This is a genomic window from Rhizobium sp. NFR12 (genome assembly GCF_900108545.1).
In the GTDB taxonomy this organism is placed as follows: Bacteria; Pseudomonadota; Alphaproteobacteria; order Rhizobiales; family Rhizobiaceae; genus Neorhizobium; species Neorhizobium soli.
The window spans coordinates 343,912-401,322 of the sequence record NZ_FNWM01000002.1 but is presented as its reverse complement, the minus strand read 5'-3'; the positions used below and the strand labels follow the sequence as shown (position 1 = coordinate 401,322).

Genomic DNA, 57,411 nt, shown 5'->3' with positions numbered 1-57,411 from the left:
AGGATGCGGCGGTCGGCGAACAGCTCGCGCAGATGGCTATAGGTGCGGCCGTTGCCGATGCCGACCTCGTAGACATCACCCGAAGCCGGCAGGCCGAGATCGTTCTTGATGTGATTGAGGATGTCGCGCTGCGCGGTCATCCGGTTGATGAAGCTGTCCAGTCTGCTCATTGCTTTCCCTTTTCCGGCGATCAAGCGTTGAGATAGGGCACGGTTACGCCTTGACGATGGTTTGCGACGTGATGCCGCGATTGGCCATCGCATTGCGGGTATCGACGACCAGCGGCGCGTCATCGGCAATCGCCTGGTAGTCGAAGCTGTCATGATCGGTGGCGATGACGACGGCATCGAAATCGCCGAGTTGATCGAGCGCGACGGACTTGCGGCCCATCAGGTGACCGTATTCGCGGGTGCGCGGCACTTCGGAGACGTAAGGGTCGTGATAGGCCACGTCGGCACCGCGTTCCAGAAGCAGTTCCATCAGCCGCAGCGACGGGCTTTCGCGGATATCGGGCACGTTCTTCTTGTAGGCGAGACCGAGGATGAGAACCCGCGAACGGCTGAGCGCCTTGCCGAGCATGCGGTCGAGCGCTTCGGCCAGCCGGTCGACGACATAGCGCGGCATTGCCGTGTTGATCTCGCCGGCGAGTTCGATGAAGCGGGTCGGCTGGTCGTATTCGCGCGATTTCCAGGTGAGGTAGAACGGATCGATCGGAATGCAGTGACCGCCGAGGCCCGGGCCCGGATAGAAGGGCATGTAGCCGAACGGCTTGGTCTTGGCGGCGGCGATGACTTCCCAGACGTCGATGCCCATGCGCTCGTAGACGATCTTCAACTCGTTCACGAGCGCGATATTGACGGCGCGGAAGACGTTTTCCGTGAGCTTGACCGCTTCCGCGGTGCGGGTGCCGGAGACCGGAACGATGGTTTCGACGACGGCGCCGTAAAAGGCGGAGACCATGGCAGACGCCGCTTCGCCATCGCCGGCAACAACCTTCGGAATGGTCGAGGTCTGGAAATCGCGGTTGCCGGGGTCTTCCCGTTCCGGCGAATAGCCGAGGAAGAAATCCTCGCCCGCAACCAGCCCGGTCTTTTCGAGGATCGGCTTCATCACCTCTTCGGTCGTGCCGGGATAGGTGGTGGATTCGAGCACGACGAGCTGGCCCTTCCGCAGGGTGCCGGCGATCTGCTCGCAGGTTTTTGCGACGTAGGAGAGGTCCGGCTCGCGGTGACGGGTAAGCGGCGTCGGCACGCAGATGGCGATCACGTCGCATTCGGCAAGGCGTGCGAAATCGGTCGTCGCTGCAAAACGGCCGGCATCGCGCTCGGCGGAAAGCACGTCGTCGGGCACCGCCTCGATATAGCTCTTGCCCGCTTCGATCGCGGTCATCTTGGACGGATCAATGTCGAAACCGGTGACCTTGAAGCCGGCGCGGGCGACCGTCATGGCGAGCGGCAGGCCGACATAGCCGAGGCCGATGACGCCGATCATTGCGCGCTTGTCTTCGATGGCGGACAAAAGATCCGTCGCCTGTGGCGATTGCTGGTTCAAGGATGGCACTCCGGAGGCATTCGAACTGGGAAGCCATCAGGTGAGCCCAACGACTGGCTCTGTCAAGAGATCGGGCTTTTCACGCTGGCGTGACGGATGCTATCCCACAGCATGGACATCGCTTTCTACGCGCCGCTGAAATCGCCGAACCACCCCGTTCCCTCAGGCGACCGGCTGATGGCGCGCCAGTTGATCGAGATCCTTGGGGTCAAAGGACACAAGGTCGATCTGGTTTCGGAGTTCCGCGCGTTTCTGCCCGAGCAGACCTCGTCGACTGGGGAACGCGATGCGCAGGCGGCGCACGAGGTCGAGCGGATTTCGACTGAGTGGGAAAGACGACTGGCACTCGGCGAGAGGCTGCCGGACCTGTGGTTTACCTACCACCTTTATTACAAGGCTCCGGACCTGATCGGCCCTGCCCTTTGCCGTCGTTTCGACATTCCCTATGTGACGGCGGAGGCCTCCTATTCGCATCGGCGCAATTTGGGGCAGTGGGTGGAGGCGCAGGAGATGGTGGTCGATGCGGTCGCACTGGCGGCGACCAATATCTGTTTCACCGGTCGCGACGGCCGGGGGCTTGCAGAGGTGGTGCCGGATGTGCGGCTTTCGCGGCTGTTTCCGTTCATCGATCCCACGCCCTATCTCTCCCGCGCGCCATCGCCCGAACCGGGGCGGCTGGTGGCTGTCGGCATGATGCGGCCGGGCAACAAGTTTGCCTGTTATGCAGCGCTTGCCGAAGCGTTGAAGCAGATTGCCCATCGTGACGACTGGCACCTCATGGCGATCGGCGACGGGCCGATGCGGGCGGAGGTGGAGGCTCTCTTTGCAGGCGCGCTTGCCGGGCGGGTGGAGTGGATGGGCTTGCAAAGCGCCGAGGAGGTTGCAGCGCTGCTGTCGACCGCATCGGTGCTGACATGGCCGGGAGTTTCGGAGGCCTACGGGCTTTCCTATCTGGAGGCGCAGGCATCCGGCGTGCCGGTCGTGGCGGAAAACGGTGCCGGCGTGCCTGAAGTGGTGACGGACGGGATTGGCGGCATTCTGACGCCTGCGGGAGATGCGGCGGCCTATGCGGCGGCCATCGAGCGGTTGCTGGATGACGAGACGGAGCGGCTGCGGCTCGGCCAACGAGCGCGCGATTTCGTCGTGTCGCAACGATCGATCACCGCTGCGGCCGACAGGCTTGACGAGATCATCACCGCGATTGGCGCAAAGGAAAGAGCATGACCGAAAACGACCTGAAGCTGGCGCTCGACAAGCTTGCCGACGACGGACGGCGGATCGATTTCTGGCTGCGCGACGACGACGCTGTGGAGCCGACGGAACAGCTGGCAAAGCTTGCGACCATGACCGATGCGTTTTCTGTGCGGGCGACGCTTGCTGTTATCCCCGAGAAGACGGGCGCCGATCTCGCATTCTATCTCGACACCCAGCCGCATCTCGACGTCGCGGTGCATGGCTGGTCGCATCGCAGCTATGCGGGTGCGGGAGAAAAGAAGCAGGAACTGGGGAGCCATCGCCCCCTGCCCGATATGGTGTCCGAGCTGAAACGCGGGTTCGACAAGCTGGCGGCGCTGCACGCTTCGCGCTTCGTGCCGATGCTGGTGCCGCCGTGGAACCGGATCGCGCCCGAACTGATCGAGGCGCTGCCGGGGCTCGGTTTCAAGGCGCTTTCCACCTTCGGGCCGGAACAGGCGGCGCCGGTTGCGATGCTCAACAGCCATGTGGATATCATGGACTGGCACGGCACGCGCGGCGGACGCCCGGCTGCCGATCTCATCGCGGAAACGATCGCGCTGATCGAGGCACCGGACCGGGCGCCTGTGATCGGCGTGCTCGGCCATCATCTCGTACATGACGACAGTGCCTGGCATTTCCTCGACCTGCTGTTCGGCGTGACGGCGGATCACCCCGCTTGCCGCTGGCGCTCGGCCCGGGTCTTGCTGGGGCTCTAATCCGACGCGTTACTGATCGCTTCGAGCCTACCAGCTCTTCCAGGCGACCAGCAGGCCCTCTCCGGACGCAACCGCGTCCGCGCAGGCTTTCTCGACTTCTGCAATCGGTGCGCCGCGCTTTAGCGAGGCGGCGACGAGGCCGAAGGGGGCGAGGAACACATTGGTCTGCCGAAACAACATGGTCATGATCAGCGGACCTGTGGACCACCAGGCGGGCGCCTGCGGCAGCGCCGCCATCACGTCGGGAAACACCTCGAGCATCTTTGCAAAGGCGGGATGGCCGGGCGGTGTGGCGATGAAGGAATTGGCAAGAAGAAGGCTCCCCGCTCCGACATCGCGCGCCACGTCCTCGGCAATGGCGCCGAGGCCGATCAACGGCAGAAGATCGCCAAAACCGATATCCTCGCGGGTCGGATACCAGTCGCAGTCGAGATAGATGCCGCCATGCTCCAGCAGAATGGCATAGCGGGCGACATCGACGGCACCGGGGTAATCGCCGTCTGCGAGCATCGCGAGATAGGCCGGATGGCTTGCAATACCAAGCTGTTCGAGATCCGCCTCGCGCCACAGCCGGTATTCGAAGCCGGTCGCCTTTGCATGGCTTTCCCAGCGCGCGACGGCTGGTGGCAGCGGCAGCGAGCCGATCCAGATCTGGTGAATGATGCGCGGCACCGGCTCTCGCCCAAGCTCTGCCATCAGCCGTTTCTCATCTGCATCGAAGGTGATGAACGGCGCCATCACGGCGGGATCGGGGACGAGGCCGTGCTGCAGACCGACGCGGCCGATTGCGTCGCCCTCCGCCTTGGCAAGCTTCAGCCATGCGGAGTGAAGCTTGCGCGGCATTCCGAGAGCCGTGCGCTCGCCCAGAACATCCGTCGTCATCACCGTTTTGTCGGCGGAAAGTGCTGTTAGAGCGGCCTGCGCCTCCTCCAGTTTTCCGGCCTCGATCAGGGCGCGGGCATCGGTGATTTTGCGCTTATAGGTTTTCTGGTCAGACTTTTCGGCTGGCACGTGTAATTTCACCTCGCTGTCACGCAACGCTCCTAGGGGATATGCGTTTAACACTCGAATTTCTCGATCTCCGCCAAGAGGTCAGGCTTATTGGCGCAGATGTCAACCGACATGCAGGGGGGCGCATGATAGGGACGATCGGCAGCGGGGTTGCTGCAATGGACAGGTGCACGAGCGTGCGCTACCGTGTTTTGCAATCGATCAATCTTACCTCTCTGCTCCAATCTCCGGGAGCCGGACTTCATTGATGAACCCACCGAAGGAAGTTCTCCGCATCGAAGGATTGAACGTGTCGTTCCCGGTCTGGGGCGGCGCGATCCAGGCGGTCCGGAATCTCAGCATGCGGATACGCCCGGGCCAGGTCACGGCACTGGTGGGCGAAAGCGGTTCCGGCAAGTCGGCTCTCGGCCGCGCGATCATGGGGATCGAGACCGACGTCGCCAAGATTTCCGGGCGCGCGGTGTTCGACGATCCAGCGACCGGCCAGTCCGTCGATCTGATTGCGCTGCCCCGCGACGGGCGGCAGATCCGCGCGATCCGCGGCAGCCGCATCGGCATGATCTTTCAGGAACCGATGACCTCGTTCTCGCCGATCCACACGGTCGGCAACCAGATCGAGGAAAGCCTGAAAATCCATACGGCGATGTCGCCTGCGGAGCGGCGCGAGGCGAGTGAGGAGACGTTGTCTCTCGTCGGTTTCGACAATCCTGCCCGCGTGTTCGACATGTATCCGTTCGAGCTTTCCGGCGGCATGCGCCAGCGTGCGATGATCGCGATGGCTCTGGTCTGTCGCCCGGCGCTTCTGATCGCCGACGAGCCGACGACGGCGCTCGACGTGACGATCCAGGCGCAGATCCTCAAGCTGCTGCAGGAGCTGCAGGCCAAACTCGGCATGGCAATGCTTCTGATCACCCACGATCTCGGTGTCGTCGCCTCGATGGCCGATGAAGTGGTGGTGGTCTATCGCGGCGAGGTCATGGAGGCTGGCTCGGCCTCGGACATTTTCCGCAATCCGCAGCATCCCTATACGAAGGGGCTGATGGCAGCGGTGCCGGATTTCGACAGGCCACGCGAGGAGCGCCTGAAGCCGCTGCGCGAAATCAAGGTGGATACGGTTGGCCTGATGGGACGGCGCAAGAGCGAGAAGGTCCTCCCCGAGATACTGCTGTCGGTCAACCACGTCACCAAGAGCTTCGTCACCAAGAAGGGTGCAGGCTTCGGTTTCGGGGCAAAGCCCGAGCGGACGGTGGCAGTCAATGATGTGAGCTTCGAGATCCGCCGCGGCGAGACGCTCGGGCTCGTGGGCGAAAGCGGCTGCGGCAAGACCACGCTCAGCAAGATCCTGATGCGCGGGCTGTCGGTCGATCATGGCAGTGTCGTCTATAACGGCGAAAACGGTCCGGTCGACGTGCTCAACTGCGAAGGCGAAGTGCTGGACGATCTGCGCACCCGTCTGCAGATGGTGTTCCAGGATCCGGTCTCATCACTTTCGCCGCGCATGCCGGTCCGCAGCATCATTCGCGAACCGCTCGACATCCATGACCGCGGCCCGCTCGCCAAGCGGCAGGAAGCGGTGCGCCGGCTGATCCATGCGGTGGGCATGCCCGAAAGCGCGCTGATGCGCTATCCGCACTCGTTTTCCGGTGGCCAGCGCCAGCGCATTGGGATCGCGCGGGCGCTTGCTCTCGGGCCGGATCTGGTGATCTGCGACGAACCGGTTTCGGCGCTCGACGTGTCGATCCAGGCGCAGGTGCTGAACCTGATGAAGGACCTGAAGTCCGAACTCGGGCTGACCTATCTGTTCATCTCGCACAATCTGGCTGTCGTGAACTACATGGCAGACCGGGTGGCGGTGATGTATGCGGGGCGGATCGTGGAGATCGGCCCCTGCGAAACGATCATGCGGGCACCTGTTCATCCCTATACGAAGAAACTGCTGGCCGCCGTGCCTCTGCCGAGCCTCGACCACAAACTGGATTTCGAGACGATCGGCACGCCGACGGCATCGGCCATGAAGATCTGGGGCAAGCAGTTCCTCGACGAGAAGGATAGCGACCAGCTGACCCATGTGGATCTCGGCGGCGGGCATCTGGTTCTTGCCCGCACCAATGTCGATGCGCGGGAGCTTGTGGCAGGATGACGATTTCCAGACGGCATATGCTGGCCCTGTTGGGCTCGGTCGCGGGTGCAACCGCAATCCCGGCGCGGGTGTTTGGGGCCTTTAGCCAGTCCGACTATCTGGCGCAGATCCCGACCGAGACGCCGCTGCCGCCCATAGAGGAGCGTCTGCCGAAGACGCCGCGCGTCCTCAACCTTGCAGAGCGCGGGCTCAAACCCGGACGTTACGGCGGTTCGATGCGGATGCTGATCGGCGGTCAGCGCGACATCCGCTTCATGCCGATCAACTGCTACAGCCGGCTTGTCGGATACAATTCCGACCTGAAGCTGGAAGCCGATATTCTGGAAGCCTACGAGGTCGAGAACGACCGCGTCTTCACCTTCCATCTGCGTGAAGGCCATAAATGGTCGGACGGAAGCCCGTTCACGGCGGATGATTTCCGCTATGTCTGGGATGACGTTTTTCACGAAAAGAAGCTCGCCAAAGGCGGACCGCCGGCTGGGTTGATGATCAACGGCAAGCCGCCCCGGTTCGAGGTGATCGATGCGCGCACCGTGCGCTACAGCTGGGACGATCCCAATCCGGATTTCCTCGCCGACCAGGCCTCGCCCTCGCCGATCCGGCTGATGTTCCCCGCTGCCTACATGAAGCAGTTCCATATGCGCTACCAGACGAAGGAACTGCTGGCTCAGCATATCGCCAAGGAAAGGGTCGACGACTGGGCGGCGCTGCACCAGAAGATGTCGCGCGTGGTGCGGCCGGAAAACCCGAACCTGCCGACGCTGGATGCCTGGCGCAACCGCACCGCGCCGCCGGCCGAGCGCTTCGTGTTCGAGCGCAACCCCTATTACTACCGCGTCGACGAAAACGGCCTGCAGCTTCCCTATATCGACAAGGTGATGCTGGACGTCTCCTCCGCGGACCTGATCGCCGCAAAGACCGGCACCGGCGAGAGCGACCTGCAGGTGACCAACCTCGATTTTGCCGATTACACGTTCCTGAAGAATGCCGAGCAGCGCTACCCGTTGAAGGTGGATCTGTGGAAGCGGACGCAAGGATCGCGCATGGCGCTGTTTCCCAACCTCAACTGCAAGGATGAAGGCTGGCGCAACCTCTTCCGCGACGTGCGCTTCCGGCGTGCGATGTCTCTTGCGATCAATCGCGGCGAAATCAACAAGGCGGTGTTCTATGGTCTTGCGACCGAGAGCTCCAATTCGATCCTACCCGACAGCCCGCTGTTCAAGCCGGAATACCAGAAGGCTTGGGCGGCGTTCGATCCTGATCAGGCGAACCGGCTGCTCGACGAGATCGGTCTTGCCATGGATGATAGTGAGGGCATGCGCCGCCTGCCCGATGGCAGGCTGGCAAAGATCATCATCGAGATTACCGGCGAGAGCACGTTCGAGACCGATGCCTTGGAACTGATCGGCGACCAGTTGCTGCAGGTCGGCATCAAGATCTACCCGCATGTCGCCCAGCGTGAGCTTCTGCGCCGGCGGGTGAAGGGCGGCGATGCGATTATGTCGGTCGGCGGCGGCCTCGACAATGGCGTACCAACTGCCGACATGGCGCCGAAGGAACTGGCACCGACCAGCGACGACCAGCTGCAATGGTCGATCTGGGGACTGCATGCGCTTTCCGGCGGCAGCGATGGCAAGGCGCCTGATCTTCCCGAGGCAAAGGCGCTGCTGGACCTTTACAGTGAATGGCGTAAGGCAGAGGGCTTCGATCAGCGAACGGATGTCTGGCACAAGATGCTGGCGCTGTTTACCGACCAGGTCTTTACGATCGGCATCGTCAACGCCACGCTGCAGCCCGTCGTGCAATCGTCCAAGCTGCAAAACGTGCCGTCGAAGGCGCTCTACGGTTTCGACCCAACATCCTATCTCGGCGTCTATCTGCCGGATGCATTCTGGTATGACGAGGAAACTGCCTGATGTTCCGCTACATTATCTGGCGCATCCTCGTGATGATCCCGACGCTGGTCCTGATCTCGATGCTGATCTTCACGATCATCGAGCTGCCGCCGGGTGACTATTTCGAAAGCTATGTCGAACAGCTGAAGGCGATGGGCGAAAAGGCCGATCTTCAGGAAATCGAAGACCTGCGTGCCCGTTACGGTTTCGATCAGCCCGAGCCGATCCGCTACCTCAACTGGGTCGCCGGCATGATGACCGGTGATTTCGGCTATTCGTTCGAATACCGTATGCCTGTCACGGACGTGGTCGGTGACCGGGTGTGGCTGACGATCCTGGTGTCTACCCTGACCATCATCATCACCTGGGTTCTTGCCTTCCCGATCGGTGTCTATTCGGCCACGCACCAGTATAGCTGGGGTGATTACGGGCTGACGCTTCTTGGCCTGATCGGTCTTGCGGTTCCGAATTTCGTGCTGGCCCTCGTTCTCATGTATCTCGCCAACATCTATTTCGGCACGTCGATCGGCCATCTGATGGACGCGCAGTACATGTCGGAATCGATGAGCTGGGCGAAGTTCAAGTCGATCCTCGAGCATATCTGGATCCCGGTGCTGATCATCGGCACTGCCGGGACGGCCGGCATGGTGCGGCGGCTGCGGGCCAATCTTCTGGATGAACTGCACAAGCAGTATGTGATGACGGCGCGTGCCAAGGGGCTGCATCCGTTCAAGGTTCTGACCAAGTATCCGCTGCGGATGTCGCTTAACTTCTTCATCTCCGATATCGGCTCGATCCTGCCCTCGATCATTTCAGGGGCTGAAATCACCGCGGTGGTGCTTTCGCTCGAGACGACCGGGCCGATGCTGATCCGGGCCCTGCAGAGCCAGGACATGTATCTTGCCGGCTCGTTCCTGATGTTCCTCAGCTTCCTTACTGTTATCGGCGTGCTGATTTCAGACATTGCGCTTGCGATGTTCGACCCGCGCATCAGGCTTCGCGGCGGGAGAACCAAATGACGGTGATCGACAGCAGCGACGCGGGCAAGCTGCCGCATTACGTCCGCGAGGGGGCGTTCGACCCTTACGAGATCGAGCGCGATGCCGATGGCGGCGCGCTGAAGGTTCACGAGGCATCGCAGCTGCAGCTGATGTGGTGGCGCTTCAAGCGGCATCGGCTGGCGCTGATCTCCGGCATCCTTCTCCTCATCGCCTATCTGATGATCGTGGTCGTCGAGTTCCTGGCGCCCTACAAGGTGCATACCCGCAATATCGATTTCATCTACGCGCCGCCGCAATCGGTGCATCTGTTCCACGAGGGCAACTTCGTCGGTCCGTTCGTCTATGGCCAGAAGATGGACCTTGATATGACGACGCTGCGGCGGAACTATTCCGACGATACGGCCGATGTGCAGAAGCTGCGTTTCTTCTGCCAGGGCGATCCCTACCGGTTCTGGGGCGTGGTGGAGATGAGCACGCATCTGGTTTGCCCGGCTGAAGGCGGCCAGTTCCACCTGCTCGGCACCGACCGTCTCGGCCGCGACATGCTGTCGCGTATTCTCTACGGCGCACGGATTTCGCTGACGATCGGCCTGCTTGGCGTCGCCACAAGCTTCATCCTCGGTATCGTTATCGGCGGCATCGCCGGCTATTGGGGCGGCTGGTTCGACACTGTGACCCAGCGCATCATCGAGGTGCTGCAGTCGATCCCCAGCATTCCGCTGTGGCTGGCGCTTGCCGCCGTCATGCCGGCCGACTGGAGCCCGCTCGTCATCTATCTCGGCATCACCTTCATCCTCGGTCTGCTCGACTGGACAGGGCTTGCGCGCGCGGTGCGCTCGAAACTGCTGTCGTTGCGCGAAGAGGACTACGTGCTTGCCGCACAGCTGATGGGCGCTGGAAGTACCCGCATCATCGGGCGGCACCTGATCCCCGGTTTCATGTCTCACCTGATTGCCAGCGCGACGCTGACAATCCCGGGCATGATCCTTGGCGAGACGACGCTGAGCTTCCTCGGCCTCGGGCTTCGCCCGCCGATCACAAGCTGGGGCGTTCTTCTCACAGAAGCGCGAAGCGTCAGCGCTATCGCACTTTATCCTTGGCTGCTGCTGCCGGTCGTGCCAGTGATATTCGTCATACTTGCCTTCAATTTCCTCGGTGATGGTCTTAGAGATGCGGCAGATCCATATAAATAGTGACTGCTGCTTCAAGCCGCTTTGTCAGCCACTTCGTTGCCGGTAGGAGTTTCGGGCATGCCGCGACATTTGAATAATGCCCGCATTCTCATGTACAGCCATGACACGTTCGGGCTCGGTCACCTGCGGCGGTGCCGCACCATCGCTCATTCGCTGGTGGAGAATTACCGCGGCGTGCAGGTGCTGATCATTTCCGGCGCGACGATTGCCGGTGCCTTCGATTATCGCGCCCGGGTGGATTTCGTGAAGATCCCCAGCGTGATCAAGCTGCACAATGGCGATTACACGTCGATGGACCAGCATATCGATCTGGCCGAGACGCTGAAGATGCGCCATTCCAGCATTCGCCATACCGCCGAAAGCTTCGAGCCCGACATCTTCATCGTCGACAAGGAGCCGCTTGGCCTTCGCGGTGAAGTGGAGGACACGCTGGTCTATCTGAAGACCAAGGGCACACGTCTGGTGCTCGGCCTTCGCGACGTGATGGACGCGCCGCATCTGCTCAAGGCCGAATGGGAGCGTCACGATACGCTGCGCAAGATCGGCCAGCTCTATGACGACGTGTGGGTCTACGGCCCGCCGGAATTCCACGATCCGCTCGAAGGGCTGGATGCGCCGGCATCCGTGCGCAAGAAGATGCATTTCGTCGGCTTCCTGCAGCGTAAGGTAACGTCCGGTGCCGTGCCGGAAACCGATGCGGACGAAGATTACCTGCTGGTGACGACCGGTGGTGGCGGCGATGGCGCAGACCTGGTGCGCGACGTGATTGCAGCCTATCAGGCCGATCCGGCGCTGACCTACAAGACGGTGATCGTGCTTGGGCCCTACATGCCGGCCGAGCAGCGCGCCGTCTTTACCGAAGCCTGCAAGGACGATCCGCGCCTTGAGGTGATCGAGTTCGACAACCGCATGGAAGACCGGATCGCTGGCGCCAAGGCGGTAATCGCCATGGGCGGCTACAACACCTATTGCGAGATCCTGTCATTCGACAAGCCGGCGCTGATCGTGCCGCGCACGCAGCCGCGCGAGGAACAGCTGATCCGTGCGACACGCGGCGCGGAGCTCGGTCTCGTCGACATGCTGTCTGCCGACGACAGTGCCGATGCCACGAAATTTGCAGCCGCGATCAAGGCGCTGTGGCAGCGCGACCCGCCCTCGGTGACGGCACCCGGCTTGCAGATGGAAGGCCTGCCCCATATCGGCGAGATCGTCGAAGGGTGGATGAAGAACAAGGGACGCCACCTTGCGATTGCGCAAGGCTAACACGCCCTCTCCTGACCGGACGCAGTGCCGCCGCCAAACGGCCCGGGTGCAAACCCGCTGCGCATTTCTGCTGGAACTGCTTTGACATGACCAACAAGACCATCGTCGTGCTGCTGAAAGGTTATCCGCGGCTCTCGGAAACGTTTATCGCCCAGGAACTGCTGGGGCTGGAACGGGCAGGCTTTGCCCTGAAACTGGTGGCCATGCGTCGGCCGACCGACAAGAAGCGGCATCCCGTGCATGGCGAGATCAAGGCGCCGGTCAGCTATCTGCCGGAATACCTGCATGAGGAGCCGGTGCGGGTGGCGAAGGCGCTGATGAAGGTCGCGACGCTGCCAGGCTTCGGCTCTGCACTCAAGGCGTTCCTGCGCGACCTGCCGCGGGATTTTTCCCGCAACCGTTTCCGGCGTTTCGGGCAGGCTGCGGTTCTGGTGGCCGAATGGCCTGATGATGCCGGCTGGCTGCATGTGCATTTCATCCACACGCCGGCAGCTGTTGCCCGCTATGCAAGCCGCATGAGCGGCATTCCCTTTACCGTTTCGGCGCATGCCAAGGATATCTGGACTTCCGAGGCGTGGGATCTCTCCGACAAGCTTGATGAGGCCGATTGGACCGTGACCTGCACCAAGGCGGGCCATGAGCGGCTGCAGAGCCTTTCCGCCCGCCACAACGTCCATCTAAGCTATCACGGGCTGGATCTCGAACGGTTCCCGCATTTTGCAGGTACCCGCCCTGCCCGCGACGGCGGTGATCCTGACGATCCGGTCCGGATCGTCAGCGTCGGCCGGGCGGTGAAGAAGAAGGGCTATGACACGCTTCTCCGCGCACTGGCGCTGCTGCCGAAGGAGCTTGCCTGGCGCTTTACCCATATCGGCGGCGGCGACGAGCTTTCCCGGCTGAAGGCACTTTCCGAAGACTTAGGGATCGCATCCCGCATCACCTGGAAGGGTGCGCTGGACCAGCGCGAGGTGCTGGAGCATTACCGCGACAGCGATCTTTTCTCGCTCGCCTGCCGGATTACCGCCGACGGTGACCGCGACGGGCTGCCCAACGTGATGGTGGAGGCCGCCAGCCAGAACCTGGCCGTGGTGGCGACCAATATTTCAGGCATTACCGAACTTTTCGTCGATGGGGAAAACGGACTGCTGGTTGCGCCGGAAGATCCGGTGGCACTGGCGGCAGCGCTCGAAAAAGCGATCCGCGAACCTGACCTTCGCCAGCGCCTGGGTCAGGCCGCCGAGGCGAAGGTGCGCCACGACTTCGACCACCATACCAGCATTGCCGACCTCAAGCGGCTGTTCACCAAGAGCTTTGCAAGCCTGGAGACCCACCGATGAACAACGGTACCTCGATCGGCAAGGGCCGGCGCGTCCTGTTCTATGTGCAGCACCTGCTGGGTATCGGCCATATCGTTCGGGCAAGCCGCGTTGCCACGGCACTGCAGAGCGCCGGGTTCGACGTGACGCTGGTGACGGGTGGCACGCCGGTGAAAGGCTTTCCGCCTGCAGGCATGGCGCATGTGCAGCTGCCGCCGGTGGTCGCCTCCAATAGCGGATTTTCATCGCTTAGCGATGCCACGACCGGCGAGCCAGTGGACGAGGCTTTCCAGGCCCATCGCACCGGCCTGCTGCTCGATCTCTTTCACGACCTGAAGCCTGATGTGGTTATCACCGAGGCCTTTCCCTTCGGTCGCCGGCAGATGCGGTTCGAACTTCTGCCGCTGCTGGACGCGATCAGGTCTGCCGAGCCAAATCCGCTGCTTCTTGCCTCCGTGCGCGACATTCTGCAGGAGAACCGCAAATCCGGCCGCGACGACGAGACGATTGCCCTGATGCGCGATCATTTCGACGGCGTGCTGGTGCATGGCGATGCGGGCTTCGTGAAGCTTGAGGAGACTTTTCGCAGGGCGTCGGAATTTGCGGGCAAGATCCATTATACCGGCCTCGTCGCACCCAATACGCCCACCCCCTCGCCCGACCGGTTCGACGTGCTGGTCTCCGCCGGCGGCGGCGCCGTCGGTGCGGGGCTGATCGGCGCGGCCCTGGAAGCCGAGCGCATTCTCAACGACGGCCGCAGCTGGTGCGTCATCACCGGGCCCAATCTTCCCGCGGAGGATTTCGACCGGATCTCGGCAGAGGCCGGCTCCCGCGTGACGGTCATCCGTTTCCGCCCCGACTTCCCGTCGCTTCTGGCAAATGCCCAAATCTCCGTCTCGCAGGCCGGCTACAACACCGTCTGCGACCTGTTCCGCACCACCTGCCGGCCAGTCCTCATCCCGTTCGCGACCGGCGGCGAGACTGAGCAGACTGTGCGCGCCGAAAAGCTCAAAGCGCTCGGACTTGCGCAAGTGGTGGACGAGGCATCGCTGACCGGCCAACCACTGGCAGAGGCCATCCAAAAGGCGAGCGAGGTCACGGGCTTTCGGGAACTGCCGTTTTCTCTGGATGGTGCGGAGAGGTCGGCGGAGATTGTGGCGGGGATGCTGGATGGGCGTGGATGAAACGCGCTCTTGTGAAGTGAGATTTTTCGGGAAGGAGCCTTGCGGGACAAGGGTCAAACTGGTCGGAGTGAGAGGATTTGAACCTCCGACCCCGTCGTCCCGAACGACGTGCGCTACCAGGCTGCGCTACACTCCGTGACCAGTGGCGCCTCTATAAACCGGCATTTTCCGTTGCACAAGCGTGTGCTTTGAAAAAATATGAGGTCTCGTGCAGGCCTGATCACCGCTTCAAACACCTCGAGAACAAGGCGTTGCAAAAAAGCGGCTCGGATGAAAATTGAGAGCTGTTTGGAAAGATGATGTCGCGACAGGCAGCGGAAATCTGTTAGTGCGAGATCAAAGCTTTGCCCATCTCAAAAGCCCTGCCTGGCAGGCATTGTCTGGGGCGATCACCACATGCAAGAGGATTTGTTGAAGATTATGAGCCGCCGCCTGTTCCCCTTGACCGCCGTTCTCGCGGTAGCGCTTTCTGCATGCACCACTGTCAGCGTTGCCAGCAGCCCGATCAACACCTACTGGACCGGCCGTTCGGCTGGCGAGTTCTTCGCCAAGTTCAGCCCACCCTTGAGCGATGTCGATAGCGGCAGCTCGACGATCTACAACTGGCGCGGCGGCTATACCCGCATCAAGCTTGCAAACGGCAAATCGGTGAGCGTCAGCTGCTCGGCCAAGGTCACCGTTTCCGAAAGCTACACGATCCGTGACATCACCATCACCGCAGATCGTCCCGGCTCCACTGGCCCAAGCTATTGCGAAGAACTGCTGCTGCCGAAGAAGTAAATGGAACGGGCATCGCCGTCACTCGGCGATGCCCGCTCAACGGCTCTCCCCATCGAGGGGATAGAGGATCCGTCCGAGGCGTCTCAGCCACGGATTGGATAGCTCGCGGAAGAACAGGATCGGGTTCCGGCGGAAATCGCGCGCATCCTGCTCTGACCCCGCCAGTTTGATCAGCCAAGCAATCGGCACGGTCAGCAGATGCCGCCAGCCGAACAGGCCATAGGCGCCCCGCATCTCGAAGCCCGGCCGCGCCGGCATCGGTACTTCCCTGATTTGAGTTTCCGGCATGCCCTTTTCGCGCCACTGGAGCGCCAGCGCCAGACAGGTTTCGAAATCGATCTGGGTTCCATCGACCGGATTGAAATAGCGCGGATAGAGAAGATAGGCCGCGGCGAACAGCTGTTCGATAGTAAGCCTGCGGCCCCGCCGCGGGTTCGGCTGCCGATCGTCGGTCAGGCCCCACCCGGCATAGAACGGACATCCGGCCAGCGTCACGGGAAGGCCCCGCAGCAGCGCTTCGAAACCTGCGAGCGACGTGATGGCGTAGACATGATCGGCGCGCGCGAGAAGCTCCGGGAGCGACACCGGCGCGGAGACAATTGTTGCGAGATGGGCGACGTCGGACGGATCGGACCGCTGCGCCCGGACACCGTTCAGAACATCGGGATGCGGCTTGTAAAGGATTTCGGCATCCGGGTTTTCCGTGGCTGCCAACCGCACGAGGTCGTTGTTGGTAAACGGACGATCGCAACCGAAGCGGATCGACGCGTCGTCCTCCACCTGGCCGATAACAAGGATGCGACGTTGCGCCTGCACCACAGAATCGGCCGGTACAGCCTTTACCGCCAGGACATCTGCTCCTGCGCCTTGTCGGGAAGCGGAATTGTATTTGCTGAGGCCGGACCGGAGCAGAAGATCGATGCCGGCCCTTGCCCGCTCCATCAGATCAGGGTCGGCATCGAAATCATACCTGTTCAGGATATCTTCGAGATCGGAGGGCTGGCGGCTGTCGAAATAGGGCGTGCGGCTATCAAGTGTGAGCGAGAACGGCAGGCTCTTGCTGGCATTGCCGACCAGCGAGCGGATAAACCCGTCTTCGAGAAATACGAGCGGGATATGGTTGGAATGCGCGAATTCCAGGATGGCATCCGAGACATTCCGGCTCCAGACCAGCAGGGTCGCGCCGGGTGTTGCGAGGATTAAGTCCTGCCAGTCTCGAACAAACGTGAGATCGCTCAGGTAAAGCGGCAGATACTGAAAGCTCGAATGCGGAAAATAGGCCTCCAGCATCCCCCGCTTCCAGCGGCGGATATGCACCGCAAACACGTGTCGTCCGTCAAGACCCGGCACTCCAGCGGCAATCATCCTCGATTGGGTTCCTTCGTTGGGTGTGTTGGTTTTGGTGCGATGGGTAAGGTCTACGGGAATGGTTGGTGGAGGTCATTAGGTCAACAGGGATCGCTGGCACGCCTTTCAATCGGCATGATTCGAACCACTGGCGTATTCCCTTCAAATGACATATTTTAGGTGCAAGAACATGCCCTGCGGCGGCGTGGCAAGTCCAGTTTCAACCCGCGAGCAAATCACGAGGTCGTTTGTACTACTTTACGTCCCACTTGCGCGTCGTGACAGCTCTCGTCATCCGAGAGATGTCGACCCGGTTCGGAAAGAACCCGGGCGGATACCTGTGGGCGCTGCTTGAGCCTATCGCCTATATCGCGTTCATGTCGCTGATCTTCATGGCGATCGCGCACAAGCCTGCACTGGGAACCAGTTTTCCGCTTTTCTTTGCCAGCGGCTTTGTCTGTTTCCAGTTTTATTCGGCAATGGCTGGCTATCTGAACAGCGCCGTCAATGCCAACCGGCCGTTGCTGAGCTATCCAAATGTTGCTCCGATCGACACGATCGCGGCCCGCTTCTCGTTGCAGTTCTGCACGACCTGCGTCGTTGCGATTTGCATCATTGCACCGCTGATCATGCAGCTGAAAACGACGCCGACGATCCGGTTGTCACCGATCCTGACAGCGATTAGCCTCGGCAGCCTCATCGCGCTCGGGCTCGCGCTCGCCAACAATGTGCTGTTCCAGCGATTTCCACTGTACGACAAGATTTTCGGCATCGTCAGCCGGCCGCTGTTCCTGATCTCAGGGATTTTTTACCTACCGGATTCACTGCCACCCGTGGCGCGTGATGCCATTCTGATCAACCCGATTGCACATCTTGTCATGCTGTTTCGGACCGGACTCTATCCAGAATATCGGGCGATAGGCTTCGATCTGGACTATCTCCTCCGCGTCACGACCGTCTTGCTGTTCGCAGGCATGGCGATATTCACCATTTCGAGAGGCGTGTTGAGAGCACGATGATAAAGCTGGACAAGGCCACGAAACGTGTCCGGATGAAGGGCGTTTCGAAGACGATCATAGACAATGCGAGCATCGTGATCCCGCGTGGCAAGAGCGTGGGACTGCTCGGCCGCAACGGCGCCGGAAAATCGACCCTGCTGCAGATCATCGCCGGGACGCTGGATCTCGACTCTGGCAAGGTCACCCGGCAGGGGAAAATTTCGTGGCCGCTTGGGTTCGCGGGCAGCTTCCAGGGCAATCTCTCCGGCGAACAGAATGTCCGCTTCGTTGCGAGGATCTACGGGGTCGATACGGAAGAACTGGTGGCCTATGTCGCAGAATTCGCCGAGCTCGGCTCCTTTTTCCAGGCGCCGGTGCGCACGTATTCATCGGGCATGAAAGCCCGCCTCGCGTTCGGCGTCAGCATGGGCGTCAAATTCGATTATTATCTCGTCGACGAGATAACTGCGGTTGGAGATACGAATTTTAAACGGAAATCGAAGGAAACATTCAAGGAGCGTTTAAGCGCTTCGGATGTTATCATGGTTTCCCATAGTGCTGGCACGCTTCGTGATTACTGCGAGACTGGAATCGTGCTGGAAGACGGCAAGCTGACGTATTATGATAAACTTGAAGACGCCATCACGGTGCACGAAAACAATATGAAGAGGCATTGACGTTGGACAACGCGCAACAGAAGATCGCCGGTGCATCCGACAACAGGATCGAACCCGAGCTGCGCCAGCCGCGACCGGTGCCAAAGAACCTTGTTCTCCTTCAGGGACTGCTGGAACGCCCGTTCAAAGCTCCTGCTACCCCTGTCCCGCCACCGGAGCCGGAAGTCGTTGCACCCGAGCCGAGTTCAGATGTGGTCTCGACGAGTGCCGCTGTCGGCAAGACGCGCCTGCTGAAAACAAGACATTTCGTGATCGGCGCCAGCTTTGTTCTAGCGGTAGCTGTCCCTACGGCCTTGAGCTCGCTCTACATGGCGTTCGTCGCGGCAGACCAATATCACAGTTCATCGTCATTTTCTGTGCGCAGCATCGAGTCGGCCCAAGCTTCCGACCTGATGGGCATATTCGGACAGGCATCGAGCGGCAGCACGATCTCGGACTCCTACGTTCTGCTCGACTTCATCCTGAGCGAGCGCATGGTGCAGGCCATCGACGAGGCGTTCGGAATAGACAAGATCTTTGCGCCACGGGGATCTGACTTTTTCTACGGCATTTCGAAGGATGCGCCGATCGAGGACAAGCTCGACTACTGGCGCAATATGATCAGCGTCAATCTCGATCATACATCCGGTATCATGAACCTTCAGGTTAAGGCGTTCTCGGCCGAGGATTCGCAGCAGATTGCCAATTTCGTGATCACCCAGAGCGAGAAGCTCGTGAACGAGCTTTCCCTTTACGGCCGTACCGAAGTCCTGAAAGTGGCGCAGGAGGAAGTTAGCACGGCGGAAAACAGGCTTGCCGGCGCCAGAGAAGCCCTGCGCGACTACCGTGATTCGTCCCAGGAAGCTGATCCGGTCGAAGGTGCAAAGCTTGCTGCGCAGTTGATCGGCTCGCTTGAACAGCAACTCGTCCAGTTGCGCACGGACCTGTCCACAGCATTGACACAGTTGAGCGAAAACACGCCGCGCGTCCGAGTGCTGCGGTCGCAGATCACCAGCCTCGAATCCCAGCTTAACCGGGAACGGCAGCGTTTCGGTAGCGGTACCGCGGCCGGAAAGCAGGGCCGCAGTGCTACGGGCTCGGATGTTGCCGGTCGTATCCAGAAGTATGAGACACTGCAGACCAGTAGCGAATTTGCTGAACGTGCCTACACGTCATCGCTCGCCAGCCTCGAGAAGGCGCGGCTCGATGCAAACGCGAAGCAGCGCTACTTGGCCGTCTTCATTCGTCCAAGCCTCTCGGAAATGGCGCAGTATCCGTCCCGCGTACTGAACTCATTCCTGGTTCTGATCGGCAGCTTGCTTCTGTGGGGCGTGGTGGTGATGGGGTATTACAACATCCGCGACAGGAACTAGGCCTCGCCTATCTCCTAAATACGGCTGAAGCCGCGACGCCAATCATCGATGCCGTCTTCCCTTGGAAGGCGGCATTTTTCGTCATGGCACCGCGGAGAGCTCTCAATCGTAACCATCTGCCGACCGGCTTCTCTGCAGGCCGCAGATCGCACGGTCTGCGATCAGGCAGCGCACAACTTAGGAGGCGTTTGGCAGAGGTAGTGATGGGGAATACGGGCTCGCAGCAGCCCTTTACGGGCCAGGCACTGCCCTAGGCGTAACTCTATGAAGCAACAGCGCTCCGCCGTCGCAGTGGCCCTTGAAGATACCGTCGAAATCCCTTGGGAGGGCTCCGGCGGCTGCGGGCTACAAGTCCTCCAGCAAGCGCTGGCCCTGATACGCCGTGCTGATCGGCGCGCCGATGATGCGCAGGAACTTCGTGAAGTCGACCGAGAAATGGCGTGCCGCGTAGATGACGTCGCGGTTCTTGACCGGGAACGTCTGGCCGACGATCAGGCTGTCGGGCTTGCTCATGTCGAACCTGTAGACGATCGGGTAACGTCCGTCTCTGTTGAGCTTCATTCCCTTGCGCAACATGGCATCGAGGCGTGCAGGACCGAGCAGGCTCTGAACGACTTCCTGTTCCTCGTAGCGGAACAGGAAGTAACCGCTGCCATTGACCGACGCGTCGTCGCCGCCGCCGCCCATCGCAACTGCTTCAAGAAGGTTCAGGTCGTTCGCGCCGAATTCCTTGCGACTGTTGCCCTTGATCGCGCCCAGAAGCGTGAAGGTGCGCGAATCATGCGACAGGAAGATCTGGTCGCCCGGCTGGACGAAAATGTTCTCGTTCGGATTGTCGATGATCGATTTAAGAAGCACCGTGCCAGTGCGCTTGCCGCGCACAAGCGTGACATATGTTTCATAGGGCTGTGCCGTTGCGCCGCCGGCCTTGGCGATGACATCGGTGATATGGTCGCCACTGAGGCCGATCGGGGTCTGCGACGACTTCGCCACCGCGCCTGATACCGTCACAGAGCGTGAAGGCGTGTCTGCGCTTGTCACGATGACATCCGGCTCGACTGCCTTGCTCTGGAGCGCCGTGAGAATGGACTGGCGAGCTTCCTCAAGCGTCTTGCCTGCGAACCGCACCTGGCCGACATAAGGGATCGCGGCCTTGCCATCCGGCTGGACGACCAGCTCGATAGGGGTCTGCTTCGACTCGCGTGTCGAGAACAGGCCATCTGCACCGGCCTCGAAGATCGTCACGCGCAACTGGTCGCCGATGCCGATCACGGCACGGCCGCCGCCGCCGCCAAATCCAAATCGACGCTTCAACGCGGTCGAGACATAATCGGAGATAAGGCGTGCGGAACGGCTGTCCACGTCGACAACGTCAAAGACCTCGGCATTCGGACGATTCAACTCGGCTGCGGACTGACCGCCCTCGGTCGTGATTGCCGACGCCAAAGGCCCCTGCCCCGGAACGGCCTGACATCCCGTCAAAGCCACGCAGAACACGACTGCAGTCATTCGCAACAAATCAACTACTCCAGATTCCGAAGTCGATGGCCGACACGACGCAAGGCCGGTGTCGCGCAAGGACGCCCCTTGAAAGCACACTGCGCCTTGAACAACAAGTGGACAGCCACCTACCCTCGCCAAATTTAGGATCGGTGCGGTTTTACGGTCTCAGTTAACCACCTCAACCGTTTCCAGACGCTAGGCTTCGGCGGTTAAAGCAAGGCTAAGGAATTTGGTTAAGACATCAAGGCCGCTGCGCCTATGTGCCAGTCGAGAACATCGCGGGGCGTGGGAGCGCTCCCGCTTCCAGCAGCCGCGCACCACGGTGTCACTGCACCCATTCTTATCCGCACACCGAATGCCATTGCCATTGCCATTGCCATTGCCATTGCCGCGAAGAACTGCCTTTCCAAAATGCTGCAAGCGCCCCGAAGCGAAAGTTGACCTGCATCAATTGAGGGGGAAACTACGGAGCGTCTGGGAGCAACCTCTTAAGGCTGCACTCATATCTTCTTCATCAACGCAAGAAGAGAGGGCATCATGAGTGTAGCCAAGCTCCAGTACGGGGACCGTTTCGGTGACGACGTAAAGAAAATCTCGCGCACGGCGTTGTCCGCCTCAAGTTCTAGCGATGCTGCGCTCCCATCAGCGAAATACACACGCTGGTTTCATGGCGAAGCGGGCGAGCCGGAACCGATGGCAACCTCAGCCAAAAAGTTTCGACGGCTCGCCGCAGACATGGTTCTTTCAGAAGTCATCGCTGTCACGAAGGAGAACCTGTCGATCCTCGGCGACGATGCCAATCACCTCTTCGCCTCTTCGCTTCCGACAGGGCACCGGATGCGCAAGGCAATTCGTGCGTCGATTCTGCAGTCTGTCCCGCATCTTGGAGCCTGCAAGTTCGGGGAAGTCGTAACCGAGCACGGCCCCAACGCCATCGCCGTCACGCAGATGTTCATCGCGAATTTCGACGGCGAGATCAACACGTCCGCAGGCGGCACAGATCTTTACAAGCCGCGAAGCCAGGACTTCGACCAGATGTTCTTCGGCCTCCACGTACTCCTCGACCGCAATGGCAATTTTCTAGGCTTCAATCACCGGCTCGGCGAAAATGGTCTGGCCTTCCAGACCAAGAATATCTCCACTGCCCTCTACAATGTCGCATCGACAAGTACCGGATTGTCGCTTGAGGCTCTCCGGGAAAGAGCTGCCATCAATCGGGTTGTAAACCGGTAACCGAGAGCGTTTCCCAGCGAGAGTAAATCATCCTGCCGGCGCAGGATTTCGGACAGGCAAGGCGAAGGGCATATCTGTGGGTACGTCAAAGCCGATCGGCTTTGATCCTGGCGAAAGGCTGCCCGGCCCATCGGGTTGGCTGGATCGGGAGGCCTGAGCGCCCGGCCGACTTGACCGTCGGATGTGGCTACGACGGGCGCCGACCGGGCAACCATCTGCAATCGTTCGAGCCAACAGAATGCTTCAATCTTGCCAGGAAACGCTCTAGGGGTTCTCTCTTTCCCTATGACCAATCTGCGTGGCGACGAGCTTTGCCACCAAGTGCACAAGGTTCTTGGCTTCGAACCGACCCTTCAGCTTGTCGATGCGATGCTCGATCGTCCTTGGCGAGAGGTGAAGGTCTTCGGCGATTTCCTTGGTCGTCTGCCCCTCGATCAGCAGCTGGATGATGTTGTCATCCGTCATGTCGGTCTTTGCTTCTTTCGACGGCGGAATAAAGAACCGCCCTTCGACCAGACTGATACACCAGTTCGGCCTTCCCTCGCACTTTTGAGGAAGCAGCAGTCGCTCGTAGCCGATCCTGACCCCGAGAACCTTCGTTCTGACAAGCTCAAGCGTCGGGCGCCCGACCTGCAGACAGCGGGAATAGGTTGGGATGATGGCCTCATCGACGAAGCCTCGATCGAGATCCCGAAGGTTGGCATCGGGAAATTGCAGCCTCAATTGACCAAGCAAATGGCTCTTGAACCCGAAGTCCCTCACCCGCCGAAACCGCCAGTCATACGGGTCTTCGTCTCCCGTTGCGACAACGGACAGCGCCATCTTGATGGAGAGGCTGGAGACGAAGCTAGAATACACGCTTTCCGGGTCTGCCATCTCGCCCGACCGCAGCCAAACATCGATAAGGCTTTGAGAGATTGTATTGAATGAACTCATTAATGCGACACAAGAACCAATTTCTTCCTGTTCGCATATGCAACTCTCAAGGGTTTCAAAAGAATTACATTCGTCTAAAATAAACTACGTCGTCAGTTATGGAAAACGCGGCAGACCACAGGATCTGAGGACCATACGCGGCCAGGCGCTTCTCGGTCTTTTGTTGGAGGGTTTGCACGAAACGTGATGCATGGCTGGGGCGCCAGGATTCGAACCTGGGATGCCGGTACCAAAAACCGGAGCCTTACCGCTTGGCGACGCCCCAACAGGTCGGGGGCAAATCATTGCTGGCCCGGACCGGAAGTGGCCTTGCTCTAGCAAAGCTTTGCCGCCCTCTCAACGGCAAAATTCGGGATTGTCACGAATAAACGCGGGGTTTCGGGTTTACGGGCGTTGATCGGGTGCTAAACCTCGGGGAGATGACAACAAGCGCCCTTGGCGGCAGGACAGTTTTTGAGCATGCCGGAAGACCTTGATTTCGATCTGACCTTTTCGCCCTCCTATGGCGTGCCCGTGACGATCGCGGCAGGGGTGCAGCGGTTGACGGTGAACAATCCCTCGCCGTTTACCTTTCATGGCACCAACAGCTATATCGTCGGGACATCGTCGGTGGCCGTGATTGATCCGGGGCCGGAGGACGAGGCGCATTTTGAAGCCTTGATGGCGGCGCTTGAGGGGCGGCATGTCAGCCATATCTTTGTCAGCCATACGCATCGCGACCACTCGCCGCTGGCACGACGGCTGAAGGCGGCGACCGGGGCGTTGACGGTGGCGCAGGGGCCGCACCGGGCGTCCCGTTCCCTGCACGCGGGCGAGATCAATCCGCTCGCTGAAAGCGCTGATACCGATTTCGTGCCCGATATCGCGGCCGGTGATGGTGAGAGGATCGAGGGCGACGGGTGGGCGCTGACCGTCCTCCATACGCCCGGCCATACCGCCAACCACTGCGCCTTCGCGCTGGAAAATTCCGGCATCTTGTTTTCTGCCGACCACGTGATGGCCTGGGCGACGACGATCGTTGCGCCGCCGGACGGATCCATGGCGGACTTCATGGCGTCGGTCGAAAAGCTTCTGGCGCGCGGGGACGAAGACCGGATCTTCTTTCCAGGACACGGCGGACCGGTGACGGAGCCCGCCTCTTTTCTGCGCGGCCTGCGGACGCACCGACGGATGCGCGAGCGTGCGGTGCTGGAGCGGATCCGCGCCGGCGACCGGTTGATCCCGGATATGGTGACGGCGATCTATGCGCGCACGGATCCGCGTCTGCATGGTGCGGCCGCCCTTTCGGTGCTGGCGCACCTGGAAGACCTGATCGGCAAGGGACAGGTGGAAACCGACGGGCCGCCTTCGCTTTCCGGCGTCTATACGCTCGCCTGAAAACGCTCAGCCGCCGGTGATGCCGAGCAGTTCGGTATCGAGACGGTCGAGAAAATCCTGGGCAATCTCAGCCCCGAGGCCGAGATCATGCGGGCCGAAGCGCGAGACGACGCGCAGATCGACGGAGGTCGTCTCGGCATCTTCACGCAACCGGATCACGATATCGAAGCGCAGGCCGAGCACCAGCGTGCGGGTCTCGCCCTGAAGCAGCACATCGCCGGCGGTGCCGATCGTCGGCTCGAGCGTGAGTTCAGGCCGGCGCAGCGGCACCGGCGCCACATCCGGCACCGGCGCCTGCTCGTCGCGGGGCGCTGCACGGGTGAGGATGTCGGGCTCCACCAGCTCCAGCCCCTCTGTCTTGACGATGCCGATCCGGGCGGACCGTAGCGCCTTCTGGACGCCTTCGTAGACGCGGTCGACGGCCCCTTCGTAACGTCGTCCGGTGAGGCGCGGATAGGCGGCAAACTGCGCGCGGCGCTCAGTGGGCGTGACCATCGGCGGGCGCTGCGGCAGGAAGCGCTGGTCGGCTGTCGGTTCGAAGACGAAGGCAGGCGGATCGGCGATATCGGTGGAGATGTCGTAAAGCGGCGGCAGCGTGAGATAGGACACGGTTCCCATCACCACGACGGCAAGCGGGACGGCTGCAAACACCAGCCCGTGGGCAGCAGCAACGCCTCCTCTTGCACCGACACTCCAGAGCCGCGCGAGACCCAGCAGCGACAGCGGTACCGAGGCAGCCGCTATGGCTGCGGAACACAGAACAAGTGCCACGAAATCCGGCTCGTTCAGCGGCCCGAACCGATGCGCGACGGCTGAAACCACGAATAGAAGAAAAGCGCAGAAGCCGAGCCTGCGCCCGAAATAGGCGGCGCGGGAAACGGGCCGGACAAAGCGGACGGTCATTGTGTGAAAGCGGCTCCATGCAAAGTCTCGTTCCATCTGTAGAACAGCGCGGCGGGGAATGGAATCCTTGCAGATTATTAGTCGCGGATCACCTGGCTTTCCGTCACGTTCCCAGATTGAGACAGGCGCATCACGAGCCATTCGGAGTCTATGGACAAGAAGCCGCGTTCATCGCCGAGGTGATAGACGAGATCATAGTCCGTGAACTTGGCTGTGGGTGGTGGCTGTCCGAGTTTCGCCAGGACCTCGCCACGGCTCAAGCCTTCCAATGCGCCTGTCATCACGAGCCAGTCGGCCATGCGGTGGCGTTTGGAAAAGCGGTCGTGCGGATCGTCATCTGCAGCGTGCCACCAAGCCTGCACAAAAGGAAATGGAACGCTGGTTATCATATAGAACGCAAACAGGGCGGCGATGATCGCCCATGCAACAATGCCTACCTTCTTCATTCGGTCACACGAGTGCCGGACCAATCCAACCTCCACTGGTGACAGGCTTTGACATGTCTGGAGCATTGCGTCGTTATAGGTTTGGTGCCGAGTTGGGATCCGCGAAAGCGACATCTGGGTGCCGCAGCCATCATCTGGAGCCCGTCATGCGTCTTGCCCTTCTCGCCACACTGGCCGTCATCGGAACGGCACTGACTTCCTGCCAGACAATCACACCGGAGGAGCGGCGGGCGGCGGATCAGCAGACCTGCGCGCGCTTTGGGTTCCGTCCCGGGACCGATGCCATGGCGCGCTGCCTGCTCGACCTCGAGCTCGACCGCCGCGCCGAGCGACGCGCATGGCGGGCAGAAAGCGATGCGATGATGGGACGCCCGCCGATCGTGGTGACGCGGCCGGTTTATATTCACCGGCACTGATCAGTCAGCCCTTCGTCCGCTCGATCGCTGCCTGGGCGGCAGCCAACCTTGCGATGGGCACGCGGAAGGGGGAGCAGGAGACGTAGTCGAGATCGGCGTTTTCGCAGAAGCGGATCGAGGCCGGGTCGCCGCCGTGTTCCCCGCAAATGCCGAGTTTCAGGTCTGCCCTCGTCTTGCGGCCGCGCTCTGCTGCAAGCTGGATCAGTTCGCCGACGCCGTCGAAATCGAGCGAGATGAAGGGGTCGTGCTCGATAATGCCCTTGCGCTGATAGGTGGGAATGAAGGCCGCCGCGTCGTCGCGCGACATGCCGAAGGTGGTCTGGGTGAGGTCGTTGGTGCCGAAGGAGAAGAACTGCGCGGTTTCGGCGATCACATGGGCGCGCAGGGCGGCGCGCGGCAATTCGATCATCGTGCCCGCCAGATAGGCGATCGGCACGCCGGTTTCGCGGGCGACATCTTTCGCCACCGCATCGATGACGCCCTTCACGTAATCCAGTTCCTTGCGCAGGCTGACCAGCGGCACGAGGATTTCGAGTTCGACCGGCTCTCCGGTGGTCTTTCCGGCCTCTACAGCCGCCTCGAAGATTGCGCGTGCCTGCATTTCGGCGATTTCCGGATAGGAGATCGCAAGCCGGCAGCCGCGATGGCCGAGCATCGGGTTGAACTCGTGCAGGGCATCGATGCGTCTTGCGAGGAAAGCCGGCGGCATGCCCATGGCGCGGGCAACGTCGTCGATCTCGGCCTCGGTCTTGGGCAGGAATTCATGCAGCGGCGGATCGAGCAGGCGGATGGTTACGGGCAGGCCGTGCATGATTTCGAACAGTTCGGTGAAATCCGACCGCTGCATCGGCAGAAGCTTGCTAAGCGCTGCGCGTCGGGCCTTCTCGGTTTCTGCCAGAATCATCTCGCGCATGATGTGGATGCGGTCGCCTTCGAAGAACATGTGCTCGGTGCGGCAGAGCCCGATGCCTTCCGCCCCAAACGAGCGGGCGGCGCGGGCGTCCTGCGGCGTATCGGCATTGGTGCGCACGGTCATGCGGCGGGTCTTGTCGGCCCAGGCCATCAGCTTGCCGAAATCGCCAGACAGCGCGGGCTGGGTCATCGGCACGGAACCCTTCAGCACCTGGCCGGAGGAGCCGTCAATGGTAATGATTTCGCCGCGCCTAAGGCTGACGCCGTTTGCGGCAAGAAGAACCTCGTTGCGCAGGTCGACGCGCATGGAGCCGGCACCGACGACGCATGGAATGCCCATGCCGCGGGCAACGACGGCCGCATGGCTGGTCATGCCGCCGCGGGTGGTCAGGATCGCTTCGGCGGCGTTCATGCCGTGGATGTCTTCCGGGCTGGTCTCGATGCGCACGAGGATGACCTTGCGGCCTTCCTTGTCAGCCTCGACGGCCTCCTCGGCTGTAAACACGATCTCGCCGATAGCAGCGCCCGGCGATGCAGGCAGGCCGGAGCCGATCACGTGGCGTTCGACGCGCGGATCGATGGTCGGGTGCAGCAGCTGGTCGAGCGAGGGCGGATCGATGCGGCAGACGGCCTGGCTTTCGGTGATGACGCCTTCCTCGACCATGTCGACGGCGACTTTCATGGCGGCACGGGTGGTGCGCTTGGCGTTGCGTGTCTGCAGCATCCACAATTTGCCGCGCTCGATGGTGAATTCCACATCCTGCATGTCGCAGTAATGGGCTTCGAGCCGGTCGCAGATCGTGCGGAACTCGGCGAATGCCTGCGGCATCAGCTTTTCCATCGAGGGCTTGTCGGAACCGGAGGCGAGCCTGCCTTCCTCGGTGATCGATTGCGGTGTGCGGATGCCGGCGACCACATCCTCGCCCTGCGCATTGACGAGGAACTCGCCGTACAAGGCTTTCTCACCGGTCGACGGATTGCGGGTGAAGGCAACGCCTGTGGCCGATGTCGAGCCGAGGTTGCCGAACACCATGGCCTGGACATTGACCGCGGTTCCCCATTCCTCGGGGATCCGGTGCAGCATGCGGAAGGTTTGCGCGCGCGGGTTCATCCAGCTCGCGAACACGGCGGCGATCGCTTTCCAGAGTTGCTCGTGCGGATCCTGCGGGAAACCCGTTTCCAGTTCCTCCCCGATCAGCTGCTTGTAGAGCGAGACGAGGTGCTGCCAGTCGGCGGCGCAAAGTTCGGTATCGTATTCGTGGCCCAGCCGCGCCTTCTCGTCTTCGAGGATCTCCTCGAAGATCTCGTGGTCGAGGCCCATCACCACATCGGCATACATCTGGATGAAGCGGCGGTAACTGTCCCAGGCGAAGCGGGCATCGCCGGAATCTTCAGCGAGCGCCTGCACTGTCTGGTCGTTGAGGCCGAGATTGAGGACGGTGTCCATCATGCCGGGCATGGAGGCCCTGGCGCCGGAGCGGACGGAAAGAAGCAGCGGCTGCACGCCTGCGCCGAAACGGCGGCCGGTGATTGCTTCCATGGCGGCGATGCCATCGAGGACTTCGGCCTTCAGACCGTCGGGCAGCATGCGGGCGTTTTCGAAATAATGGGTACAGGCATCGCAGACGATCGTCAGTCCGGGCGGCACCGGCAGGCCGAGGCTTGCCATTTCCGCGAGGTTTGCGCCCTTGCCTCCAAGACGGATGCTGTCACGAGAGCCTCCTTCCGCCTTGCCATCGCCGAAGCGATAGACCCATTTCGCCATTTCGCATCTCCACCCAGTCTTCTCTAGCATTTACAGCGTTTATGATCGTTTGGGAATTATGCGTCAGGATTATGTTGCACCGCAGCAAAATCGGTGAGTTGTCATGCCTGACAGGAAAGTGACGTGCGGATGTTCTAGCGCGTCTCTATAACGCCGCCGGAACCTGCAGGGCCTTCGATGACCATCACGAGACGGAATGCTTTGAAACTGGCGGGTGTCGTGTCTGCGACGGCCGCCCTTAACGGCGCGCTGCTGGCGGAAGGAACGAGCGCGGCGGTGGCTGCACCTGCCCTGCCCTTTGCCGTGACGACGCCTGTCCATGTGGATCAGGCGGCGCTTCGGGTGCGGGACCTCAAATCCATGACCGCGTACTACCAGGGCATGCTCGGGCTCGAGATCATCGAGCAGGATGATGTTTCCGGCGATCGCGTCGTGCTGGGTGCGGGGGGATCGCCGCTTCTGCATCTCGTCCGTTCGGCAGAGGCCGCCTTCGAGACGCCGGGGTCTGCCGGTCTGTTTCACATCGCCTACCTGATGCCGGACCGCGGCGATCTCGCCCGCTGGCTGGTGCATGTGGCGCAGCGGCAATTTCCGATCACAGGATTTGCCGATCACAGCGTCAGCGAGGCGGTGTATCTGACCGATCCCGAAGGAAACGGCGTCGAGGTCTATTGGGATCGGCCGCACGAAATGTGGACATGGAACGGCAATGTGGTGGCGATGGGCACCGAGGCGCTCGACGTGGACGATATCGTCGCCAATACCGACATCAACCGCGACACCTACACAAAAGCGCCCGCCAACCTCAGGATCGGTCATATCCATCTGCGGGTCGGCGAGATCGACAAGGCGCGGGCCTTCTATGGCGATCTGATCGGCCTGTCATCGACACGCGGCAACCGGGACGACTCGGGCTTCTTCTCGTCCGGCCATTACCATCACCACCTCGCCTTCAACACCTGGCAGAGCGCCGGTGCGGGAATGCGGGAAGAGACGCAAACCGGGCTCGACTGGTTCTCGCTGGAATTTGCGGAAAAGAGCGACCTGCTTGCGCTGAAGGACAAGCTGAAACAGGCGTCGGTCAGCTTCACGAGGGCTGTCGATCATATCGACATTCTCGACCCCTGGGGGACGAATGTGCGGCTGACGGGGCTGTAAGGACGCCTGCGCGCGGATGTCGGAAAGAGATGAAAACGCTTTGCGGGGCCGGATCACATCGGCCCCGCAAAGCCTTCCGCACAGGACAGGAAAACCCGTGCGGGGGGTCTCTATATCGGCGGTACTTCGATGCTGAACTTGCGGCATCGAGGCACCACACGTCAATATGATTTTAGTTAAATTACACTACGCCGAGACGATGATGTCCCATATGAGTAAATTGACGTAGGTAGAAATACGGAGGCCGCGACCGGTTGACCGGGAAAGCGCTGGCTCAGCTGGCTTCGCGCAGCAGTTCCGCCGTCTGCAGATCGACCGAGACCAGCTGCGATACACCCTGCTCCGCCATGGTCACACCGAACAGACGGTTCATGCGGGCCATGGTGATGGGGTTGTGGGTGATGATGATAAACCGCGTCTCGGTCGACGCCGCCATCTCGTCCATCAGGTTGCAGTAGCGCTCGACATTGTGGTCGTCGAGCGGTGCATCCACTTCGTCCAGCACGCAGATCGGTGCGGGGTTGGTAAGGAAGACGGCGAAGATCAGCGCCATCGCCGTCAGTGCCTGCTCGCCACCTGACAGAAGCGTCATCGTCTGCGGCTTCTTGCCCGGCGGGCGGGCGAGGATTTCGAGGCCGGCTTCGAGCGGATCGTCGCTCTCGATCAGCTGCAGCTCTGCCGTGCCGCCATTGAAGAGATGCGTGAACAGCCGCTGGAACTGCTTGTTGACCACATCGAAGGCGGCCAGCATGCGCTCGCGTCCTTCGCGATTGAGGCTCTGGATCGCGCCACGCAGTTTGCGGATGGCGTCGATGATGTCGTCGCGCTCGTGGATCAGAGCGCTGAGCTTGTCGGAAAGCTCCTTCTGCTCTTCCTCGGCGCGCAGGTTGACGGCACCAAGCCGCTCGCGCTCCATCTTGAGCCGGTCGACCTCGCGCTCGATATCGCGGATGTCAGGCAGCGTGGCGCCGGGCGCGATGCCGGCAATGCGCATCACGTCATGCGGCTCCACGTTCAATGCCTCGCGGATGCGCAGCTCGCCCTCGTGGCGCTTTTCGGCGGCCGATACCAGACGCTCTTCGGCACGGCCGCGCTTTTCGCGGGCTTCGGCAAGTTCGGACAAGGCCGTGGCGGCGATACGGTCGGTCTCGCGCTGGCGGGTTTCCGCCTCGACCAGCCGATCGGAAGCGGCCTTGCGGGCGGTTTCGGCCTTTTGCAATTCGTTGATCAGTGCCCGGCGGCGCTCGTCGAATTCTTCAGGGGCGGCTTCGAGATCGGCGATCTCGTCGCGCGCCTCGTCCTCGCGCTGGCGCAGGCTGCCGATATGATCGGCGGCGCTGGTCATGCGGGAGACCCAGGTGGCGCGTTCCTGGGCGATGGCGGCGATGCGGCGCTTGCGCGCCTCGATCTCGCGGCTCTGGCCCTCAAAGGCCGCGCGCGCTTCGGCGAGACGACCCCGATCGGTGGCGACGACGCTTTGCTGGTTCAACAGCTTGGCATCGATGGCGGAGAGATCCGGTGCATCCTCGAGCTCGATGCGGGCGTCTTCCTCCTGCACACCGAGATCCTCGATCTGGCCGGTCAGCTGGCTGACCGCTTCAGCAACCACATCGCGGCGACGGGTGAGATCGCCGGCTGCCCGTTCGGCTGCGGCCAGCGCATCGCGCGCATCGCTCAACTGGCGGGCGGCAAAACGGCTGCGGTCGCGCGCTTCGGCGAGCCGTTTTTCCTCAATCGATATGGCGGTGCCAGCTTCTGCCAGCGCATCCTCGGTTTCCGAGAGGATATCGCGCGCCTCGTCGATCTCGCCTTCCAGCTCCGACAGACGGTTTTTCTGGGACAGGCGAAGGGCAGCCGCACCCGGCGCTTCGGAGCCCGAGATATGGCCATCCCAGCGATAGACGGCACCCTCTCGGGTCACGAGGCGCTGGCCAGGGCGCAGCAGCGGCATCAGCCTCTCGGCGTCGCCTTGCGAAATCACGCCGATCTGCCCGAGCCGGCGCGCCAGTTCCGGCGGCGCCGTGACATAGGACGACAAGGGCAGCGCTCCCTCCGGCAGGCCGGGATCAGCGGCGCCGTCGCCATTGATCGACCAGTGGGCGGAGGCGGATGCATCGACAGGTGTTTCGAGATCATCGCCGAGGGCTGCGCCGAGCGCTGCCTCATAGCCACGATCGACGCGGATCATTTCGGCGACGGGGACGAAGCCACCGGACAGGGCGCCGGCCGCCAGCATGCGCGAAATCGTGCGCTTTTCGGTTTCGAGCGCGTTCAGCGCCGAGCGGGCAGATTCCACCGGGCCGCGGGCCATGAGTTCGTTCGAGCGGGCATGGGCCAGTGCCGATTCGACCTCTTCGGCAGCGATCGTCGCGTCTTCCACGGCGATTTCGGCGGCTTCCACCGCGTCCTGCCGCTCAGCAGGGTCGTCTAGGCCGGAGAGCTTTTGTCCGATCGCGTCGAGTTCGCCAGTCGCATCGGCCATCTGCCGGTCGAGGCGCTGGCGTCGTTCGGCGAGATCGCGGATCAGCCGGTCCAGCGCGTTGCGTCCCGCCGCAGCCTCGGCACGTTCGGCGGTGACTGCTGCAAACAGCTTCTCGCTGTCGGCAAGCGTTGCTGCAGCTGCCTCGAAGGCCTCACGCAGGTCTTCGGCTTCGGCGCCTGACTCCGCCAGCGTCTCTGTCAGCTCGGCTTCTTCGCCATCCAGCTTGTCGAGGAAAGCGGTATTGTCGGCGGCAAGCTGTTCCTCGCGGCTTATGTCTTCGGCAAGCTGCGACAGTCTTCGCGTCAGTTCGTCGCGACGCCGCAGCAGGCGGCCGGCTTCTTCTTCCAGCTGGCCGCGGGCGATCTGCAGGCGCTGCAGGGCGGCACCGGCTTTCGCCTCGTCCTCGCGCAATTCCGGCAGTCTGAGGCTGGCGATCGCCTGCGCCTTTGCCGCTTCCATCTGCCCTTGCGCCTTTTCGGCGACGATGTTGGTGGCCTGGTTGAGCGCGGTTTCGGCTTCCGCCTCCGCCTCGCGGGCCTGGACGAAGCGGATATGCAAAAGCATCGCCTCGCGAGCGCGGATATCGGCCGACAGCATGCGGAAACGGTTAGCCTGGCGTGCCTGGCGCTTCAGGCTTTCGATCTGGCTTTCCAGCTGGGCGACGACGTCTTCCAACCGCTCCAGATTGGTTTCCGCGGCGCGCAGGCGAAGTTCGGCCTCATGGCGGCGCGAATGCAGGCCGGAAATGCCGGCCGCTTCTTCCAGAAGCTGGCGACGGGCCTGGGGCTTGGCATTGATCAGCTCGCCGATCCGCCCCTGCCCAACCATGGAGGGCGAGCGAGCGCCGGTCGATGCATCCGCGAACAGCAGCTGCACATCCTTGGCGCGCGCTTCCTTGCCGTTGATACGGTAGAGCGAGCCATTTTCGCGCTCGATGCGGCGCGACACCTGGATCTCGTCGGCATCGTTGAAGGCAGCGGGTGCCGTATGATCGGAATTGTCGAGATAGAGGCCGACTTCGGCGCTGTTTCGGGCCGGACGGTTGCCCGAGCCCGAAAAGATCACGTCGTCCATGCCGGACGCGCGCATGTTCTTGTAGGAGTTTTCGCCCATTACCCAGCGCAGCGCCTCGACAAGGTTGGACTTGCCGCAGCCATTGGGGCCGACCACGCCGGTCAGCCCTCGCTCGATGATGAATTCCGTCGGCTCGACGAAGGACTTGAAGCCAACGACGCGCAGCTTGTTGAATTTCATGCTGCGCCCTTTCTCCCGCCGACGGGTCCCCTACCCGCCGGGGTGGCGATCTTACAGAAGGCTGTCGAAAAGCTTCGACATGGAGTCAACCGTCATATCTCCGGAGTATTTCTTGCCGTTGATCAGGAAGGTCGGTGTGGAATTGACGCCGAATTCCTCGTTGCCCCGCTTAACGACGGTATTAATGTCGTCGAGAAGCTTCTGGTTCGTCAAGCAGGCTTCGAAACTCTGCTGTGAGTAACCTGCAAGCTTGACCGACTGCAGGAGAGCGCCGCGCACATCCTTGTCGGCAGGGGCTGCCCAGGCGCGCTGCTGCTTGAACAGCATCGACACCATCGGGTAATACTGCGCCGACGTTGCAAGTTCGGCCGGGTTCTGCGGGTTGCAGCGGGCCAGCATGAAGGCCGCGGTCGCGACCGGATCGAACGGGAATTCGCGGATGATGAAGCGAACCTTGCCAGTATCGATATAGTTCTTCTTGATCGTCTCGAACGTGGTGTTGTGGAAGTGTGCGCAATGCGGGCAGGTCATCGACATGTATTCGATGACGGTGACCTTGGCGTTTTCTTCGCCGAGCGCCATTTCCGGCAGGGTGCCAGGCTTCAGCGCCGCCGCCATATCCACATCGCCCTGCGATTCCGGAAGTGCCTGGGCAAAGGCGTCGGACATGCCGAGCGGCAGCGACAGGCAAAGCGCCGTGACCGCCACTCCGCCGAGAAGCGCGCGTCTGGTGATGGTCTTATCGTTCAACTGCATGGAACACCCGTGTTCGAGATTTGAAAAAGTTCGATATTCCGTATCGTGGCGCCTTGGCCCCGACAAGCGGTGGAGTGTTAAATCCCTTCAAAGAATTGTGACGAAATGGCGGTGAGAGGGGATAGTTCTGCTGATTGCTGCTGCTGATGTGAGTTTTCTCTACGACCAGTAGAGCAATTCTGGCGAAGCATATTCACCGCTGGAAAGAGTTATTTCAGCCCAAGGACTTGGGGCTGGATTCCTGTGACGAGCACAGGAATGAGGGTGGCGAGGGTGGGCCAGATCCCCTTACTTGCGCTTCTGCTGGAGAACGGCGGTGCCGAGCCTAGCGACGGCTTTCTTCAGCGCTTCGCTTTCGATCCCCTCCATCATGCCCTCCAGCCGTTTCGCCGCTTCGCCTTTGAGGGGCTGCAGTTTGCGCGGATGCTTGAAGGTCTGCGACACCGGTTTTTGCACGATGCGGATCTGGCGCACCGCCGGAAAGCCGAAAAAGCCGTTGATGCGGGAAATCAATTCGCCCTGGGCATGGCCTAGAAACAGTGCGCGGGACCCTTCGCAGGCGATGGTGAGGACACCCGGCTGGTGGCCACCCTCGCTATAGCCGTCGTTATAACGCGACCAGGCGATCTTTTCGGGGCGCGTACAATCAGCGAAATCCTCACCGGCGATCTCATCCCAGGAGCCGAGCAGCGCGGTGGATATGCCGGCGCGGCGCGCCAGCACCGGATCGATGATGCCGTTCGCCACTTCGGAGATCTGCAGCGCGCCTTTGCGGCGGAACGGAGGTTTCGGAGCATTCATCGCTGGATAACTGGCCGCCTGAGGTTGTGCCGTCCTTGATGCCGGCGCATTGACGCATACCTATAGGCCATTCCAGCGGCAAACGGCAAACGATGCTCCAGACGCTTCCCAAGACGACGAATTCGGCCGATGGCCCGACCCATGCGGAAAGGCTTCTCGCCTGGTACGACCGGCACCACCGCGAGCTGCCCTGGCGGATCAGCCCGACGGCTGCCAAAGCCGGGATCCGGCCCGACCCCTATCGCATATGGCTGTCGGAAGTGATGCTGCAGCAGACGACGGTGCAGGCGGTCAAACCGTATTTCGCAAAATTTCTCGAACGCTGGCCGAAGGTGACCGATCTTGCCGCAGCCCCTTCCGACGACGTGATGGCGGCCTGGGCGGGGCTTGGCTACTATGCCCGCGCCCGCAACCTGAAGAAATGCGCAGAAGCGGTTGCAGCCGATCATGGCGGGGTGTTTCCCGATACGGAAGACGGCCTGCGCGCCCTGCCCGGCATCGGCGACTATACGTCGGCCGCCGTTGCCGCGATCGCGTTCAACCGGCAATCGGCTGTGATGGACGGCAATGTCGAGCGAGTGATCTCGCGTCTCTATGCGATCGATGCGCCGCTGCCGGGGTCCAAGCCCGCCATGAAGGCCAAGGTCGTCGAACTGACGCCATCAGACCGGCCGGGCGATTTTGCCCAGGCGATGATGGATCTCGGCGCGACGATCTGCACCCCGAAACGTCCCGCCTGCGCGCTCTGTCCGTTCCGCGACGACTGTCTGGCGTTGGCCAGCGACGATCCCGAGCGGTTTCCGGTGAAGGCCGCGAAGAAGGAAAAGCCTGTTCGCCAAGGCGCTGCCTTCGTGGCGGTGACGCCCGATGGCGAGGTGCTGCTTCGAAAGCGCATCGAGACCGGTCTTCTGGGCGGCATGACGGAAGTGCCGACGACCGCATGGACGGCGCGGCTCGATGGCGGCACGACGATCGATCACGCGCCGATCCCGTCTGCCGACTGGCAGGCCTGTGGTACGGTCATTCACGTCTTCACCCATTTCGAACTGCGGCTTTCGATTTTTCGCGCGAAGGTGACCAAGGTGGCTGTGGACAATGGCTGGTGGGAACCGGTGGAAAGCCTGGAGAACCAGGCCTTGCCGACCGTCATGAAAAAAGCAATCGTCCAAGCTATACCACTCGCCTTCGCAAAAGCTCCAAACTGACAGCAGGAAACATCCTCTATGGCGGCCAAGATTGATCACATCGTTTTCGACATCGGCAAGGTTCTGATCCACTACGACCCCAACCTTCCCTATAGCCGCATCATTCCCGACGAGACCGAACGCAAGTGGTTCTTCGACAACGTCTGCACCCACGAATGGAACCTGGAACAGGACCGCGGCCGCAGCTGGAGCGAGGCCGAAGCGCTGCTGCTTGAACAGCATCCGCAACAGGAAGCCAATATCCGGGCCTTTCGCCAGCACTGGCACGAAATGGTGCCGCATGCCTATGACGGCTCGGTTGCCATCTTCGAGAGCCTGATCGAGAACGGCCGCGACGTGACCATGCTCACCAACTTCGCCGCCGACACATTCGTCGAAGCCCGCCGGAAATTCCCGTTTCTCGACAAGCCGCGCGGCGTCACGGTGTCGGGCGAGATCGGCCTGATCAAGCCGGATGTGGCCATTTACGAAAAGCACGCCCGTGATTTCGGCCTTACCCCTGAAGCCTCGATCTTCATCGACGACAGCTATCCCAACGTCGAAGGCGCCCGCGACGCCGGCTGGCACGCTGTGCATTTCACGGATCCGGAAACGCTGCGCAAGGATCTGAGGGATCACGGTATCGAGGTGTGAGGTTTGGGGGTGGTAGCCGGTATGCTGACGATATAAGTTCCCGGCCCACCCACCTCGTTTTGCAATCGACCTCACGTTAAGACGGCACCCCTCATGGCAATTCCATTCGCTCCCGTCGGCATTGATCACATCGTTCTTCTGATCGACGACATGAAACGTGCGCTTACGTTCTACACGGATGTCCTGGGGTGCCGGCCTGGCTATTCCTATCCGGCACTGGGGATGGAGCAGGTCTGGTTCGGCTCGTCATTGATCGTCTTGTGGGATGTAACTCACCCGGGCGGAACGAAAGCAGCGCCTCCGGTGACCGGTGGGCGCAATGTCGATCATGTCTGTCTTGCGACCAGCCCTTTCGACCATGACGAACTGCGTACGCATCTCGATAAGCACGGGGTCGAGATCGTCCAGGAAGCGTTTCATGGGGGTGCCCGGGGCATGGGGCACTCGTTCTACATCCATGACCCGTTTGGCAATAAGATCGAGATCAAGGGGCCTGCAGAATACCCGGATGGACGGCAGGCAACCTAGCCGGGTGATCGGCGGACGGGCCGAAACATTCTAATTCGGAGGTGTTCAGGGTTACTCTGGTCAGAGCCTGCGTCGTTGCGGCCCCGAAATCAGTCCATTTGCCCCATAAAAAAGATGACGCCCGGAGCCTTCAAACTCCGGGCGTCACATGATCCTCTTCCGGGACTAGAGGTACAAAACCGGAAGAGGAAGCTCGCGAGCTGACATGGGATCTGGTCCCGGGACTGGTGGCTCAGTCCGCTTTTGGCAGGCCGTTGCGAATGATGGTGCGAAGGTCGTCGATCGGTTTCAGGACGCCGGCCTCCTCGTAGTGCCAGAATGTCCAGCCGTTGCAGGCATCAAACCCCTGAACCTTGGCGCCGAGCCTGTGGATCGATCCGGCGTCGCCGTTCGAGGTCAGCGTGCCGTCGGCGCGGATGATGGCGCTGTGGCGGCGGCGGGCGTCGGTGAGGATCTGGCCAGGCTTGACGAGACCGCTTTCGACCAGTGAATTGAAGGCGACACGCGGTTCGGCGCGCTTGCCGGTCATGACCGTCAGTTCCGTCTTGCCGAGCGGTTCGACCGACGCGATGCGGGCGGATGCGGCGTCGATGTAATCCTGCTCGCGTTCGATGCCGACGAAATTGCGGCCGAGACGCTTGGCGACAGCACCCGTGGTGCCGGAACCGAAGAACGGGTCGAGCACGACATCGCCGGGCTTGGTGCAGGACATGATGATGCGGGCGAGCAGCGCTTCCGGCTTCTGGGTCGGATGAACCTTCTTGCCGTCGTCACCCTTCAGGCGTTCGCCGCCGGAGCAGATCGGAAACAGCCAGTCGGAGCGCATCTGCACGTCGTCGTTGGAGGCTTTGAGCGCTTCGTAGTTGAACGTGTAGCCCTTGGCCTTGGCATCGCGGCTGGCCCAGATCATCGTTTCGTGGGCGTTCTGGAACCGGCGGCCCTTGAAGTTCGGCATCGGGTTGGTCTTGCGCCAGACGATATCGTTGAGGAGCCAGAAATTGAGGTCCTGCATGATCGCGCCGACGCGGAAGATGTTGTGGTAGGAACCGATCACCCAGATCGTGCCGTTGGGCTTCAGCACGCGGCGGCAGGCAAGCAGCCAGGCGCGGGTGAAGGCATCATAGACCTGGAAGGAAGCGAACTGGTCCCAGTCGTCATCGACGGCATCGACCAGGCTCTGGTCGGGGCGATGCAGGGCGCCGCCGAGCTGCAGGTTGTATGGCGGATCGGCAAAGATCGCATCCACAGATTTATCCGGCAGCGCCTCGAGGGCTGCCACGCAATCGCCCTTGATGATGGAGTTCATCCAGGCGTGAGGACGGGCCTGTTTCTGGAGGTCGATCAAAGGAAGGACTGCGGCCATGAGACACTCGCTACGCTGTACTGAACACGAATTTACTGACTGTTATGGTTACTCATTTTGGTTACCAAAGACTGAAGCCGGTGGCCTGTTTTGGTAAAAAAGCAAAATGATGGAAGGCGGCGCGATGATGCGCTAGGCTCTCAACCATGAGAAAAGCGGAGGCGATCGAGAAGCTGAGACGGCAGGCCGACGCGATCAGGGCGCTCGGCGCGACCTCGCTTTACCTGTTCGGCTCGGTTGCCCGCGACGAAGCCGGACCCGACAGCGATCTCGATCTGTTTATCGACTACGATCCCGACAGCCGGTTCAACGCCTTCGATCTGGTCGGGATAAAGCTGTTTCTTGAGGATGAGCTTGTCGTGCCTGTAGACGTTACCACACGGGACAGCCTTCATCCGATGCTGAAGGACAGAATCGAAGCCGCGTCGGTGCAGTTATTCTGATGGCACGGGTCATCTGGGACGTCATCGCGCATGACCTGCCGCCACTCAAATCCGCGATGCTGGGCCTGCAGGAACGGCTGAGCTGGTCGTAAAGGTCGCACCACCCTTCCCGGCTCTTGCCTCATCCATTCTCATTTCCTATTCAGGCCGAAACCGGAACGGATAGGAGCGACACCATGGAAAGCATCACCATTGCCCTGGTCCTGCTTCTCGCCGTGGTTCTGAGCGGCACGCTTGCAAGGCTCTCTCCTGTTGGCATTCCGCTGCCGCTGGTGCAGATCGCGCTCGGTGCCGCGATCGCCGGCGTGACGGGGTCTGCGGTGCAGCTCGATCCGGATTTCTTCTTTCTGCTGTTTCTGCCGCCGCTGCTGTTTCTCGATGGATGGCGCATTCCGAAGGAAGGGCTGTTCCGCGACAAGGCGGTGATCCTGGAACTGGCGCTCGGGCTTGTCATCTTCACCGTAATCCTGATCGGTTTTCTGGTCCACTGGATGATCCCGGCGATACCGCTTGCGGTCGCATTCGCGCTCGCCGCCATTCTCTCGCCAACCGATCCGATCGCCGTCTCGGCGATTGCCGCGCGGGTGCCGATCCCGGGACGACTGATGCATATTCTGGAAGGCGAATCGCTCCTCAACGATGCTTCGGGCCTTGTCTGCATGCAGTTTGCGGTGGCCGCCGTGCTGACCGGTGTGTTCTCGCTGGCGGATGCGGTCGGCACGTTCCTCTGGGTGGCGATCGGCGGCATCCTGATCGGTTTTGGCACCACATTCGTGGTCATGAAGGCGAAGTATTACGTGTCGCGCAAGCTGGGCGAAGAACCCGGTGCGCAGATCCTGATCAGCCTGCTCATTCCGTTCGGCGCCTATCTTCTGGCCGAACACCTGCATTGCTCCGGCATTCTGGCAGCCGTTGCGGCCGGCATCACCATGAGCTTTGCCGAATTGCGCGGCCAGACGATGGCTGCCACCCGGATGCGGCGCTACGCGGTGTGGGATACGGTGCAGTTTGCGCTGAACGGCATTATCTTCGTGCTGCTGGGCGAACAGATGCCGGGCATCGTCTCGGGCGCCGCCAGGATCGTCACCGAGACGGGCCACCTCCACCCGATCTGGCTGATCGCCTATGTGGCGGTCATCACCACCGCACTCGCGGCCCTGCGCTTTGCCTGGGTGTGGGTATCCTTGCGCTTTACCCTGTATCGCGCCGCGCGTCGCGGAGAGGCGATCCGCAAGCCGCACTGGCGGCTTCTGGCGGCCATGTCGCTTGCCGGCGTGCGCGGGGCGATCACGCTTGCGGGTATCCTCACCCTGCCGCTTGCCATGAACGACGGCACGTCGTTTCCGGCACGCGATCTCGTGATATTCCTCGCAGCCGGCGTGATCATCCTGTCGCTGACGGCGGCCAGCATCGGCCTTCCCTATCTTCTCCAGAACCTCGAACTGCCGCCGGAGGATGATCACCACCAGGAAGAGGACAATGCCCGGATTGCTGCGGCGGAGGCTGCGATCCGGATGATCGAGAAACTGCAGCACGCGATGAGCGAAGGCCGGACCGACGCCGATCTTTACGGCGAGGTCGGCACGCGGCTGATGGAACTCTACCGGCAGCGGATCGAGGGCCGTTCCAAGCTCGGAGATGAGGCAGACCTGTTGCGCAAGATGGAGGAGGTCGACAAGCGGTTCAGGCTGGCCGCCCTTCGTGCCGAACGCGACGAGCTGTTCAGGCTCGGCCGCCGGCGCAAGATTTCCGAGGAGATCGCACGCAAGCTCGTTCGCGAGATCGATCTTGCCGAGGCGCGCTACGGTTTCTGAGGCGCGCCGTGTTGTTGCCGCTTTGGCGGTAGAGGAAATCGCCCTCCGCATTGTTTCCGGCGCTGCCCTCGTGTAGATCGCCCTCACCTTCTTTCATCAAAGAGTATCCATCATGAGCGGCTTCGACCTCATCATCTTCGATTGCGACGGCGTGCTCGTCGATTCCGAAATCATCGCGGCACAGGTCGAATCCCGGCTGCTGACGGAAGCGGGCTATCCGATCAGCGTCGAGGAAATGGGCGAGCGCTTCGCCGGCATGACCTGGAAGAACATTCTTCTGCAGGTGGAACAGGAAGCGGATATTCCGCTATCGGCCTCCCTGCTCGACAAATCGGAAAAGCTGCTCGACCAGCGGCTGGAACGCAGCGTCAAGATCATCGACGGCGTCAAGTTCGCGCTGGCGCGGCTGACCACGCAGCGCTGCATCTGCTCGAATTCTTCGAGCCAGCGGCTGGACATGATGCTGACCAAGGTCGGGCTCAAGCCCTATTTCGAAAATCATATCTATTCCGCCAAGGACCTCGGTCCCGACCGCGTCAAGCCGAAGCCGGATATCTTTCTGCATGGCGCAAAGCAGTTCGGCGTCGAGCCGGACAGGTGCCTGGTGATCGAGGATTCCACCCATGGCATCCACGGCGCACGCACGGCCGGCATGCGGGTGGTGGGCTTTACCGGCGCATCGCATACCTATCCGAGCCATGCCGACCGGCTGACGGATGCCGGCGCCGAAACGGTGATTTCGCGCATGAGCGACCTGCCGGCGGTGATCGCAGCACTCGGCGAATGGGGCGGGATCTAATCTAGAACTGCACTGCGAGGCTGGCCTTCGCGGTACGGCTCGTCAGCGAATGGGCAAACTCGCCGGAATAGGTCACCTTCAGCCGTGCGGATTTTGACACCTGCGCGGTGACGGAGGCTTCGACGACGGCAGTGTCGCGCGGCAGCGCCACGCCTTCCAGCATGAACGGACTGCCGCCGCTTGCAAAGGCAAGCCGTGACGCGGGCGTCAGGTCGCCCATTGCGTGACGCCAGCCGAGCATGCCGGAGACGGTGAGCGGCAGGTCCTCGACCGGCATTTGCGCCGACCAGCGAAGGCCGAATGTGGAAAGCGCGATATTGTCCGTTTCACCATTGCCCGTCAGAGCGGCCGCCCCGCCCCTCTCGCGGAAACCATCGGTGTCGAGATTGACATAGGCAAGGCTCGCGAAGGGCTGCAGCGTCACGGGACCGGACGTCGTCCTCCAGGACAGATCGGTGAACAGCTGGCGGGTGGCGCCTCTGTAATCCGCCTGGAGATCATCCGTGAACGTGCCGAAGTCGACGCTGCGCGACGTCGAGATGCGGTTTTCGGAATAGACGGCGCCGGATGTGAGGGTAACGTCACCCCATGTCGCTGCAGCGTAGAGCCCGGCGTGATAGCTTTCCCAGTCCGCCTCGCTGCCCGAGGAGGCATTGCTGTAGCCGAACAATCCGCCAAGCCGCCAGTGATCGGAGGCCTGCCCGTCGAAGCCTGCGATCAATCCCGCCGCGTGGCTGTCGATGCCGGCCGCGTTGCCGTCGCTGCGCAATTGCCCAGTTGCTGCGATGCCCGTCGCCCAGAAGCTCGTCGCACCATCGGCCGATGAGCGGATCGGGACGGCACCGTTCACCCGGTCGACGATGGCGTCGCGGACGAGCCGGCTGTCGCTCAAAAGCTGGGTTTTCAACGAGGCGTGGATCTCGCCGCCAAGCTGCGAGAAGGCATCGCGCGCGCCATCGGCGTTTTGCTGGAGAACGCCGAGGAAGACGTCGTTTGCGGTTCCGAGAGACTGGACCGCTGTGGCCGTTGCGCGCGTGTTGGCGGTGTTTGCGACGTCGGCGAAATCGACATCGTTCCGGTAAAGGCTCAGCGTCACCTCATCGGCGCCATAGGCAAGGATGGGCGACAGGAAAGCGAGATCGGTGGTGACGTCGTCGAAGGTACCGGCGACGCTTTCGCCTGTGATGATCGTGTAGGTCGTAGCGGGTGAATAGGTGCCGCTGCCCGCGAGAATCTCGACCGTGCCGCCTTCGATCGTAACGGACCCGGTGGCGGCAAGGCTGTCGGACGTGCCGTCTGCTTCCGTTTCCACCTGATAGGTCGAGCCGGCCTCGAAGGTGACGTCACCGTTGACGGAAAGCGTTGCGATACCGGGGCCAGGCGACAGCGTGCCGCCTGACCCGACGGTGAGGCCACCGATCTCACCGGTGCCTGACAGCATGCCGTCCGTGCCTATATCGATCGCGCCGCCGATCGTGCCGTCATTGACGAGCACTCCTCCTGTCACCGTCGCATCGCCGCTGATCTCGCCCGTGTTGGAAAAGCTGCCACCGCTGTTGGTGAGCGAGGCGATGGTGCCGTCGTTGGATGAGGTGCCGGCATTGGCGACATCGCCGGCGACCGCGCCTGAATTGTTGACGAAGCTGCCGGAAGCCGCGACATCCACGTCGGTGACGACGAAATTGTTGGTGACCGTGCCGCCTGAAACGGTGGTGCTTCCGGTGATTTCGCCGCCGTCATTGTTGGTGAATGTGCCGCCGGTATTGGTGAGCGAGGCGATCGTGCCGGCGTTCGAGGCATTGCCCGCATTGGAGACGTCGCCGGCCGTGGCACCTGAATTGTTGACGAAGATCGCAGCCGCCGCGACATCGACCGTCGTCACCACGAAATTGTTGGTGAGCGTTCCTCCCTCAAGGGTGGTTGCGCCTGAGATGATGCCGTTATTGGTAAAGCTGCCGCCGGTGTTGGCAAGCGATGCGACAGTGCCGGCATTGGACGCCGTGCCCGCGTTGGTGACGGCTCCTGCCGAAGCGCCAGAATTGTTGACGAAACTGGCGGTCTCAGCAACATCGACGTCGGTGACGACGAAGTTGTTGGTGACGGTGCCGCCTGAAACCACCGTATCGCCGGTGACCGTGCCGCCGTCATTGTTGGTGAAGGATCCGCCGGTATTGGTGAGCGAGGCGATCGTGCCGGCGTTGGAGGTGGTGCCCGCATTGGTGACGGCACCGGCCGTTGCGCCGGAATTGTTGACGAACCGGGCGGTCGCTTCGACATCGACATCGGTGACGACGAAATTGTTGGTCATCTGCGCATCACCGGACAGCGTCGTGCGGCCGTCTATCGTGCCGTCGTTGACGACTTCGCCACCCGAAGATGCAAGGTCACCGGAGAGCGTTCCCGAGTTACTGATGGAGCCGCCGGACATCGTGACGTCTGATGACAGCGTGCCGCTTTCCGAGATCTCCATGCGGCCCATGTCGAACAGGTTCGTGCCGCTCGTCGCTGTCAGGTCTGCTTCGACATGAAGCGTGCCGCCGGACACCGCGAGCGTGTCGACGGTGGCATCGGTTGCGACGGTCGGGGCGCCGGAGCCGATCGAGGCTGCGTCCGATACGCCGGGGGCATCCGGTGCCGTTGTCCAGTTCGCGCCGTTTTTGAAATTGTTGTCGGAGGCTCCGATCCAGACCGATTGCGCCGATGCGCCACCGGGCGCAAGCGCTGCCAGCGTGACGATAGCGGTGCAAAGCCGCAGACGCCGCTTCGCGTCCGCCACGATAGCTGGAGCAATCATCCCAAACCCTGTCTCGAATGGTCGCGGGCGACGCGCCCTTGACGATCTTCACATACTGGGTACGGATTTATGGTTAACCGAAGATTAAACGGGCGCCGTCAGCGCCCGACCGGAGTGGCCGCAGGCTTAGCTGCGGCGTGCGGGCTTCTTGCCGGGTGCGCCATTGTCGAAACCGACGCGGACGCGGGTGAAGCGCGATGCGCCGCCCTGCGCGTTCGGGATCTGCACATCCGCCTTCTGGAAGATGAACTGCGTGCCGCCGGCCGGAAGATCGACCGGATAGGCGACCTTTTGCGAGTAGATCGTGTTGTCGCCATCGACGACCTCGACCAGGATTGGCAGGGTCACACGGCCCGGCGCACCGACAGGTCCGTCGACGAGGCGGCCCTGGACGACGACATTGATGGTCATCGTCGTTTCGTTTGCCGTGCACTGACGCGTCGCGTCGGCCAGCGATGCCTGGTAGACGAGCTTCTGCGGATCATCCTGACCGCCGCGTGCGTATTCCTGGCGTATCGCCGTCTGTTCGCGCAGAACGACCTGCGGGCAATAGGCCTGCACCACCGCCGGGGTTTCAGCCTGTGCCGTCGGCGCTAGGCCACCCGCCGGAGAGGACGAGTTGCAGCCGGCGAGCGCCGTCAGGAGGGATACCGTTACGAGACCATGGGAAATCTTGCCAAACACAATACTCAACCTTGTTCCATCCCTTTTGACCGGCTTGCCGCGCCAAACATGCTCATGGCGTAACGCAGCGCCGTTTTCCAGTCTTTCACCGCAGATTTCAATCGTCTATACCAGCGGCGCGAATAAAAATCGATTGGGGATTATCGGTCGTGGACTACATTTCTACCCGGGGCGAAGCGCCCGCTCTCGGCTTTCGTGATGCACTGCTGGCCGGCCTTGCCCGCGATGGCGGTCTTTACCTGCCTCGCCACTGGCCGCAGCTGTCCAAGCGGGACATCCGCAATCTGCGCGGAAAGTCCTATGCGGAAGTGGCTTTCGAGATCCTCAAGCATTTCGTCGACGGGGAAATTCCGGACGACAAGCTGAAGACCATGATCAACGAGGCCTATGCGACCTTCCGTCATCCGGCGGTCGTACCGCTCGTGCAGACCGGCCCGAACGATTTCGTTCTCGAGCTTTTCCACGGCACGACGCTTGCCTTCAAGGATGTGGCGATGCAGCTGCTGGCGCGGCTGATGGATCATGTTCTGGCCGAGCGCGGCGAGCGCGCGACGATCGTCGGCGCGACATCGGGCGATACGGGCGGTGCGGCGATCGATGCCTTTGCCGGGCGCGACCGGACCGACATCTTCATCCTCTTTCCCGAAGGCAAGGTATCGCCGGTGCAGCAGCGCCAGATGACCTCGTCGACCGCATCCAACGTGCATGCGGTGGCGCTCAAGGGCAATTTCGACGACTGCCAGAACATCGTGAAAGAGATGTTCAACGATGTCGCCTTCCGCGACCGGGTGAAGCTTTCGGGCGTCAACTCGATCAACTGGGCCCGCATCATGGCGCAGGTGGTCTATTACTTTACAGCTGCTGTTTCGCTCGGCGGACCGGATCGCAAGGTATCGTTCACGGTGCCGACAGGCAATTTCGGCGATATTTTTGCAGGCTACGTGGCCAAGAAAATGGGCCTGCCGATCGACCGGCTGGTGATCGCCACCAATGACAACGACATTCTTGCCCGCACGCTGAAGACCGGGCGCTACGAGATGCAGGGGGTGATGGCGACCACGTCGCCGTCGATGGATATCCAGATCTCGTCGAATTTCGAGCGGCTTCTGTTTGAAGCCTATGGCCGCGATCCGAGCGCCGTGCGCTCATCCATGGCGAGCCTGAAGCAATCGGGTGCGTTCGAGATCAAGCCGGAAGCGCTGAAGGCGATCAAGCGCGAATTCCGCGCCGGCCGCGCCACGCAGGAGCAGGTTGCCGAGACAATCCGTGAGACGCTGGAAGCCACCGGATACCTGCTCGACCCGCATACGGCGACCGGTGTTTTCGTGGCTCAGAAGAACGCTCGACCCGGCAGCCCGATGGTGACATTGGCCACGGCGCACCCCGCCAAATTCCCGGCGGCGGTAAAATCCGCTTGCGGAATTGATCCGGCACTTCCATCATGGCTCGCTGATCTGATGCACAGGGAGGAGCGCTTCGATACGCTGGACGCCGAGCTGAAGGCCGTTGAAACATTCATCGGCGACCACGCACGGGCCAATTGAGCCAGTTATCGGCAGTGCCGGAAAGACGCGAAGACGTGAATATGAATGTTGAAATCACCCGGCTCCCCTCCGGGCTCACAGTCGTGACCGAGACCATGCCACACCTGGAGAGCGTCGCGCTCGGTGTGTGGATCAAGTCCGGAGCCCGCAACGAGACCGAGAACGAGCACGGCATCGCGCATCTTCTCGAGCACATGGCATTTAAGGGCACAGCGAGGCGCAGTGCCCGCGATATCGCCGAGCAGATCGAGGATGTCGGCGGCGAACTCAATGCCGCGACTTCGACCGAAACCACATCCTATTACGCAAGGGTGCTCAAGGACCACGTGCCGCTCGCGGTCGATATCCTTGCCGATATCCTGACGGAATCGGAATTCGACGAGGAAGAGCTGCGCCGCGAAAAGCACGTCATCCTGCAGGAAATCGGCGCGGCCAACGACACGCCCGACGACGTGGTGTTCGACCGCTTTTCCGAAGTCGCCTATCGCGGCCAGACGATCGGGCGCGCCATTCTCGGCACGCCGGAGACGGTAAAAGGGTTCACGCCGCCGCAGATCCGCGGCTATCTCTCGCGCAATTATACGACCGACCGGATGTTCATCGTCGCGGCCGGCGCTGTCGACCACCAGGTGTTCTGCAAGCAGGTCGAGGAGCGGTTCGCAAGCCTGCCGACCATGCCGAGTGCGACGCCCGTCCTCGAGCCCGCCCATTATATCGGCGGCGACACCCGCGAAGACCGCGACCTGATGGATGCCCAGCTGCTGATCGGCTTCGAGGGCAAGGCCTATCACCAGCGGGACTTCTACTGCTCGCAGATTCTCGCCAACATCCTCGGCGGCGGCATGTCCTCGCGGCTGTTCCAGGAAGTGCGCGAGCGCCGGGGCCTCTGTTACTCCGTCTACGCATTCCATTGGGGCTTTTCCGATACGGGCATTTTCGGCGTCCATGCGGCGACCAACGGCGACGAGCTGCCGAACCTCGTGCCTGTCGTCGTCGAAGAGCTGCGCAAGGCGTCCGAGACGATCCATCAGGCGGAAATCGACCGGGCACGTGCGCAGATCCGTGCCCAGCTTCTGATGGGCCAGGAAAGCCCTGCCGCCCGCGCCGGCCAGATCGCGCGCCAGATGATGCTCTACGGCAAGCCGATCCCCAATGACGAGATGATGGAGCGCCTGGAGGGGATCACGACCCAGCGGCTGACCGATCTTGCCGGACGTCTGTTCTTCGACACGGTGCCTACGCTTTCGGCGGTCGGTCCGATCGCACAACTGCCGTCGATGGAAGAGATCGCGGCGTCGCTTTCCTCACCAGGCGTGACAACCAAAAAGGCGGCCGGCTGATCAAGCCGCCTGCCCTGCCCGGAGCACACAAGCACCATGGCCAAGTCCGTGTTTCGGTTCCTATCGCGACATCCGGACACACCGGAGATCTCAGGCGAGCGCCACATCATGCGCCTGCCGCTTTATGCCGACTACAAGGCCTGGATGACGCTGCGGTCGCAAAGCCGGGCGTTCCTGCAGCCGTGGGAGCCGACCTGGCGCCCTGACGAGCTGACGGAATCGGCGTTTCGCGCTCGCGTGGTGCGCGCCACCCAGGAACATGCGTCAGGCGTTGCCATGCCGATGCTGCTTTTCCGCCGCGACACGATGGAGCTTTTGGGGGGCCTGACGATCGGCCATATCCGCCGCGGCGCGTCGCAAAGCTGCATGGTCGGCTACTGGATGGGCGAGAAACATTCGGGCCAAGGCCATATGTTGGCCGCATTGGAGATGGCTATCCCCTACATCTACGACGGACTTCAGTTGCACCGGATCGAGGCAGCCTGTATTCCGGACAATTGGAAAAGCATCCGGCTTCTCGAAAAGGCCGGATTCGAGCGGGAAGGTCTTTTGCGGAAATATCTCAAGATCAATGGCGAGTGGCGCGACCACGTGATTTTCTCCCGACTGCCAGAAGATGGTGAATTTGCGAAAATGCTGAACACATGATGCTGCGTCACATGAGTTTCTCGGCCATGCCGCGCCTGCCGTCGGTTCTTGGAATCGTTTCCGCTGTCCTGATGTTTTTTGCAGCGGCGACGTTTGCACAGGCGGCCGAGCCGGTGAAAATCTCGCGCGACGACACCGCGCTCGACCTGACCCGCACGACCGACATCTACGCCAACCAGGGCGAGGCCTTTCAGGTTTCCACCGCCGCTGCTGCCGACGGTATCCGTCGCCGCATCGAGGTTCGCGCGTCTTCGCCGTCGCACCAGGGCGACTGGGCTGTGTTTGCGCTCTCCAACGTTTCCGAGGAGCAGCTGGAGCGGGTGATCGTCGCGCCGCATTTTCGGCTGGTGAATTCCAAGGTTTTCTGGCCGGATCTTGGCTCGCAGCGCATCATCTCGATCACGCCATCCGAAGGGTTTGCGCTCGACCGTATCGCCAGCCCCGATGCCGACGTGTTCCGCATCACGCTCAATCCGGGCGCCACGATCACCTTCGTCGCCGAGCTTTCGACGCCGGCGCTGCCGCAGATCTATCTCTGGCAACCGGATGCCTACAAGGATTCGGTCAACTCGTTCACGCTCTACAAGGGCATCGTGCTCGGCATTGCCGGTCTGCTTGCGGTGTTCCTGACCATCCTGTTCGTGGTCAAGGGAACATCCATGCTGCCAGCAGCGGCAGCCCTTGCCTGGGCGGTGCTTGCCTATATCTGCGTTGACTTCGGGTTTCTCGACAAGCTCATCAGCGTGACATCGTCCGACGAGCGAATATGGCGTGCCGCAGCCGAAGTGGCGCTTGCCTCGTCGCTCGTCATCTTTTTGTTCACCTATCTCAACCTCAACCGCTGGCACGTGCATCTGGGCTATGCGACGCTTGCCTGGGTGGCCGGCCTCGTGCTCCTCGGCGGTGTGGCGATCTACGATCCGTCTGTCGCATCCGGTATCGCGCGGCTTTCGTTTGCGTTGACGGGTACTGTCGGCATCCTCCTGATCGTCTATCTCGGCTTCAACCGCTATGACCGCGCCATCCTTCTGGTGCCGACCTGGGCGCTGCTGCTGGTCTGGCTGTTCGGGGGATGGCTGACGGTGACCGGCCAGCTCGACAACGACATCGTGCAGCCGGCGCTTGGCGGCGGACTGGTTCTGATCGTGCTTCTGATCGGCTTTACCGTGATGCAGCACGCCTTTGCCGGCGGCGCCTACCAGCAGGGTCTGTTTTCCGATCTGGAGCGGCAGTCGCTGGCGCTGACCGGTTCGGGCGACACCGTGTGGGACTGGGATGTGGCGCGCGACCGCGTGGTGACTACGCCCGACATCTCGACGCGGCTCGGCCTCGAGCAAGGCTCCATGCACGGGCCGGTGCGCAACTGGCTGCCGCGGCTTCATCCCGATGACCGCGACCGGTTCCGCGCCACGCTGGACGTGCTGCTGGAACATCGCCGCGGCCGGTTGAACCACGAATTCCGGATTCGCGCGGAAGACGGGCATTTCCACTGGCTGCAGATCCGCGCACGGCCGGTGCTCGGCTCAAACGGCGAAATCATCCGCTGCGTCGGCACCGTCATCGACGTGACCGAGCAGAAGAACTCGATCGAGCGTCTGCTGCAGGACGCGATGCATGACAACCTGACCGGGTTGCCGAACCGCCAGGTGTTCCTCGACCGTCTGCAATCGGTACTGACGCTGGCACCCAGCGACGGGCATCTGCGCCCAACCGTCATGGCGATCGATATCGACCGCTACAAGCAGGTCAACGACTCGCTTGGAATTGCCGCAGGTGACAACATTCTGATCGCGCTGACGCGGCGCCTGCGTCGTCTCTTGAAGCCACAGGATACGCTGGCACGGCTTGCCGGCGACCAGTTCGGCCTCATCCTTGTGTCCGAGCGGGACCCGGGCAAGGTCGCGGATTTCGCCGATGCGGTGTCCAAGGCAATCATGGTGCCGATCAACTTTGCCAACCGCGAGATCGTGCTCACCGCCTCGATCGGCCTAGCCTCCTGGGTAGATCAGCAGGAAAGCGCCCCGGGACTTCTCGCCGATGCGGAACTGGCGATGTACCGGGCCAAGCGCGCCGGCGGCAATCGCGTCGAACCGTTCCGTCCGGCATTCCGCTCGACCGGTACAGATCGTCTGCAGATCGAAACTGACCTTCGCCGCGCCATCGAGCGACGCGAACTGACACTCGCCTATCAGCCGATCATCAGGCTTGTGGATGGCGAGATCGCCGGCTTCGAAGCGCTGATGCGTTGGGAACATCCAAAACGCGGCAGCATTCCGCCCTCCGAATTCATTCCGATCGCCGAAATGTCGGACCTGATCGGCCCTCTCGGCCTCTTTGCGATGGAACGGGCGGCCTCAGACCTCACGTCCTGGCAGGCACAAACCGGTTCGCTGCCGATCTTCGTATCCGTTAACGTCTCGAGTGCGCAGCTCCTGAACGCCGATCTCTACAATGACGTCCGGGCGCTGTTGCAGCGGACGCAGGTGGCGCCGGGCCAGCTCAAGCTGGAGCTGACGGAGTCGCTGATGATGGAGAACCCGGAACAGGCGCGTCTTGTTCTGGCCAAGCTCAAAGAGACCGGCCTCAGCCTCGCGCTCGACGACTTCGGTACCGGCTACTCTTCGCTCGGCTATCTCACGCAGTTCCCGTTCGACACTATCAAGCTCGACCAGTCGTTGGTGCGCGATGCCACCGACAAGCGTGCTGTGCTTCTGCGCTCGGTCATCGCCATGGCGCGGGCGCTCGAGATGGACGTGGTGGCTGAGGGCATCCAGACCGACGAAGACGCGGCAGAGCTTGCCAAGATGGGCTGCCATTTCGGACAGAGCTACCTGTTCGGCCCGCCGGCGACGACGGATGCGATTGGCCGACTCCTGAAAGAACGGTTTCCGCTGACGAAACGGGCTTGAGTTCCGACTTTCTCATCCTGCCCTTGTGGCGGGGATGAGGGAGACCGGCTATCGCTCTCGTCAACCAAGCCTCACCTGTGTTTCGAGCAGCCTGACAGGCCTGATGTCAGGCCCGTCCGCGTGCATAGAGCCTGATCACACAGCCGTTGCCATCGCAGCGCCGCTCATGGCTTCCCAAGTCGCGCCCGGATGCTGACGGCGGTTTTCCTGGATCATGTCGTGGATGAACTGCAGCTTGGTGGTGACCGCCGGGGCGAGGATGAACGGATAGAGATCCGGCACACCCATGGCCCTATGGATGCTGTTCAATGCCATGCTGAACGGAATCCACGCCCGAACGAGCTGCTCGGCGCTCGCTGCCTCGTAGGGCTGGAACGCAACTTCCGCTGCAAGTTCACCGTGACGTCGCGGGTCGATCGACAGGCCGTAGGCGCGCGCCATTTCGAGCGTATCGACGATATGGATGTAGTGGGCGAAGGTCTCGGCAAAATCCTCCCACGGATGCGAGCTCGCATAGGTGCTGATATAGGACTGTTGCCAGCCAACGGGCGGGCCTTCTTCGTAGTTGCGGCGCAACGCGTCGGCATAATCCATCGTCTCGTCGCCGAACACGGCACGGAATGCATCGGTCCTGCCGCCGTCGCGGATGAGCTTGTCCCAGATGTAGTGGCCGGTCTCGTGGCGGAAGTGGCCGAGCATCGTGCGATAGGGCTCGTTCATGGATATGCGGATCTGCTCGCGCGTCGCGTCGTCGGCTTCGGCAGCGCGGATGGCGATCAGGCCGTCTTCGTGGCCGGTCATGGCGGGCTTCACCGTTCCATCCGGCTGGATCTCGTCGATCAGGAAATCGAACACGAGGCCGCCCTGCGGATCTTCTTCGCGGTTGGTGCGCGGCAGGTTCCATTTCATCAGCGAGTAGAACAGATGGCGCTGCGCCTGGCTGATGCGGCGCCACTGGTCCAGCCCCTCCTCGGTCGAGGCGTCAGGCACCAGGCGGTTGTGCCGGCAAGCCGGGCAAAACGGGTTCGGGTCCTCGGCAACGACCGTCCAGTTGCAGATATCCAGGCTGCTGTTGGCACAGAGCCGCACCTTGCTGTCGAGGTCGCCGAACAGGTGCCAGGTCGGGTCCGCCACGGGAGCGTCGGGACCCGCAACCATTTCGTCCTGCTCCAGAGCCATGATGGCGAGCTTTTCCGGAACGAAAGCCAGTTTGTAACCGCAGTGGACGCAGTTGCGATTGTCGAAATAAACCGGTTGGCCGCAGTGATCGCAGTCGAAGAGGCGCATGGACAGATCCGCTAGACGAAGTGGAAGTTGGGGTGAACTGAATTCTGGATGATAAAAAACCTGCCCCGGTAGGACCGGAACAGGTTTCTGGATTTGGCGGATTCGGATCGCTTAGGCGCGATCAACGATGTCCTTGCCGGCTTCCTTGATCTTGCCCTTGGCCTGCTGGGCTTCGCCCTTGGCTTCCTGGGCAGCGCCCTTGGCTTCCAGCTCGTGGTTGTCGGTCATGTCGCCGACAGCCTGCTTGACCTTACCGGAGACTTCATTGCCCATTCCGGAAATTTTATCGCTGGTGCTACCCATAGTGTTTCTCCTTGAGCTTAGCGGCATCGTTTTCGATGTCTTGCAATAGGAGAACTCCGAGCCTTGGCAGTTCGTTCCGGCATCGCTCAAGAATTTCAGAAATTCAGGCGTGGCCGGCGTCGGAGGACAGCATTGCGGGCGTCACGCCCATCGAGGCGAGCGCGCGCTCGTACTTGTCTTCCAGCGTCGTACCGAAGATCAGATCTTCGCTGGCCGGGCAGTTCAGCCAGCCGTTGCTGGAAATCTCCCGCTCCAACTGTCCTGCACCCCAGCCTGCGTAACCGAGCAGCATGGTAGCGCGTGATGGCCCCCTGCCGTCACAGATGGCGCGGATGATATCGAGCGTGGCGGTGAGCGAGATATCGTCGCTGACGGGAATGGAGGACTCGCTCGAGAAGTCGTCGGAATGCAGCACGAAGCCGCGACCGGTTTCCACCGGACCTCCAGACAGGATCGGGAACTCACGGCATTCGTGCGGGAGGGCAATGATCTCGTGCTCGTCCAAGAGCTTGAGGTGCCGCAACACTTCCGTGAAGGAAATTTCCTGGGAGCGGTTGATGATAAACCCCATGGCGCCGGCCGGAGAATGGGCGCAGACATAGATGACCGTGCGGGAGAAATTGGTATCCTGCATGCTCGGCATCGCAATCAGGAACTGTCCGTCAAGAAAGCCGCGTTTGCGACCGCCCTTGCCGCCGTCGTCCTGAGCACCCGAGAGAAGCGAAAAAGCCATCATGCCTCCACCTGCAGCGCTTTGAAACCTATTCTAGCAAAACTGCGGCCGTTTGAAATGTCTGTACTGACTGTCTTTGAAGGCCGGGCCCGCCTGGTTGTGAGAGCGTGCCGTGGCTGCTGCTTCACAGCAGCGTTCCTGAAACATGGGGCACGAACCGTGGCGATCAACGGAAAATGATCCTGTTTTTCGAAAGCGCTGCTGGTTCGTTCAACATTTAACGGTTAATCCCTGAGCGATGAGGAGCCTGACCCCAATTCGAACCACAACCGCAAACCTGTTGCTTGGCGCTGCCATCTGCCTTGGATTGCAGACGGCTGCGGCCGATGCTCTGGCGGAAATGACGCCCTGGGCCACCAACGAGGGCGGCCGCATGCGGATCGTCACCATGCCTCCAGAGCCCGATGGAACGGTGCGCGGGGCGCTGCAGATCGAGCCGAAGGATGGCTGGATCACCTATTGGAAAGAGCCGGGTGAAGCGGGCATTCCGCCGCAACTGACATTTTCGCACGAAAGCGGGATCACCTCCCAGAAGATGTCCTATCCGGTTCCAAAGCTGATCACCAACGGTGACGTTACCGACATCGGCTATGATCGCGCCGTGGCATTTCCGTTTGCGCTGAAGCTCGACAATCCAACCAAGGCGGGGCAAGCCTCACAGGTCTTGCCGTTGGGGGCAGCAAGCATCGACGTTTCCGCGTTTATCGGCATTTGCCGCAATATCTGCATACCCTTCCAGGCCGAATTCTCTCTGCCGATGAAAGCGGTCCGGGGCACGCCGGTGGAAGAGGCAATGATCCTTAACGCCGCCAGCGCCGCACTCCCCTCGCCTCCGGCCAACGATTTTGCCGTGACTGATTATGCGATGGTGAAGGGCGGGAAGGTTCTACGGCTGACGCTGCGGCTGCCGGACAGTGCGACCGCGCCGCCGCAGGTGGTGGTGACCGGTCCCGAGGGGCATGTCCTGTTCGAAAGCGTCGATGCGAAGCGGCAGGGTCATGCCTATACGCTGGATATGCCGGTGGGCAAATTGCCTGACAATTACGACATCAGCGGCAAACGGTGGGGCATTCTGGCGACCAGCGGCAGTCGGTCCATGGAGACGTCCATCGTTTTCGACTGAGACCCCTCCCGTCTTCGCTTGCCTCTTGCCGACCGCGACCTATAGTTCCGCCGAACGGCAAACTTCAAGCAAACAGGAGATCCCATGACCATCGCCATCGGTGAAAAACTACCCAGCGCCACCTTCAAGGAAAAGACTGCTGACGGCCCGGTCGAGATCTCGACGGACGCGCTGTTTGCCGGCAAGAAGGTCGTGCTGTTTGCGGTACCTGGCGCCTTCACGCCCACCTGCACGCTGAACCACCTGCCCGGCTATCTCGACAATCGCGACGCGCTGCTTGCCAAGGGCGTCGACGACATCGCCGTCGTTGCCGTCAACGACTGGCATGTAATGGGCGCCTGGGCACAGCAGACCGGCGGCATGGACAAGATCCATTTTCTGGCCGACTGGGATGGTGCCTTTACCAAGGCGATGGGCCTTGATGCCGATCTTTCCGCCGGCGGGCTTGGCGTGCGCTCCAAGCGCTACGCGATGCTGGTCGAGGACGGCGTGGTGAAGTCACTCGACATCGAGGAAAGCCCTGGCCAGGCCACCGTCTCGGGTGCCGACGCGATGCTGGAACGCCTCTAAGTCAATTAGTATTCCATGAGATCGTTTGAGGGGCTCATGCCCCTCATTCCCATTGCGCATGAGACGCTGCGACGGGCTAGAGCCCGCCTCGAACCATCACACTGCCATATCGAAAACCATCAGGCCCGACACGCCGCCATCGGATGCGGCGACAATTCGTTCGGCGACGGTAATATGGTCGGGATGGACGAGATAGGCGTCACGGCTTTCCAGCGTGTCGAAGGTGACGATGAAGCCGTCGAGGAAGCCGCCGTTTAGCCCTTCCGATGAGGCGTTCGGGCCGGACTTCACATCGACAATGCCGGGAATGAGCGTTTTGAGGCCGTGAACGGCGTCGTAGATTTCCTGCTTCTCTGCCGGCTGCAATGCAGTCTTGAAACGCATGAAGACGCAATGAAGGATCATCGGTGGGTCCACCCTATGGCTGTTCTGTATGGCGCGAAATCGTCGTGGAGCCTGCTTCAACGCTATGCCCGACGGGAAACCGCTTCGCACCTTTGCTGCAAACCGCCCCCGAGAGCAACCGCTACTTTCTCTTGAACGGAGCCATGCCGGTGCGGGCCAGTTCGTCGGCGCGTTCGTTTTCCGGATGGCCTGCATGGCCCTTGACCCAGTGCCATTTGACCTTGTGGCGCTGGTTGGCGACATCGAGCTGCTGCCACAACTCACCGTTCTTGACGGGCTTCTTATCGGCCGTCTTCCAGCCGTTTTTCTTCCAGCCGAAGATCCACTTGGAAATGCCGTCCATCACGTATTTGCTGTCGGTGTGGAGATCGACCTCGCAAGCGTCCTTGAGCGCGTTGAGGGCGCTGATGGCCGCCATGAGTTCCATGCGGTTGTTGGTCGTTTCGGCCTCGCCGCCGGACAGTTCCTTGGTGGTTTCGCCGTAACGCAGGATAGCGCCCCAGCCGCCCGGGCCGGGATTGCCGGAACAGGCGCCGTCGGTGAAAATGTCGACCTGTTTCATGATGTCAGTCCATAATCTGCAGCAGAGGAAATGCCGCGGTGGAACCGCAGCTTGCGGAGGTATTCGAGCGGATCCTTCTTGACCACCAGCGCGCCCTCGGGCGTCGTCAGCCAATCATAGAG

General features: G+C 61.6%; 50 protein-coding genes and 2 tRNA genes (2 of these 52 cut by a window edge). 29 read left to right on the top strand and 23 right to left on the bottom strand.

Annotation, left to right across the window (positions count from 1 at the left end; translation table 11 throughout):
• On the bottom strand, positions 1-170 hold the start of the coding sequence (locus BLW69_RS09175) for a class I SAM-dependent methyltransferase (protein ID WP_092661542.1). It extends 313 nt beyond the left edge of the window; the window shows 170 of its 483 coding nt (coding positions 1-170); the start codon lies at positions 168-170; the stop codon falls past the left edge of the window.
• A 43-nt stretch (positions 171-213) separates the two neighbouring features.
• Complete coding sequence (locus tag BLW69_RS09170; protein ID WP_092662443.1) at positions 214-1,491, bottom strand: nucleotide sugar dehydrogenase; 1,278 nt, start codon at positions 1,489-1,491, stop codon at positions 214-216.
• A gap of 171 nt (positions 1,492-1,662) precedes the next feature.
• On the opposite strand from BLW69_RS09170, the gene BLW69_RS09165 reads away from it, so the two are divergent.
• Positions 1,663-2,775, top strand: a complete 1,113-nt coding sequence (locus tag BLW69_RS09165; RefSeq protein WP_092661540.1) for a glycosyltransferase family 4 protein — start codon at positions 1,663-1,665, stop codon at positions 2,773-2,775.
• Entirely contained in the window at positions 2,772-3,503 is a 732-nt protein-coding gene (locus tag BLW69_RS09160) for a polysaccharide deacetylase family protein (protein WP_092661538.1), read from the top strand. The genes BLW69_RS09165 and BLW69_RS09160 overlap by 4 nt, the downstream gene beginning before the upstream one ends.
• A 27-nt stretch (positions 3,504-3,530) precedes the next feature.
• Here the strand turns inward: BLW69_RS09160 and BLW69_RS09155 are convergent, their stop codons facing one another.
• Complete coding sequence (locus BLW69_RS09155; protein WP_162759495.1) at positions 3,531-4,514, bottom strand: glycosyltransferase family 32 protein; 984 nt, start codon at positions 4,512-4,514, stop codon at positions 3,531-3,533.
• A gap of 247 nt (positions 4,515-4,761) precedes the next feature.
• Here BLW69_RS09155 and BLW69_RS09145 point away from each other — a divergent pair, with 247 nt between their 5' ends.
• The 7 genes from BLW69_RS09145 to BLW69_RS09115 all read left to right on the top strand — a co-directional run bounded on the left by BLW69_RS09145 (position 4,762) and on the right by BLW69_RS09115 (position 14,506).
• Positions 4,762-6,654, top strand: a complete 1,893-nt coding sequence (locus BLW69_RS09145) for an ABC transporter ATP-binding protein (RefSeq protein ID WP_092661536.1) — start codon at positions 4,762-4,764, stop codon at positions 6,652-6,654.
• The gene (locus BLW69_RS09140; protein ID WP_244508790.1) at positions 6,651-8,570 is read left to right on the top strand and encodes an ABC transporter substrate-binding protein; all 1,920 of its coding nucleotides are present in this window, start codon (positions 6,651-6,653) and stop codon (positions 8,568-8,570) included. Before BLW69_RS09145 ends, BLW69_RS09140 begins: the two co-directional genes overlap by 4 nt.
• Positions 8,570-9,568 (top strand): ABC transporter permease, encoded by a 999-nt coding sequence (locus BLW69_RS09135; RefSeq protein ID WP_062453560.1) that lies wholly within the window; start codon positions 8,570-8,572, stop codon positions 9,566-9,568. The genes BLW69_RS09140 and BLW69_RS09135 overlap by 1 nt, the downstream gene beginning before the upstream one ends.
• The gene (locus tag BLW69_RS09130) at positions 9,565-10,743 is read left to right on the top strand and encodes an ABC transporter permease (protein ID WP_092661534.1); all 1,179 of its coding nucleotides are present in this window, start codon (positions 9,565-9,567) and stop codon (positions 10,741-10,743) included. The genes BLW69_RS09135 and BLW69_RS09130 overlap by 4 nt, the downstream gene beginning before the upstream one ends.
• Positions 10,744-10,800: 57 nt before the next feature.
• Complete coding sequence (locus BLW69_RS09125; protein WP_062453562.1) at positions 10,801-12,006, top strand: glycosyltransferase family protein; 1,206 nt, start codon at positions 10,801-10,803, stop codon at positions 12,004-12,006.
• An 86-nt stretch (positions 12,007-12,092) separates the two neighbouring features.
• On the top strand, positions 12,093-13,343 hold the full coding sequence (locus tag BLW69_RS09120) for a glycosyltransferase (RefSeq protein ID WP_092661532.1): 1,251 nt from the start codon (positions 12,093-12,095) through the stop codon (positions 13,341-13,343).
• Positions 13,340-14,506, top strand: coding sequence for a glycosyltransferase family protein (locus BLW69_RS09115; RefSeq protein WP_092661530.1), 1,167 nt, complete (start codon positions 13,340-13,342; stop codon positions 14,504-14,506). Before BLW69_RS09120 ends, BLW69_RS09115 begins: the two co-directional genes overlap by 4 nt.
• Before the next feature lie 59 nt (positions 14,507-14,565).
• On the opposite strand, the gene BLW69_RS09110 is transcribed toward BLW69_RS09115, so the two are convergent.
• Positions 14,566-14,642: transfer RNA gene (locus BLW69_RS09110), tRNA-Pro, on the bottom strand.
• 284 nt (positions 14,643-14,926) lie between these two features.
• Between BLW69_RS09110 and BLW69_RS09105 the strand changes: the two genes are divergently transcribed.
• Positions 14,927-15,286 (top strand): hypothetical protein, encoded by a 360-nt coding sequence (locus BLW69_RS09105; protein WP_062453565.1) that lies wholly within the window; start codon positions 14,927-14,929, stop codon positions 15,284-15,286.
• A 36-nt stretch (positions 15,287-15,322) separates the two neighbouring features.
• Here the strand turns inward: BLW69_RS09105 and BLW69_RS09100 are convergent, their stop codons facing one another.
• On the bottom strand, positions 15,323-16,651 hold the full coding sequence (locus tag BLW69_RS09100) for a capsular polysaccharide export protein, LipB/KpsS family (RefSeq protein ID WP_092661528.1): 1,329 nt from the start codon (positions 16,649-16,651) through the stop codon (positions 15,323-15,325).
• 230 nt (positions 16,652-16,881) lie between these two features.
• Between BLW69_RS09100 and BLW69_RS09095 the strand changes: the two genes are divergently transcribed.
• Genes BLW69_RS09095 through BLW69_RS09085 form a run of 3 tightly spaced genes read left to right on the top strand, consistent with a single transcriptional unit; the run spans position 16,882 to position 19,660 of the window.
• Complete coding sequence (locus BLW69_RS09095; protein WP_092661526.1) at positions 16,882-17,652, top strand: ABC transporter permease; 771 nt, start codon at positions 16,882-16,884, stop codon at positions 17,650-17,652.
• The gene (locus BLW69_RS09090; RefSeq protein ID WP_092661524.1) at positions 17,649-18,308 is read left to right on the top strand and encodes an ABC transporter ATP-binding protein; all 660 of its coding nucleotides are present in this window, start codon (positions 17,649-17,651) and stop codon (positions 18,306-18,308) included. Before BLW69_RS09095 ends, BLW69_RS09090 begins: the two co-directional genes overlap by 4 nt.
• A 2-nt stretch (positions 18,309-18,310) precedes the next feature.
• Positions 18,311-19,660 carry a KpsE/RkpR family capsule polysaccharide export protein gene (locus BLW69_RS09085; protein ID WP_092661522.1) on the top strand — a complete coding sequence of 450 codons (1,350 nt, stop codon included), beginning with the start codon at positions 18,311-18,313 and terminating at the stop codon, positions 19,658-19,660.
• Between the two features lie 345 nt (positions 19,661-20,005).
• On the opposite strand, the gene BLW69_RS09080 is transcribed toward BLW69_RS09085, so the two are convergent.
• Positions 20,006-21,178 (bottom strand): polysaccharide biosynthesis/export family protein, encoded by a 1,173-nt coding sequence (locus BLW69_RS09080; protein WP_162759496.1) that lies wholly within the window; start codon positions 21,176-21,178, stop codon positions 20,006-20,008.
• Positions 21,179-21,700: 522 nt separating this feature from the next.
• On the opposite strand from BLW69_RS09080, the gene BLW69_RS09075 reads away from it, so the two are divergent.
• On the top strand, positions 21,701-22,396 hold the full coding sequence (locus BLW69_RS09075) for a DUF6656 family protein (RefSeq protein ID WP_113489988.1): 696 nt from the start codon (positions 21,701-21,703) through the stop codon (positions 22,394-22,396).
• A gap of 264 nt (positions 22,397-22,660) precedes the next feature.
• Here the strand turns inward: BLW69_RS09075 and BLW69_RS09070 are convergent, their stop codons facing one another.
• Together BLW69_RS09070 and BLW69_RS09065 are read right to left on the bottom strand one after the other, a co-directional pair.
• Positions 22,661-23,272 carry a helix-turn-helix domain-containing protein gene (locus BLW69_RS09070; protein ID WP_162759497.1) on the bottom strand — a complete coding sequence of 204 codons (612 nt, stop codon included), beginning with the start codon at positions 23,270-23,272 and terminating at the stop codon, positions 22,661-22,663.
• Between the two features lie 251 nt (positions 23,273-23,523).
• Positions 23,524-23,597 (bottom strand) — tRNA-Gln (locus BLW69_RS09065).
• Positions 23,598-23,791: 194 nt separating this feature from the next.
• On the opposite strand from BLW69_RS09065, the gene BLW69_RS09060 reads away from it, so the two are divergent.
• Positions 23,792-24,709, top strand: a complete 918-nt coding sequence (locus tag BLW69_RS09060; protein ID WP_092661516.1) for an MBL fold metallo-hydrolase — start codon at positions 23,792-23,794, stop codon at positions 24,707-24,709.
• A gap of 6 nt (positions 24,710-24,715) precedes the next feature.
• Here the strand turns inward: BLW69_RS09060 and BLW69_RS09055 are convergent, their stop codons facing one another.
• On the bottom strand, positions 24,716-25,612 hold the full coding sequence (locus tag BLW69_RS09055; RefSeq protein WP_092661514.1) for a DUF1499 domain-containing protein: 897 nt from the start codon (positions 25,610-25,612) through the stop codon (positions 24,716-24,718).
• 77 nt (positions 25,613-25,689) lie between these two features.
• The gene (locus BLW69_RS09050; protein WP_092661512.1) at positions 25,690-26,058 is read right to left on the bottom strand and encodes a hypothetical protein; all 369 of its coding nucleotides are present in this window, start codon (positions 26,056-26,058) and stop codon (positions 25,690-25,692) included.
• Between the two features lie 146 nt (positions 26,059-26,204).
• On the opposite strand from BLW69_RS09050, the gene BLW69_RS09045 reads away from it, so the two are divergent.
• Entirely contained in the window at positions 26,205-26,474 is a 270-nt protein-coding gene (locus BLW69_RS09045; RefSeq protein WP_092661510.1) for a hypothetical protein, read from the top strand.
• A gap of 4 nt (positions 26,475-26,478) precedes the next feature.
• Here BLW69_RS09045 and ppdK read toward each other — a convergent pair whose 3' ends face one another.
• Positions 26,479-29,151 carry a pyruvate, phosphate dikinase gene (gene ppdK, locus BLW69_RS09040; RefSeq protein ID WP_092661508.1) on the bottom strand — a complete coding sequence of 891 codons (2,673 nt, stop codon included), beginning with the start codon at positions 29,149-29,151 and terminating at the stop codon, positions 26,479-26,481.
• 177 nt (positions 29,152-29,328) lie between these two features.
• Between ppdK and BLW69_RS09035 the strand changes: the two genes are divergently transcribed.
• Positions 29,329-30,309 (top strand): VOC family protein, encoded by a 981-nt coding sequence (locus BLW69_RS09035; protein WP_092661506.1) that lies wholly within the window; start codon positions 29,329-29,331, stop codon positions 30,307-30,309.
• Positions 30,310-30,583: 274 nt separating this feature from the next.
• On the opposite strand, the gene BLW69_RS09030 is transcribed toward BLW69_RS09035, so the two are convergent.
• The 3 genes from BLW69_RS09030 to BLW69_RS09020 form a co-directional block, all read right to left on the bottom strand.
• Entirely contained in the window at positions 30,584-34,045 is a 3,462-nt protein-coding gene (locus BLW69_RS09030; protein ID WP_092661504.1) for a chromosome segregation SMC family protein, read from the bottom strand.
• A gap of 51 nt (positions 34,046-34,096) precedes the next feature.
• Positions 34,097-34,801 (bottom strand): DsbA family protein, encoded by a 705-nt coding sequence (locus BLW69_RS09025; RefSeq protein ID WP_062453601.1) that lies wholly within the window; start codon positions 34,799-34,801, stop codon positions 34,097-34,099.
• Between the two features lie 288 nt (positions 34,802-35,089).
• Entirely contained in the window at positions 35,090-35,602 is a 513-nt protein-coding gene (locus BLW69_RS09020) for a DUF721 domain-containing protein (protein ID WP_092661502.1), read from the bottom strand.
• A gap of 92 nt (positions 35,603-35,694) precedes the next feature.
• Between BLW69_RS09020 and mutY the strand changes: the two genes are divergently transcribed.
• The 3 genes from mutY to BLW69_RS09005 all read left to right on the top strand — a co-directional run bounded on the left by mutY (position 35,695) and on the right by BLW69_RS09005 (position 37,968).
• A complete protein-coding gene (mutY, locus tag BLW69_RS09015) occupies positions 35,695-36,807 on the top strand; it encodes an A/G-specific adenine glycosylase (protein WP_092661500.1) in 1,113 nt (370 codons plus the stop codon).
• Between the two features lie 18 nt (positions 36,808-36,825).
• Complete coding sequence (locus BLW69_RS09010; protein ID WP_092661498.1) at positions 36,826-37,440, top strand: HAD family hydrolase; 615 nt, start codon at positions 36,826-36,828, stop codon at positions 37,438-37,440.
• Positions 37,441-37,533: 93 nt separating this feature from the next.
• On the top strand, positions 37,534-37,968 hold the full coding sequence (locus BLW69_RS09005; protein ID WP_062579460.1) for a VOC family protein: 435 nt from the start codon (positions 37,534-37,536) through the stop codon (positions 37,966-37,968).
• A gap of 232 nt (positions 37,969-38,200) precedes the next feature.
• Here BLW69_RS09005 and BLW69_RS09000 read toward each other — a convergent pair whose 3' ends face one another.
• Positions 38,201-39,331, bottom strand: coding sequence for a site-specific DNA-methyltransferase (locus tag BLW69_RS09000; protein ID WP_062453606.1), 1,131 nt, complete (start codon positions 39,329-39,331; stop codon positions 38,201-38,203).
• A gap of 146 nt (positions 39,332-39,477) precedes the next feature.
• Here BLW69_RS09000 and BLW69_RS08995 point away from each other — a divergent pair, with 146 nt between their 5' ends.
• The 3 genes from BLW69_RS08995 to BLW69_RS08985 all read left to right on the top strand — a co-directional run bounded on the left by BLW69_RS08995 (position 39,478) and on the right by BLW69_RS08985 (position 42,387).
• Positions 39,478-39,774: a nucleotidyltransferase family protein gene (locus BLW69_RS08995; RefSeq protein ID WP_092661496.1), complete on the top strand. Its 297-nt coding sequence runs from the start codon at positions 39,478-39,480 to the stop codon at positions 39,772-39,774.
• Positions 39,775-39,950: 176 nt separating this feature from the next.
• Complete coding sequence (locus BLW69_RS08990; RefSeq protein WP_092661494.1) at positions 39,951-41,588, top strand: Na+/H+ antiporter; 1,638 nt, start codon at positions 39,951-39,953, stop codon at positions 41,586-41,588.
• 112 nt (positions 41,589-41,700) lie between these two features.
• Complete coding sequence (locus BLW69_RS08985; RefSeq protein ID WP_092661492.1) at positions 41,701-42,387, top strand: HAD family hydrolase; 687 nt, start codon at positions 41,701-41,703, stop codon at positions 42,385-42,387.
• A 1-nt stretch (position 42,388) separates the two neighbouring features.
• Here BLW69_RS08985 and BLW69_RS08980 read toward each other — a convergent pair whose 3' ends face one another.
• Together BLW69_RS08980 and BLW69_RS08975 are read right to left on the bottom strand one after the other, a co-directional pair.
• Positions 42,389-45,181 (bottom strand): autotransporter outer membrane beta-barrel domain-containing protein, encoded by a 2,793-nt coding sequence (locus BLW69_RS08980; protein ID WP_092661490.1) that lies wholly within the window; start codon positions 45,179-45,181, stop codon positions 42,389-42,391.
• 126 nt (positions 45,182-45,307) lie between these two features.
• Positions 45,308-45,865, bottom strand: a complete 558-nt coding sequence (locus BLW69_RS08975; RefSeq protein ID WP_062453611.1) for a hypothetical protein — start codon at positions 45,863-45,865, stop codon at positions 45,308-45,310.
• A 149-nt stretch (positions 45,866-46,014) separates the two neighbouring features.
• Here BLW69_RS08975 and thrC point away from each other — a divergent pair, with 149 nt between their 5' ends.
• The 4 genes from thrC to BLW69_RS08955 are packed head-to-tail and all read left to right on the top strand — an operon-like array spanning position 46,015 to position 52,306.
• On the top strand, positions 46,015-47,409 hold the full coding sequence (thrC, locus tag BLW69_RS08970) for a threonine synthase (RefSeq protein ID WP_062453612.1): 1,395 nt from the start codon (positions 46,015-46,017) through the stop codon (positions 47,407-47,409).
• 41 nt (positions 47,410-47,450) lie between these two features.
• Entirely contained in the window at positions 47,451-48,749 is a 1,299-nt protein-coding gene (locus BLW69_RS08965) for a M16 family metallopeptidase (protein ID WP_062453613.1), read from the top strand.
• A 36-nt stretch (positions 48,750-48,785) separates the two neighbouring features.
• Entirely contained in the window at positions 48,786-49,397 is a 612-nt protein-coding gene (locus BLW69_RS08960) for a GNAT family N-acetyltransferase (protein ID WP_092661488.1), read from the top strand.
• A gap of 11 nt (positions 49,398-49,408) precedes the next feature.
• A complete protein-coding gene (locus BLW69_RS08955; protein WP_092662437.1) occupies positions 49,409-52,306 on the top strand; it encodes an EAL domain-containing protein in 2,898 nt (965 codons plus the stop codon).
• Positions 52,307-52,441: 135 nt separating this feature from the next.
• On the opposite strand, the gene BLW69_RS08950 is transcribed toward BLW69_RS08955, so the two are convergent.
• The 3 genes from BLW69_RS08950 to BLW69_RS08940 form a co-directional block, all read right to left on the bottom strand.
• Entirely contained in the window at positions 52,442-53,593 is a 1,152-nt protein-coding gene (locus BLW69_RS08950; RefSeq protein WP_082471851.1) for a zinc-binding metallopeptidase family protein, read from the bottom strand.
• 111 nt (positions 53,594-53,704) lie between these two features.
• Complete coding sequence (locus BLW69_RS08945; RefSeq protein WP_062453615.1) at positions 53,705-53,896, bottom strand: CsbD family protein; 192 nt, start codon at positions 53,894-53,896, stop codon at positions 53,705-53,707.
• A gap of 103 nt (positions 53,897-53,999) precedes the next feature.
• Positions 54,000-54,629: a YqgE/AlgH family protein gene (locus BLW69_RS08940; RefSeq protein ID WP_092661486.1), complete on the bottom strand. Its 630-nt coding sequence runs from the start codon at positions 54,627-54,629 to the stop codon at positions 54,000-54,002.
• Positions 54,630-54,909: 280 nt separating this feature from the next.
• On the opposite strand from BLW69_RS08940, the gene BLW69_RS08935 reads away from it, so the two are divergent.
• Both BLW69_RS08935 and BLW69_RS08930 read left to right on the top strand, forming a co-directional pair.
• Complete coding sequence (locus BLW69_RS08935; protein ID WP_244508789.1) at positions 54,910-55,752, top strand: protein-disulfide reductase DsbD domain-containing protein; 843 nt, start codon at positions 54,910-54,912, stop codon at positions 55,750-55,752.
• Between the two features lie 84 nt (positions 55,753-55,836).
• Positions 55,837-56,322 (top strand): peroxiredoxin, encoded by a 486-nt coding sequence (locus tag BLW69_RS08930; RefSeq protein WP_062453618.1) that lies wholly within the window; start codon positions 55,837-55,839, stop codon positions 56,320-56,322.
• 96 nt (positions 56,323-56,418) lie between these two features.
• On the opposite strand, the gene BLW69_RS08925 is transcribed toward BLW69_RS08930, so the two are convergent.
• From BLW69_RS08925 to BLW69_RS08915, 3 genes are all read right to left on the bottom strand, one after another.
• On the bottom strand, positions 56,419-56,727 hold the full coding sequence (locus tag BLW69_RS08925) for a Dabb family protein (RefSeq protein ID WP_062453619.1): 309 nt from the start codon (positions 56,725-56,727) through the stop codon (positions 56,419-56,421).
• Positions 56,728-56,848: 121 nt separating this feature from the next.
• Complete coding sequence (rnhA, locus tag BLW69_RS08920) at positions 56,849-57,292, bottom strand: ribonuclease HI (protein ID WP_244508821.1); 444 nt, start codon at positions 57,290-57,292, stop codon at positions 56,849-56,851.
• Positions 57,286-57,411: the end of a homoserine kinase gene (locus tag BLW69_RS08915; RefSeq protein ID WP_092661481.1), read on the bottom strand. Its footprint extends 840 nt past the window's final position; the window shows 126 of its 966 coding nt (coding positions 841-966); the start codon falls outside the window, past its right edge — the gene reads right to left on this strand; the stop codon is at positions 57,286-57,288. Before BLW69_RS08915 ends, rnhA begins: the two co-directional genes overlap by 7 nt.

Excerpts from the sequence above, each read along its gene's own strand:
- BLW69_RS09170 (WP_092662443.1), bottom strand. The coding sequence starts at position 1,491 with ATGATCGGCGTCATCGGCCTCGGCTATGTCGGCCTGCCGCTCGCCATG.
- BLW69_RS09165 (WP_092661540.1), top strand. The coding sequence starts at position 1,663 with ATGGACATCGCTTTCTACGCGCCGCTGAAATCGCCGAACCACCCCGTT.
- BLW69_RS09160 (WP_092661538.1), top strand. The coding sequence starts at position 2,772 with ATGACCGAAAACGACCTGAAGCTGGCGCTCGACAAGCTTGCCGACGAC.
- BLW69_RS09145 (WP_092661536.1), top strand. The coding sequence starts at position 4,762 with ATGAACCCACCGAAGGAAGTTCTCCGCATCGAAGGATTGAACGTGTCG.
- BLW69_RS09140 (WP_244508790.1), top strand. The coding sequence starts at position 6,651 with ATGACGATTTCCAGACGGCATATGCTGGCCCTGTTGGGCTCGGTCGCG.
- BLW69_RS09135 (WP_062453560.1), top strand. The coding sequence starts at position 8,570 with ATGTTCCGCTACATTATCTGGCGCATCCTCGTGATGATCCCGACGCTG.
- BLW69_RS09130 (WP_092661534.1), top strand. The coding sequence starts at position 9,565 with ATGACGGTGATCGACAGCAGCGACGCGGGCAAGCTGCCGCATTACGTC.
- BLW69_RS09125 (WP_062453562.1), top strand. The coding sequence starts at position 10,801 with ATGCCGCGACATTTGAATAATGCCCGCATTCTCATGTACAGCCATGAC.
- BLW69_RS09120 (WP_092661532.1), top strand. The coding sequence starts at position 12,093 with ATGACCAACAAGACCATCGTCGTGCTGCTGAAAGGTTATCCGCGGCTC.
- BLW69_RS09115 (WP_092661530.1), top strand. The coding sequence starts at position 13,340 with ATGAACAACGGTACCTCGATCGGCAAGGGCCGGCGCGTCCTGTTCTAT.
- BLW69_RS09105 (WP_062453565.1), top strand. The coding sequence starts at position 14,927 with ATGAGCCGCCGCCTGTTCCCCTTGACCGCCGTTCTCGCGGTAGCGCTT.
- BLW69_RS09100 (WP_092661528.1), bottom strand. The coding sequence starts at position 16,651 with ATGATTGCCGCTGGAGTGCCGGGTCTTGACGGACGACACGTGTTTGCG.
- BLW69_RS09090 (WP_092661524.1), top strand. The coding sequence starts at position 17,649 with ATGATAAAGCTGGACAAGGCCACGAAACGTGTCCGGATGAAGGGCGTT.
- BLW69_RS09075 (WP_113489988.1), top strand. The coding sequence starts at position 21,701 with ATGAGTGTAGCCAAGCTCCAGTACGGGGACCGTTTCGGTGACGACGTA.
- BLW69_RS09070 (WP_162759497.1), bottom strand. The coding sequence starts at position 23,272 with ATGGCAGACCCGGAAAGCGTGTATTCTAGCTTCGTCTCCAGCCTCTCC.
- BLW69_RS09060 (WP_092661516.1), top strand. The coding sequence starts at position 23,792 with ATGCCGGAAGACCTTGATTTCGATCTGACCTTTTCGCCCTCCTATGGC.
- BLW69_RS09055 (WP_092661514.1), bottom strand. The coding sequence starts at position 25,612 with ATGACCGTCCGCTTTGTCCGGCCCGTTTCCCGCGCCGCCTATTTCGGG.
- BLW69_RS09050 (WP_092661512.1), bottom strand. The coding sequence starts at position 26,058 with ATGAAGAAGGTAGGCATTGTTGCATGGGCGATCATCGCCGCCCTGTTT.
- BLW69_RS09045 (WP_092661510.1), top strand. The coding sequence starts at position 26,205 with ATGCGTCTTGCCCTTCTCGCCACACTGGCCGTCATCGGAACGGCACTG.
- ppdK (WP_092661508.1), bottom strand. The coding sequence starts at position 29,151 with ATGGCGAAATGGGTCTATCGCTTCGGCGATGGCAAGGCGGAAGGAGGC.
- BLW69_RS09035 (WP_092661506.1), top strand. The coding sequence starts at position 29,329 with ATGACCATCACGAGACGGAATGCTTTGAAACTGGCGGGTGTCGTGTCT.
- BLW69_RS09030 (WP_092661504.1), bottom strand. The coding sequence starts at position 34,045 with ATGAAATTCAACAAGCTGCGCGTCGTTGGCTTCAAGTCCTTCGTCGAG.
- BLW69_RS09025 (WP_062453601.1), bottom strand. The coding sequence starts at position 34,801 with ATGCAGTTGAACGATAAGACCATCACCAGACGCGCGCTTCTCGGCGGA.
- BLW69_RS09020 (WP_092661502.1), bottom strand. The coding sequence starts at position 35,602 with ATGAATGCTCCGAAACCTCCGTTCCGCCGCAAAGGCGCGCTGCAGATC.
- mutY (WP_092661500.1), top strand. The coding sequence starts at position 35,695 with ATGCTCCAGACGCTTCCCAAGACGACGAATTCGGCCGATGGCCCGACC.
- BLW69_RS09010 (WP_092661498.1), top strand. The coding sequence starts at position 36,826 with ATGGCGGCCAAGATTGATCACATCGTTTTCGACATCGGCAAGGTTCTG.
- BLW69_RS09005 (WP_062579460.1), top strand. The coding sequence starts at position 37,534 with ATGGCAATTCCATTCGCTCCCGTCGGCATTGATCACATCGTTCTTCTG.
- BLW69_RS09000 (WP_062453606.1), bottom strand. The coding sequence starts at position 39,331 with ATGGCCGCAGTCCTTCCTTTGATCGACCTCCAGAAACAGGCCCGTCCT.
- BLW69_RS08995 (WP_092661496.1), top strand. The coding sequence starts at position 39,478 with ATGAGAAAAGCGGAGGCGATCGAGAAGCTGAGACGGCAGGCCGACGCG.
- BLW69_RS08990 (WP_092661494.1), top strand. The coding sequence starts at position 39,951 with ATGGAAAGCATCACCATTGCCCTGGTCCTGCTTCTCGCCGTGGTTCTG.
- BLW69_RS08985 (WP_092661492.1), top strand. The coding sequence starts at position 41,701 with ATGAGCGGCTTCGACCTCATCATCTTCGATTGCGACGGCGTGCTCGTC.
- BLW69_RS08980 (WP_092661490.1), bottom strand. The coding sequence starts at position 45,181 with ATGATTGCTCCAGCTATCGTGGCGGACGCGAAGCGGCGTCTGCGGCTT.
- BLW69_RS08965 (WP_062453613.1), top strand. The coding sequence starts at position 47,451 with ATGAATGTTGAAATCACCCGGCTCCCCTCCGGGCTCACAGTCGTGACC.
- BLW69_RS08960 (WP_092661488.1), top strand. The coding sequence starts at position 48,786 with ATGGCCAAGTCCGTGTTTCGGTTCCTATCGCGACATCCGGACACACCG.
- BLW69_RS08955 (WP_092662437.1), top strand. The coding sequence starts at position 49,409 with ATGAGTTTCTCGGCCATGCCGCGCCTGCCGTCGGTTCTTGGAATCGTT.
- BLW69_RS08950 (WP_082471851.1), bottom strand. The coding sequence starts at position 53,593 with ATGCGCCTCTTCGACTGCGATCACTGCGGCCAACCGGTTTATTTCGAC.
- BLW69_RS08945 (WP_062453615.1), bottom strand. The coding sequence starts at position 53,896 with ATGGGTAGCACCAGCGATAAAATTTCCGGAATGGGCAATGAAGTCTCC.
- BLW69_RS08940 (WP_092661486.1), bottom strand. The coding sequence starts at position 54,629 with ATGGCTTTTTCGCTTCTCTCGGGTGCTCAGGACGACGGCGGCAAGGGC.
- BLW69_RS08930 (WP_062453618.1), top strand. The coding sequence starts at position 55,837 with ATGACCATCGCCATCGGTGAAAAACTACCCAGCGCCACCTTCAAGGAA.
- BLW69_RS08925 (WP_062453619.1), bottom strand. The coding sequence starts at position 56,727 with ATGATCCTTCATTGCGTCTTCATGCGTTTCAAGACTGCATTGCAGCCG.